At 75.5% G+C, this 57,671-nt stretch carries 41 protein-coding genes and 1 pseudogene; 25 read left to right on the top strand and 17 right to left on the bottom strand.

Annotated features, from left to right (window positions below; genetic code table 11):
- A pseudogene (locus tag ACYVQV_RS00005) lies at positions 1-457 on the top strand (hypothetical protein); the annotation flags it as partial.
- Here ACYVQV_RS00005 and ACYVQV_RS00010 read toward each other — a convergent pair.
- The 3 genes from ACYVQV_RS00010 to uxaC form a co-directional block, all read right to left on the bottom strand.
- Positions 385-1,950, bottom strand: coding sequence for a gluconokinase (locus ACYVQV_RS00010; RefSeq protein ID WP_461021203.1), 1,566 nt, complete (start codon positions 1,948-1,950; stop codon positions 385-387). The pseudogene ACYVQV_RS00005 and the gene ACYVQV_RS00010 sit on opposite strands and share 73 nt — an antisense overlap.
- A 71-nt stretch (positions 1,951-2,021) precedes the next feature.
- Positions 2,022-3,425, bottom strand: a complete 1,404-nt coding sequence (locus ACYVQV_RS00015; protein ID WP_461021204.1) for a mannitol dehydrogenase family protein — start codon at positions 3,423-3,425, stop codon at positions 2,022-2,024.
- Positions 3,422-4,840: a glucuronate isomerase gene (uxaC, locus tag ACYVQV_RS00020; RefSeq protein WP_461021205.1), complete on the bottom strand. Its 1,419-nt coding sequence runs from the start codon at positions 4,838-4,840 to the stop codon at positions 3,422-3,424. Before uxaC ends, ACYVQV_RS00015 begins: the two co-directional genes overlap by 4 nt.
- Before the next feature lie 99 nt (positions 4,841-4,939).
- Here uxaC and ACYVQV_RS00025 point away from each other — a divergent pair, with 99 nt between their 5' ends.
- A complete protein-coding gene (locus ACYVQV_RS00025; RefSeq protein WP_461021206.1) occupies positions 4,940-6,238 on the top strand; it encodes a lactate racemase domain-containing protein in 1,299 nt (432 codons plus the stop codon).
- Between the two features lie 13 nt (positions 6,239-6,251).
- Here ACYVQV_RS00025 and ACYVQV_RS00030 read toward each other — a convergent pair whose 3' ends face one another.
- The gene (locus tag ACYVQV_RS00030; protein WP_461021207.1) at positions 6,252-7,310 is read right to left on the bottom strand and encodes a LacI family DNA-binding transcriptional regulator; all 1,059 of its coding nucleotides are present in this window, start codon (positions 7,308-7,310) and stop codon (positions 6,252-6,254) included.
- Positions 7,311-7,390: 80 nt separating this feature from the next.
- Here ACYVQV_RS00030 and uidA point away from each other — a divergent pair, with 80 nt between their 5' ends.
- The 3 genes from uidA (at position 7,391) to gndA (ending at position 12,152) form a co-directional block, all read left to right on the top strand.
- Positions 7,391-9,208, top strand: a complete 1,818-nt coding sequence (gene uidA / locus ACYVQV_RS00035) for a beta-glucuronidase (protein WP_461021208.1) — start codon at positions 7,391-7,393, stop codon at positions 9,206-9,208.
- Positions 9,205-10,692 (top strand): glycoside-pentoside-hexuronide (GPH):cation symporter, encoded by a 1,488-nt coding sequence (locus tag ACYVQV_RS00040; RefSeq protein ID WP_461021209.1) that lies wholly within the window; start codon positions 9,205-9,207, stop codon positions 10,690-10,692. Before uidA ends, ACYVQV_RS00040 begins: the two co-directional genes overlap by 4 nt.
- A gap of 62 nt (positions 10,693-10,754) precedes the next feature.
- Positions 10,755-12,152: an NADP-dependent phosphogluconate dehydrogenase gene (gndA, locus tag ACYVQV_RS00045; RefSeq protein ID WP_461021490.1), complete on the top strand. Its 1,398-nt coding sequence runs from the start codon at positions 10,755-10,757 to the stop codon at positions 12,150-12,152.
- A gap of 87 nt (positions 12,153-12,239) precedes the next feature.
- Here gndA and ACYVQV_RS00050 read toward each other — a convergent pair whose 3' ends face one another.
- Together ACYVQV_RS00050 and ACYVQV_RS00055 are read right to left on the bottom strand one after the other, a co-directional pair.
- A complete protein-coding gene (locus ACYVQV_RS00050; RefSeq protein ID WP_461021210.1) occupies positions 12,240-13,184 on the bottom strand; it encodes a pseudouridine-5'-phosphate glycosidase in 945 nt (314 codons plus the stop codon).
- On the bottom strand, positions 13,181-14,371 hold the full coding sequence (locus tag ACYVQV_RS00055; protein ID WP_461021211.1) for a PfkB family carbohydrate kinase: 1,191 nt from the start codon (positions 14,369-14,371) through the stop codon (positions 13,181-13,183). The genes ACYVQV_RS00050 and ACYVQV_RS00055 overlap by 4 nt, the downstream gene beginning before the upstream one ends.
- A gap of 55 nt (positions 14,372-14,426) precedes the next feature.
- On the opposite strand from ACYVQV_RS00055, the gene rlmC reads away from it, so the two are divergent.
- The 11 genes from rlmC (at position 14,427) to ACYVQV_RS00110 (ending at position 23,407) form a co-directional block, all read left to right on the top strand.
- Positions 14,427-15,590: a 23S rRNA (uracil(747)-C(5))-methyltransferase RlmC gene (gene rlmC / locus ACYVQV_RS00060; protein ID WP_461021212.1), complete on the top strand. Its 1,164-nt coding sequence runs from the start codon at positions 14,427-14,429 to the stop codon at positions 15,588-15,590.
- A 70-nt stretch (positions 15,591-15,660) separates the two neighbouring features.
- Positions 15,661-16,125, top strand: a complete 465-nt coding sequence (locus tag ACYVQV_RS00065) for an SRPBCC family protein (RefSeq protein WP_461021213.1) — start codon at positions 15,661-15,663, stop codon at positions 16,123-16,125.
- 24 nt (positions 16,126-16,149) lie between these two features.
- Positions 16,150-16,566: a nucleotidyltransferase family protein gene (locus ACYVQV_RS00070; RefSeq protein WP_461021214.1), complete on the top strand. Its 417-nt coding sequence runs from the start codon at positions 16,150-16,152 to the stop codon at positions 16,564-16,566.
- On the top strand, positions 16,563-17,015 hold the full coding sequence (hepT, locus tag ACYVQV_RS00075) for a type VII toxin-antitoxin system HepT family RNase toxin (RefSeq protein ID WP_461021215.1): 453 nt from the start codon (positions 16,563-16,565) through the stop codon (positions 17,013-17,015). The genes ACYVQV_RS00070 and hepT overlap by 4 nt, the downstream gene beginning before the upstream one ends.
- A gap of 22 nt (positions 17,016-17,037) precedes the next feature.
- On the top strand, positions 17,038-17,520 hold the full coding sequence (locus ACYVQV_RS00080) for a nucleoside deaminase (RefSeq protein WP_461021216.1): 483 nt from the start codon (positions 17,038-17,040) through the stop codon (positions 17,518-17,520).
- Between the two features lie 102 nt (positions 17,521-17,622).
- Positions 17,623-18,048 (top strand): hypothetical protein, encoded by a 426-nt coding sequence (locus tag ACYVQV_RS00085; RefSeq protein WP_461021217.1) that lies wholly within the window; start codon positions 17,623-17,625, stop codon positions 18,046-18,048.
- A 178-nt stretch (positions 18,049-18,226) separates the two neighbouring features.
- Positions 18,227-19,213, top strand: a complete 987-nt coding sequence (locus ACYVQV_RS00090) for an HNH endonuclease family protein (RefSeq protein ID WP_461021218.1) — start codon at positions 18,227-18,229, stop codon at positions 19,211-19,213.
- A gap of 82 nt (positions 19,214-19,295) precedes the next feature.
- The gene (locus ACYVQV_RS00095) at positions 19,296-19,568 is read left to right on the top strand and encodes a hypothetical protein (protein ID WP_461021219.1); all 273 of its coding nucleotides are present in this window, start codon (positions 19,296-19,298) and stop codon (positions 19,566-19,568) included.
- Positions 19,565-20,851: an RNase A-like domain-containing protein gene (locus ACYVQV_RS00100; RefSeq protein WP_461021220.1), complete on the top strand. Its 1,287-nt coding sequence runs from the start codon at positions 19,565-19,567 to the stop codon at positions 20,849-20,851. The genes ACYVQV_RS00095 and ACYVQV_RS00100 overlap by 4 nt, the downstream gene beginning before the upstream one ends.
- Positions 20,851-21,786 carry an RNase A-like domain-containing protein gene (locus ACYVQV_RS00105; RefSeq protein ID WP_461021221.1) on the top strand — a complete coding sequence of 312 codons (936 nt, stop codon included), beginning with the start codon at positions 20,851-20,853 and terminating at the stop codon, positions 21,784-21,786. Before ACYVQV_RS00100 ends, ACYVQV_RS00105 begins: the two co-directional genes overlap by 1 nt.
- 247 nt (positions 21,787-22,033) lie before the next feature.
- The gene (locus ACYVQV_RS00110; protein WP_461021222.1) at positions 22,034-23,407 is read left to right on the top strand and encodes a S1C family serine protease; all 1,374 of its coding nucleotides are present in this window, start codon (positions 22,034-22,036) and stop codon (positions 23,405-23,407) included.
- A gap of 144 nt (positions 23,408-23,551) precedes the next feature.
- On the opposite strand, the gene ACYVQV_RS00115 is transcribed toward ACYVQV_RS00110, so the two are convergent.
- Positions 23,552-24,706 (bottom strand): pyridoxal phosphate-dependent aminotransferase, encoded by a 1,155-nt coding sequence (locus ACYVQV_RS00115; RefSeq protein WP_461021223.1) that lies wholly within the window; start codon positions 24,704-24,706, stop codon positions 23,552-23,554.
- Positions 24,707-24,873: 167 nt separating this feature from the next.
- On the opposite strand from ACYVQV_RS00115, the gene ACYVQV_RS00120 reads away from it, so the two are divergent.
- Entirely contained in the window at positions 24,874-26,388 is a 1,515-nt protein-coding gene (locus ACYVQV_RS00120) for an SDR family NAD(P)-dependent oxidoreductase (protein WP_461021491.1), read from the top strand.
- Here ACYVQV_RS00120 and ACYVQV_RS00125 read toward each other — a convergent pair.
- Both ACYVQV_RS00125 and ACYVQV_RS00130 read right to left on the bottom strand, forming a co-directional pair.
- Positions 26,367-27,071, bottom strand: a complete 705-nt coding sequence (locus ACYVQV_RS00125) for a hypothetical protein (protein ID WP_461021224.1) — start codon at positions 27,069-27,071, stop codon at positions 26,367-26,369. The genes ACYVQV_RS00120 and ACYVQV_RS00125 overlap by 22 nt on opposite strands.
- A gap of 188 nt (positions 27,072-27,259) precedes the next feature.
- Positions 27,260-28,132: a pyridoxamine 5'-phosphate oxidase family protein gene (locus tag ACYVQV_RS00130; RefSeq protein ID WP_461021225.1), complete on the bottom strand. Its 873-nt coding sequence runs from the start codon at positions 28,130-28,132 to the stop codon at positions 27,260-27,262.
- Positions 28,133-28,215: 83 nt separating this feature from the next.
- On the opposite strand from ACYVQV_RS00130, the gene ACYVQV_RS00135 reads away from it, so the two are divergent.
- A complete protein-coding gene (locus ACYVQV_RS00135; protein WP_461021226.1) occupies positions 28,216-29,961 on the top strand; it encodes a carbon starvation CstA family protein in 1,746 nt (581 codons plus the stop codon).
- Positions 29,962-30,354: 393 nt separating this feature from the next.
- On the opposite strand, the gene ACYVQV_RS00140 is transcribed toward ACYVQV_RS00135, so the two are convergent.
- The 3 genes from ACYVQV_RS00140 to ACYVQV_RS00150 form a co-directional block, all read right to left on the bottom strand.
- Entirely contained in the window at positions 30,355-31,188 is an 834-nt protein-coding gene (locus ACYVQV_RS00140) for an ABC transporter permease (RefSeq protein ID WP_461021227.1), read from the bottom strand.
- On the bottom strand, positions 31,185-32,264 hold the full coding sequence (locus ACYVQV_RS00145; protein WP_461021228.1) for an ATP-binding cassette domain-containing protein: 1,080 nt from the start codon (positions 32,262-32,264) through the stop codon (positions 31,185-31,187). Before ACYVQV_RS00145 ends, ACYVQV_RS00140 begins: the two co-directional genes overlap by 4 nt.
- Before the next feature lie 208 nt (positions 32,265-32,472).
- Complete coding sequence (locus tag ACYVQV_RS00150) at positions 32,473-34,269, bottom strand: alpha/beta fold hydrolase (protein WP_461021229.1); 1,797 nt, start codon at positions 34,267-34,269, stop codon at positions 32,473-32,475.
- A 210-nt stretch (positions 34,270-34,479) separates the two neighbouring features.
- Between ACYVQV_RS00150 and recC the strand changes: the two genes are divergently transcribed.
- From recC to recD, 3 genes are read left to right on the top strand one after another with little or no spacing between them, the layout of a single operon-like run.
- Positions 34,480-38,034, top strand: coding sequence for an exodeoxyribonuclease V subunit gamma (gene recC, locus ACYVQV_RS00155; protein ID WP_461021230.1), 3,555 nt, complete (start codon positions 34,480-34,482; stop codon positions 38,032-38,034).
- Complete coding sequence (locus tag ACYVQV_RS00160) at positions 38,031-41,501, top strand: UvrD-helicase domain-containing protein (protein WP_461021231.1); 3,471 nt, start codon at positions 38,031-38,033, stop codon at positions 41,499-41,501. The genes recC and ACYVQV_RS00160 overlap by 4 nt, the downstream gene beginning before the upstream one ends.
- The gene (recD, locus tag ACYVQV_RS00165) at positions 41,498-43,594 is read left to right on the top strand and encodes an exodeoxyribonuclease V subunit alpha (RefSeq protein WP_461021232.1); all 2,097 of its coding nucleotides are present in this window, start codon (positions 41,498-41,500) and stop codon (positions 43,592-43,594) included. Before ACYVQV_RS00160 ends, recD begins: the two co-directional genes overlap by 4 nt.
- A gap of 87 nt (positions 43,595-43,681) precedes the next feature.
- On the opposite strand, the gene ACYVQV_RS00170 is transcribed toward recD, so the two are convergent.
- From ACYVQV_RS00170 to ACYVQV_RS00185, 4 genes are all read right to left on the bottom strand, one after another.
- Positions 43,682-43,882 carry a hypothetical protein gene (locus ACYVQV_RS00170; RefSeq protein ID WP_461021233.1) on the bottom strand — a complete coding sequence of 67 codons (201 nt, stop codon included), beginning with the start codon at positions 43,880-43,882 and terminating at the stop codon, positions 43,682-43,684.
- A gap of 94 nt (positions 43,883-43,976) precedes the next feature.
- Positions 43,977-44,624, bottom strand: coding sequence for a nitroreductase family protein (locus tag ACYVQV_RS00175; RefSeq protein ID WP_461021234.1), 648 nt, complete (start codon positions 44,622-44,624; stop codon positions 43,977-43,979).
- A gap of 33 nt (positions 44,625-44,657) precedes the next feature.
- Complete coding sequence (locus ACYVQV_RS00180; protein ID WP_461021235.1) at positions 44,658-46,343, bottom strand: SpoIIE family protein phosphatase; 1,686 nt, start codon at positions 46,341-46,343, stop codon at positions 44,658-44,660.
- On the bottom strand, positions 46,336-47,184 hold the full coding sequence (locus tag ACYVQV_RS00185) for an alpha/beta fold hydrolase (protein WP_461021236.1): 849 nt from the start codon (positions 47,182-47,184) through the stop codon (positions 46,336-46,338). Before ACYVQV_RS00185 ends, ACYVQV_RS00180 begins: the two co-directional genes overlap by 8 nt.
- Positions 47,185-47,252: 68 nt before the next feature.
- Here ACYVQV_RS00185 and ACYVQV_RS00190 point away from each other — a divergent pair, with 68 nt between their 5' ends.
- From ACYVQV_RS00190 to ACYVQV_RS00200, 3 genes are all read left to right on the top strand, one after another.
- Positions 47,253-48,509 (top strand): MFS transporter, encoded by a 1,257-nt coding sequence (locus tag ACYVQV_RS00190; RefSeq protein WP_461021237.1) that lies wholly within the window; start codon positions 47,253-47,255, stop codon positions 48,507-48,509.
- A gap of 81 nt (positions 48,510-48,590) precedes the next feature.
- A complete protein-coding gene (locus ACYVQV_RS00195; RefSeq protein ID WP_461021238.1) occupies positions 48,591-49,997 on the top strand; it encodes an MFS transporter in 1,407 nt (468 codons plus the stop codon).
- A 123-nt stretch (positions 49,998-50,120) separates the two neighbouring features.
- Positions 50,121-55,700 (top strand): ATP-binding protein, encoded by a 5,580-nt coding sequence (locus ACYVQV_RS00200; protein ID WP_461021239.1) that lies wholly within the window; start codon positions 50,121-50,123, stop codon positions 55,698-55,700.
- A gap of 11 nt (positions 55,701-55,711) precedes the next feature.
- On the opposite strand, the gene ACYVQV_RS00205 is transcribed toward ACYVQV_RS00200, so the two are convergent.
- Positions 55,712-56,620 (bottom strand): alpha/beta fold hydrolase, encoded by a 909-nt coding sequence (locus tag ACYVQV_RS00205; RefSeq protein WP_461021240.1) that lies wholly within the window; start codon positions 56,618-56,620, stop codon positions 55,712-55,714.
- 145 nt (positions 56,621-56,765) lie between these two features.
- Between ACYVQV_RS00205 and ACYVQV_RS00210 the strand changes: the two genes are divergently transcribed.
- Positions 56,766-57,656 (top strand): enoyl-CoA hydratase-related protein, encoded by an 891-nt coding sequence (locus ACYVQV_RS00210; protein ID WP_461021241.1) that lies wholly within the window; start codon positions 56,766-56,768, stop codon positions 57,654-57,656.
- Positions 57,657-57,671 lie beyond the last annotated feature (15 nt).

A 57,671-nucleotide genomic window follows, 5' to 3' on the forward strand; every position in this document is an offset into this window, starting at 1 on the left:
CTTCTCGGGCCGGGACGCCGCCCTGGTCGACACCCGGGCGCTGCCGCAGACCGGGACGTACACGTTCGTCCTCGACCCGCAGGGGACGACGACGGGGCAGCTCTCGGTCGCGGTGTGGACCGTCCCGGACGACGCGCACGCCGGGTCCGTCGGCGTCGACGGTGTGCCGCTGACCGTCGCCGTCGACGCACCCGGCCAGGACGCCACCGCCACCGTGACGGCCACGGCCGGCCAGCGCGTCCAGATCGTCGTCAGCGGCAACACGTTCGGCACCAGCTACTCGACCGAGCCCCGGTGGTGGCTGCTGGCCCCCGACGGCTCCACGCTCGTCAGCGGCCGCGACAACGGCACGTCCACGGCCGTCACGCTTCCCGCGACCGGCGCCTACACGTTCCGGCTGGACCCGCAGGGGACGACGACCGGGGAGGTGCTCCTCACCGTCCGCGGCGCCGCCTGACCGCCGGCCACCGGGGCCAGGCCGGCCAGCAGCGCCGGCACCCGCTCGCGGACCCGCCGGTACACCAGCGCGTCACCCGGGTCGGGCAGCGTCACCCGCCCGTCCCCACCGTCGGGGCACAGGGCCTCGGCCCCGGCGGCCAGGGAGGTGACGTGCCCGAGGGCGAGCAGCCCGAGCGCGGCGGCCCCGAGGGCGGATCCCTCCGCGTCGCCGGTGTGCACGAGCGGTCGGTCGAACGTCGAGGCCAGTACCGACGACCACAGCGGGGAGCGCAGCGCACCGCCGGTGGCGCGGACCTCGCGCACCGGCTGCAACCGGTCGAGCGCGTCGACGACCGTGGACAGCTGCCCGGCGACACCCTCGACCGCGGCGCGGACGAGGTGCGCGCGGGTGTGCCCGCGCCGCAGCCCCAGGTAGGCGCCGGGCAGGTCCGGCTCCCACAGCGGCGCCCGTTCCGGCAGCAGGTACGGCAGCATCACCAGGCCCTCGCTGCCGGCGGGGACGGTCGCGGCCAGCTGCAGCACCCGCTCGTCGGGCTCGACACCGTCGTCCGAGGCGCCTACGAGGTCCGGTGCGAGCGCCTGCTGCGCCCACCGGACGACGATCCCGCCGTTGCTGACCGCCCCGCCGACGGTCCACGCGTCGTCCGTGACCGCGTAGCAGAACAGCGCCGGGTCCAGGTCCGCCGGCGGCGCCGGGACGACCATGCGCACGGCGCCGCTCGTCCCCAGCGACAGCCCGGCGGTCCCGGGGGCCAGGGCGCGGGTCCCGACGTTGCCGAGCGGCCCGTCACCGGCGCCGAGCACCACCGGCGTCCCGCGCCGCAGCCCCACCCGGGCCGCGACCGGGCCGTCCAGCCCGAGCGTCGCGGTCGTCGGCAGGACCGGGGGGAGCTGCTCGGCGTCCACCCCGGCCAGGTCGAGGGCGGCCGCGTGCCACGTGCGTGACCGCAGGTCCAGCAGCCCCGTCCCGGACGCCGACGACAGCTCGGTGACGAGTGTCCCGGTCAGCCGGTGCAGGACGACGTCCTTCAGGCCCGCCCACCACCGCACCCGCGCGCAGGTGGCCGGCTCCTGCTGGGCGAACCACAGCAGCTTCGCCAGCGGCGACATGGGGTGCAGGGGGGTGCCCGTGGACCGGTGCAGGGACGCGGCCTCGTCGGTGGTCCGCAACCACGCGGCCTCCTCCCGGGCCCGGCCGTCCGCCCACGTCACCAGCGGCGTGACGGGACGCAGGTCGGCGTCCAGGCCCACGAGGCCGTGCATCGCGGTGCTCACCGACACGGCCACCACGTCCGCTGACCCCGCCGCGGCCGCGCACCGGGCGAGGGCGTCCGTCGCGGCGGCGAGCACCGCCGCCGGGTCCTGCACCTGCCACCCCGGCTCCGGTTCCAGCAGCGGGTACTCGCGGACGGCGACGTGCCGCCACGGCGACCCTAGCCCGAACGCGACGCACTTGACCGCGGTCGTGCCGACGTCCAGGCCGATGACCACCCGCGCCGGTGGACGGCCCCCCGCGCCGTCCTCCCCGGACGCCCGGCCCTGACGCCCGCTCGCGTGCCCGGTCACGTCGCGGTGCCGTCGGCGAGGTCGCGCACGGTGTCCGCCACGGCGGTGACGAGCGCGTCGTCACCCGCCAGCTGCGGGTCGAGGGCGGCGAGCACCCGCCGGGCGGCGTCGCCGACGTCCCCGTCCGCGGCCTGCCGCAGCTCCTCGGCGCGCGGGTCGGTCACCGCGGACGCGTCGCCGCGCAGGTGCAGCACCCACGCGGCCAGCACCCGGACGGCGCCCGCGGGCAGGCGTCCGGACGCCCGCTCGGCGCGCAGCACGGGCAGGATCCGCACGGGGAGCTTCTGCGACCCGTCGGCGGCGACCTGGCCGAGCAGGTGCCGGATCCGGGGGTTGGCGAACCGGTCCAGCAGCGCCGCCCGGTAGGCGGCGAGCTCGGCGTCGGGGTGCGGCAGGTGCGGGCACGCCTCGTCCCACCACTGCTCGACCCACCTCCGGCAGACCGGGTCCTGCACGGCGTCGGCGACGGTGGTGTGCCCGCGGCCGGGGCCGGCGTAGGCGAGCAGGGAGTGCGCGCCGTTGAGCAGCCACAGCTTGCGCTGCTCGTAGGCGGTGACGTCGTCGGTGAACGTGGCGCCGGCGTCCTCCCAGCGGGGCCGGCCGGCGGGGAAGGACCCGGCGAGCACCCACTCGCTGAACGGCTCGGTGACGACGGGGACGGCGTCGTGGCGGCCGGTGCCCGCGGTGACCGTGTCCACGTCGTCGTCCGTGGTGCGGGGGGTGATCCGGTCGACGACCGTCGTGACGAACGAGACGTTCGCCTCGACCCACGCCGCGAGCGTCGGGTCGACCAGCGCGGCGAGGTCGCCCACGACCCGGGCGGCGACGGGGCCGTTGTGCATGAGGTTGTCGCACGGGACGACGGCCAGCGGGCCGGCGCCGGCGGCGCGGCGGGCGAGGAACCCGGCGACGAGACGCCCGGGCGCGGTGGTGACGGGGGAGCGGGGGTCGGCGCGCAGCGCGTCGACGTCCGCGGTGACGTCGGGGTCGGTCGCGTCCAGGCCCGCCGGCGACCCGTCGTCAGCGCCGCCTTGCCGGTAGCCGCCCTGCCGGTACCCGGCCTCGGTGACGGTCACCGTGACGACGGCGACGGCCGGGTCGGCGAGGTAGCCGAGCCACGCGTCGTGGTCGTCGGCGGCGTGCGCCCGCACCACCGACCCGACGACGTCGAACCGGTCGCCGTCGGCGGCACGGGTGAGCAGGGTGTACGCGCCGCCCTGGGCGTCCAGGGCGTCGGCGAGCGCGCGGCTGCGGCCGGCGAACGCGGCGACGCCCCACTGGTCGGCGTCCGGGGCGTTCGCGGTGTACCAGACCTGGTGGGCGCGGAAGAAGCTGCCGAGGCCGAGGTGCACGATGCGGACCGGCGGTGCGGCGCCCTCGCGGCGCAGGGGCGCGCTCACAGCTTGAACGCCTCGGTCGGGCGACCCGTGACCAGGTCGACGGCGGTCTCGAGCGCCTCGTCCTCGTCGAGCCGGTGCTCGGTGACGAGCTGGGCGAGGAAGCCGGCGTCCAGGCGCCGGGACATGTCGTGGCGGGCCGGGATGGAGCAGAAGGCGCGGGTGTCGTCGACGAACCCGGACGTGCGGGTGAGCCCGGCGGACTCGGTGACCGCGGACCGCCACCGGCGCACCGCCTCCGGGGCGTCGAGGAACCACCACGGGGCGCCGACGTACACGGACGGGTAGAAGCCGGCGAGCGGCCCGAGCTCGCGGGAGAACACCGTCTCGTCGAGGGTGAACAGCACCAGGTGCAGGTTCGGGTGGGTGCCGTACCGCTCTAGCAGGGGGCGCAGCGCGTCGGTGAACTCCACCCGCAGCGGGATGTCGTGCCCGGTGTCCGGGCCGAACTGCGACCCGGTGGGGGAGTGGTGGCCGCGCCGGACCGCCGGGTGCAGGGTCATCACCAGGCCGTCGTCGCACGACATCCGCGCCATCTCCAGCAGCATGTGCCGGCGCAGCGCCACCGCCTCGGCCGCCGTCGCGCGACCGGCGAGCGCGGACGCGTAGACGCGCTCGGCCTCGGCCGGGTCGAGCGGGTCGGTCCGGACGTCCTCGTGGCTGTGGTCGGCGGACGTCGCGCCGTGGGCGACGAAGTGCGCGCGGCGGCGCTCCATCGCCTCGACCCACCCCGCGTAGGTGCCGGTGTCGGCGCCGGCGACGTCCCCGAGGCGGGCGACCAGCGCGGGCCAGTCGGCGCCGGCCGGCTCGAGGTAGCGGTCCGGCCGGAACGTCGGGACGACGCGCCCGGACCAGGTCGGGTCGGCGGCCAGGGCGGCGTGCGCGGACAGGTCGTCGCACGGGTCGTCGGTGGTGGCGAGGACGGCGATGCCGAACCGCTCGAACAGGGCTCGCGGCCGGTACTCGGGCTTGCCGAGCCGGTCGGCGACCTGGTCGTACACGGCGTCGGCGGTGTCGGCGGACGGCCGCACGGTCACCCCGAAGATGTCGGCGAGCTCGGACTCCAGCCAGTACCGCACCGGCGTCCCGCGGAAGACGTGCCAGTGGCTGCACAGCCGCCGCCACACCTCCCGCGCCTCGGCCTCGGGTAGCGGGCCGCGACCCACCCCGAGGTCCTGCAGCGGCACGCCGCTGGCGTGCAGCAGGCGGGTGACGTAGTGGTCGGGGGTGACGAGCAGGCTCGCCGGGTCGGCGAACGGGACGTCGTCCAGCAGGGTGCGGGGGTCGACGTGCCCGTGGGGGGAGATGATCGGCAGCGCCCGCACGGCCTCGTACAGCCGGCGGGCGACGTCGCGCGCCGCCGGGTCGGCCGGCAGCAGGCGGTCGGGGTGCAAGGCGAGGGGCGGGGCGCTGGTCATGCAGCCATGCTCCGAGCCGCACCCCGTGGCCGACAACCGGTTGCCACGGGTTGCCGCCGCTCCTTGCCGCGGCCCCCGGGCGGGGGCAGGGTGAACCGCATGAGCGACACCGTGGTGCCAACGCCCGAGACCACCGCGCCAGCCCCTCCGGCGGCCGTCGTCGGCGGCCCGGGGGTCGTCCTCGACGACGACGAGGTGCGCCGGTTCGTCACCGAGCAGCTCGCCGCCGCCGACCTCGACGGCCGGAGCCTGTGCGTGCTCGTCCCCGACGCGACCCGCAGCTGCCCGCTGCCGTTGCTGCTGGACGCCGTCCACGCCGCCGTCCACGGCCGGGTCACCCGGCTGACGGTGCTGGTCGCGCTCGGCACGCACGCCGCGATGCACCCGCCGGAGCTCGCGCGTCACCTCGGCTACCCCGAGGGGGAGCTGGAGTCGCGCTACCCGGGCACCACCGTCCTGAACCACGAGTGGTGGGACCAGGCCGCGTTCGCCGACCTCGGGCACATCGGCGCCGACCGGGTCGCCGAGCTGTCCGGCGGTCTGCTGCGCGAGGGGGTCGACGTCCGGCTCAACCGGGCCGTCGTCGAGCACGACGTCGCCCTCGTCGTCGGGCCGGTGTTCCCGCACGAGGTCGTCGGGTTCTCCGGCGGCAACAAGTACTTCTTCCCCGGGGTGGCGGGCCAGGAGGTCATCGACCTGTCCCACTGGCTCGGTGCGCTCATCACCAGCGCCGACATCATCGGCACGAAGGGCACGACCCCGGTGCGCGCGCTCATCGACGAGGCCGCGTCGCTCATCCCGTCGCAGACCCTCGCGCTGTGCGTCGTCGTCGAGTCCGGGGCCAGCACCCTGCACGCCGCGGCGTTCGGCGACCCGCGCGCCGCGTGGGCGGCCGCCGCCGACGTCTCCGCCGAGACGCACGTGCGCTACCTCGACGCCCCCGTCCGCCGGGTCGTGTCGCTCATCCCCGAGAAGTACGACGACATCTGGACGGCGGCCAAGGGGTTCTACAAGCTCGAACCGGTCGTCGCCGACGGCGGGCAGGTGATCCTGTACGCCCCGCACGTGCGGCAGATCGCCGCCATGCACCCCGAGATCGACGAGATCGGCTACCACTGCCGCGACTTCTTCACCAAGCAGTGGGACCGGTACAAGCACCTGCACTGGGGCGTCCTGGCGCACTCCACCCACCTGCGCGGCGCGGGCACGTGGGACCCCGAGGAGGGGGAGCGGCTGCGGGTCACGGTCACGCTCGCGACGTCCGTGCCGGAGAGCACGGTGCGCGGCGCGAACCTGGACTACGTGCACCCGGACGACGTCGACCTCGCCGCGTACGAGGCCGACCCGGACACCCTCGTCGTCCCGCAGGCCGGTGAGGTGCTCTACCGGCTGCGCTGAGCCCGGCCGCTGGTCACCGCGGACGCCGACGCGCCCTGGGCCGGGCTGGACGCGGTGCGGGTCCGGTCGACTCGCGGATCACCAGCCGGGCGGGCAGCACCGTCGGTGCGCCCGTGCGCGGCGGGACGCCGTCCAGCTGCGCCGCCAGGTGCGTCAGGGCCTCCGAGCCCAGCGCCAGCAACGGCGCGGCGACGGTGGTCAGCGCCGGGGTGCAGAAGTCCGAGCCGAAGATGTTGTCGAAGCCGACGACGCTGACCTCGTCCGGGACGCCGACCCCCGCCTGGGCCAGGCCACGCAGCACGCCGATCGCGAGCAGGTCGTTGTACGCCAGGACGGCGGTGGGCCGCTGGCGCGCCAGCGCGTCGACGGCCGCCACCCCGCCGGACACCGTCGGCGTGGTCGGGCCGACCCGGACGGCGCGCAGGTCGAGCTCCAGCGTGGCCTCCTGCACGGCACGCCACCGGGCGCCGTCCGCCCACGACGCCTCCGGCCCCGCCAGGTACGTGACCGTGGTGTGGCCGAGCTCGCCGAGGTGCTCGACCGCCCGCCGCACCCCCCGGGCGTTGTCGGTGACGACGCTGGCGACCCCGGCGACGGGCCGGTTGCACACCACCACCGGCACCTGCTGGGCGGTGGCGCGGATCGCCGCGTCCGACATCCGCGACCCGGCCAGCAGCAGCCCGTCCACCAGCGGCAGCGCCCGGTCGATCCCCGAGCGCTCGGTGCGGGCGGACTCCTGCGCGTCGGTGAGCAGCACCGTCAGGTCCCGCTCCGCCGCGGCGGCCTCGACCCCGCGGACGACCGGGAAGTACACGGGGTTCGTCACGTCCGACACCACCACGCCGACCATCCGGGTGCGGCCCGTGGTCACCGCACGCGCCAACGGGTTCGTGCGATACCCGAGCCTCTGCGCCGCCTCGTGGATCCGCGCCGCCGTCCCCGGGTTCACGCGCCCGGGCCGGGAGAACGCCCGCGACACCGTGGACGCGGCGACCCCGCACTCGCGGGCCACGTCGTAGATGGTCACCGGGCGCGCCGACCGCCCACCGTCGCCACCCTGGCTCCCCGCCACCGGCACCACCTCGACCCGACCGTAGGCACCCCCGGCAACCGGTGGCAACCGCTTGCCGTGCGCGGGCGCCACGGCCGTCAATGGAGGAACGCCAGCGACCGACCCAGGAGGTCACCGTGCTCCGTCCGAAGGACACCGCAACCCGCGACCGCAAGAGCCTCGACGGCATCTGGTCGTTCCGGCTCGACGCCGACGGCGCCGGCCGCTGTGACGGCTGGGCCGCCGCCCCTCTCACCGGCACCCGCGACGTGCCCGTCCCCGCCAGCTACAACGACGTCCTCGTCGACGCCGGCGCCCGCGACCACATCGGCGACGCCTGGTACGAGACGACCGTCCGCGTCCCGCGCGGCTGGGCCGGGCAGCGCGTCGTGCTGCGGTTCGACGCCGCGACGCACCGCGCCGTCGTCTGGGTGGACGGCGAGCAGGTCGCCGAGCACGAGGGCGGCTACACCCCGTTCGAGGCCGACGTCACCCACCTCGCCGAGCCGGGCGCCGTCCTGCGCGTCACCGCCGTGGTCGACAACCGCCTGACGTGGCAGTCGATCCCGCCGGGCGTCGTCGAGGACACCCCGACCGGCCAGCAGCAGATCTACTGGCACGACTTCTTCAACTACGCGGGCCTGCACCGCTCCGTGTGGCTGTACGTCACCCCGCGCACCCACGTCAGCGACGTCACCGTCGTCACCGGCCGCGACGGGTCCACCGGCACCGTCGACTACCGCGTCGAGACCGCCGGGGACGCCGGCGCGTCCGTCCGCGTCGTCCTGCACGACGCCGAGGGCACCGAGGTCGCCCGCGCCGACGGCGCGACCGGCGTCCTGCGCGTCGAGGACGCCCACCTGTGGCAGCCCGGCGAGGGGTACCTGTACGAGCTGACCGCCGAGGTCGTCGACGGCGACGAGGTCGTCGACTCCTACCCGGTGCACGTCGGCATCCGCACCGTCGAGGTCGACGGCACCCGGTTCCTCATCAACGGCGAGCCGTTCTACTTCACCGGCTTCGGCAAGCACGAGGACCTGCCCGTCAAGGGCAAGGGGCACGACGACGCCTGGCTCGTGCACGACATCGAGCTGATGGACTGGATCGGCGCGAACTCGTTCCGCACCTCCCACTACCCGTACGCCGAGGAGGTCCTCGACTACGCCGACCGCCACGGCATCGTCGTCATCGACGAGACCGCAGCGGTCGGGCTGAACATGGGCCTCGGTGGCGGCATCTTCGGCGGCCAGGGGTACGTCACGTACTCCCCGGAGACCGCGAACGACGCGACCCGCGAGGTGCACGCCCAGGCGATCCGCGAGCTCGTCGCCCGCGACAAGAACCACCCGTCCGTCGTGCTGTGGTCTATCGCGAACGAGCCGGAGTCCGACACCGACGGCGCCCGCGAGTACTTCGAGCCGCTGTTCGACCTGACCCGCGAGCTCGACCCGACCCGGCCCGTCGGCTTCGTCAACGTCATGCTCGCCCCGCACGGCACGTGCCAGGTCAGCCAGTTCGCCGACGTCCTCATGCTCAACCGGTACTACGGCTGGTACGTCAACACCGGCGACCTCGCCGGCGCCGAGAAGGCCTGGCAGGACGAGCTCGAGGCGTGGGCCGGTGACGGCAAGCCGATCATCATCACCGAGTACGGCGCCGACACCCTGACCGGGCTGCACGCGATCGAGTCGCAGCCGTGGACCGAGGAGTACCAGGTCGACTACCTGGAGATGAACCACCGCGTGTTCGACCGCGTCGACGCCGTCGTCGGCGAGCACGTGTGGAACTTCGCCGACTTCGCCACGAAGTCCGGCGTCATGCGCGTGGACGGCAACAAGAAGGGCGCCTTCACCCGCGACCGCAAGCCCAAGTCCGCGGCGTTCGCGCTGCGCCGCCGCTGGAAGAAGGCCTCTCGATGAGCTTCGCCGTGACCTCACCGCCCACCCGCCCGCCCGCACCCCCGACCGCCCCCGGAGCCCCCGTGAACGCGACCGCCACCGCACCGGCAGCGCAGTCTCCGGTCACGCGGCCGCTGAGCCGCCGCAACTACCTGGCGTACGCGGCCGGGGACGCCGCGAACAACCTGTCGTTCTTCATGGCGTCGATGTTCCTGACGCTGTACTACACCAACGTCGTCGGCATCGAGGGCGCCGTCATCGGCACGATGTTCCTCGTCGTCCGGTTCGCCGACGCCGTCACCGACCTGTTCGTCGGCCGCGTCGTCGACGCCAAGCGACCCGGTCGGCTCGGCAAGTTCCGCCCGTTCATCCTCGTGTTCTCCCTGCCGCTGCTGCTGTCCAGCATGGCGATCTACTCGGCGAAGTCGTTCTTCCCCGACATCTCCGGGACCGCGGCCGTCGTCTACATGTACGTCACGTACCTGCTGATGGGCTCGGTCTTCTACACGCTGGTCAACATCCCGTTCGGCTCGATGGCCCCGGCGATGACCCAGCAGCCCGTCGAGCGCGGCAAGCTCGCCACCTACCGGATGTACGGCGCGGCGCTGGCCATCCTCGCGGTCGCGTTCGTCGTCGCCCCCCAGATCCGCGGCAACGCCGGGGACCCCGAGGCGCTGCAGCGCTCGCTGTTCGTCACCACCGGCGCGTTCGTCGTCGTCGGCATGGCCCTGTACCTGTTCACCGTCTCCGGCACCAAGGAGCAGGTCGCCCGCCCGGTCGCGAAGGTCTCCCTGCGCGACAGCATGCGCACCCTGCGCAGCAACACCCCGCTGCTGTGGCTGTCCGCCGGATCCGTGCTCTTCCTCACCGGCTTCACCGGCCTGAGCACGCTGGGGACGTACGTGGCGATCTACGTCCAGCAGGACGCGCAGTTCATCGCCTGGAACACCCTCGCGCAGACCGTCTCCCTGTTCGCGGTGGGCCCCGTCATCCCGACGGTGGTGCGCACCATCGGCAAGCGCGCCGGCTACCTGCTGTTCGGGGGCGTCACCCTCGTCGGAGCGGCCCTGCTGGCGTTCGCGCCGTTGTCGAGCACCCCGGCGCTCGGGCTGGTCGCGTTCTTCCTCAGCGGGCTGGGCATCTACGGCGTCAACACCCTGATGTGGGCGCTCGAGGCCGACACCGTCGAGTACGGCCAGTGGCGCACCGGGCACCGCACGGAGGGCACCACCTACGCGGTGTTCTCGTTCACCCGCAAGATGGGTCAGGCGCTCGGTGGGTTCGTCGGGGGGCTGGCCCTGACCTGGGCCGGTTTCAGCGCCGACCGCGCCTCCAGCGGCCAGGACCAGGCCGCCGGGGTCGCCGAGAGCATCCAGCTGTGGGCCGGTGGCATCCTCGGGGTGTTCGGCATCCTGTCGCTGGCCGTGATGGCCTTCTACCCGCTGACGGAGAGCCGGTTCCGGCAGATCACCGCCGACATCGCGGCGAAGGGAGCGGACCGGTGAGTGCGCAGACGATCGAGCCGCAGGAGGCGCGCGCGGACGTCGGCGTCGTCGGCCTCGCGGTGATGGGAGCCAACCTCGCCCGCAACCTCGCCCGGCACGGCCACCGCGTCGCCGTCCACAATCGCACCACCGCCCGGCTGGACGAGCTGGTGCGCGTGCACGGCGCCGAGGGGACCTTCGTCGCCGCCCCGGACCTGGCGGCGCTCGTGGCCAGCCTCGACCGGCCGCGGCGGATCATCATCATGGTCAAGGCCGGTGCGGCCACCGACGCGACCATCGACGCGCTCGTCCCGCTCCTCGAGCCCGGCGACGTGGTCGTGGACGGCGGCAACGCCCACTTCGAGGACACCCGCCGGCGCGAGGCGGCCCTGCGCGAGGTCGGCCTGCACTTCGTCGGTGCCGGGATCTCCGGCGGCGAGGAGGGCGCCCTGCTCGGGCCGAGCATCATGCCCGGCGGATCGCCGGAGTCCTACGCCGCGCTCGGCCCGTTGCTGGAGAGCATCGCCGCGACCGTCGACGGCGACCCGTGCTGCGCGTACATCGGCCCCGACGGCGCCGGGCACTTCGTGAAGATGGTGCACAACGGCATCGAGTACGCCGACATGCAGCTCATCGCCGAGGCGTACGACCTGCTGCGCGCCGCCGGGCTCGAGCCGGCCCGGATCGCCGAGGTGTTCCGCGAGTGGAACACCGGCGACCTGGACTCCTTCCTCGTCGAGATCACCGCCGAGGTCCTCGACCAGGTCGACGCCGCCACGGGCCGCCCGCTCGTCGACGTCGTCCTGGACGCCGCGGAGCAGAAGGGCACCGGCCGCTGGACGGTGCAGACCGCCCTGGAGGTGGGGTCGCCCGTCGACACCATCGCCGCGGCCGTGTTCGCGCGCTCCGCGTCCGGGCACCAGCGGCTGCGGGCCGTCTCCGGCGGGCTGCCCGGTCCCGAGCCGGTGCTGGACGTCGGCGCCCCGGACGACGTCGTCGCGCTCCTGGCCGACGTCCGGGACGCGCTGTGGGCGTCCAAGGTCGTCGCGTACGCGCAGGGCCTGGACATGATCGCGTCCGCCAGCGAGGCGTACGGCTGGGACGTCGACCTCGAGGCCGTCGCCCGGATCTGGCGCGCCGGGTGCATCATCCGCGCCCGGCTGCTGGAGCGGATCCGGCAGGTCTACTCCGCCGACGCGCCGACCACCCTGCTGACCGACCCCGAGGTCGCGGCCGACCTGGGTCGCGCCCAGGACGGGTGGCGGCGGGTCGTCGCCCTGGCCACGACGCACGGGGTCCCCGTCCCGGGCTTCTCCTCGGCCCTGGCCGCCTACGACACCGTGCGGCGCGAGCGGCTGCCCGCGGCGCTGGTGCAGGGGCTGCGCGACCTGTTCGGCGCGCACACCTACCGCCGCGTCGACCGGGACGGCGTGTTCCACACCCTGTGGTCCGGTGACCGCACCGAGGTGCAGGTCGGCTGACCGACGCCACACGCGCGAGGGCGCCGAGCGGGACCACCGCTCGGCGCCCTCGCGCGTCCGGGGAGCCGGTGCCGGCTCGCCGGTTCGTCAGCCGCTGCGTCGAGCCGCGTACGCCACCGCCACGTCGGCGCCCAGCAGCGCGTTGTCGCGCACCAGGGCGATGTTCGCGGCCAGGCTCGCCCCGCCGGTGATCTCCACGATCCGGCCGAGCAGGAAGGGCGTCGCGTCCTTGCCGTGCACGCCCTCGGCGTCCAGGTCGGCCAGCGCCCGGTCGATGATGGCGGCGATCTCGTCCGCCGGGATCTCGTCGTCCGTGGGGATGGGGTTGACGACCGACAGGCCGCTGCCGATCCCCAGGTCCCACGTCGCCTGCATGACGGCGGCGACCTCGTCGGCGGTGTCCACGCGCAGCGGCGCGGCGTGCCCGCTGCGGCGGGAGAAGAACGCGGGGAACTCGTCGGTGCGGTACGCGAGGACGGGGACGCGCAGCGTCTCCAGCACCTCCAGCGTCAGCCCGATGTCGAGGATGCTCTTCACGCCAGCGGACACCACGGCCACGGGGGTGGTCGACAGCTCGGTGAGGTCGGCGCTGACGTCGAACGTGCGCTGCGCGCCGCGGTGCACGCCGCCGAGGCCACCGGTGACGAACACCGGAACGCCGGCGAGCGCCGCCAGCCGCATGGTCGCGGCCACGGTCGTCGCCCCGTGGATGCCGCGCGCCATCGTGTACGGCAGCTCGCGGACGCTGACCTTCATCACGTCCGGGCTCGAGCCGAGCAGCTCGAGGTCGTCGTCGGCGAGGCCGACCCGGGGGACGCCGTCGAGGACGGCGACGGTCGCCGGGACGGCGCCGCGGGAGCGGACGACCTGCTCGACGGCGCGGGCGGTCTCGACGTTCTGCGGGTAGGGCATCCCGTGGCTGATGATCGTGCTCTCCAGCGCGACGACGGGTGCGCCGGTGCGCAGCGCGTCGGCCACCTCGTCGGTCAGGCGCAGCGCGGGGTGCGGGGTGGTGGGCGTGGGCGGGTTCATGGTGCTCCGACGGGTCGGGGTTGGGACTTCGGGCTCGTGCCGTCGCCGGTGGCGACGACGTGCGCAGCGGGCTGGTGCCGGGCGAGCTCGGCGCGCAGCAGCCGCGGGGTCAGGTCCGGCCGCACGGTCTGCGGGCTGGCGATGGTCAGCGCGGCGGCGGCGTGCCCGAGCCGCGCGGCGTCCACGGGGCTCTCGCCCTCCAGCAGTGCGTGGCAGAACGCGCTCAGCATCGCGTCCCCGGCGCCGGTGACGTCCTCGACCGCGGTCGGCAGCGCCGGCAGGTCCGTGCGCGTCGTCGTCCCGCCGGTCGCCTCGCTCAGCAGGGACCCGCGGTCGCCGAGGCGCACCCACACCAGCGCGACGCCGCGCGCGTGCAGGGCGTCCGCGGCGGCCAGGAGCTGCCGTCGGGTGCGCGTCGGCTGGCCGGTCAGGGCCTCGAGCTCGTCCCGGTTCGGGGTCACCGCGTGCAGGGGGCGCTCGGGGGTGACGTGCGGTGCCAGCGCGGCCGCCTTCGGGGCGCTCACCGGCTCCAGCACGACGCGGACGCCGGCGGCGTGGGCCAGGTCCAGCGCGCGGTCGAGGACGGCGGGGGAGACGTTGCCGTCGACCACGAGCAGGGACGCGCGGGCCAGGTCCGCCTGCGCCGCGGTCAGGTGCTCGGGCCGCAGGTCGGCGGTCGCGGCCATGTCCGACACCGCGGCGTGCAGCTCGCCGCGGTCGTCGAGGACGGCGACGTAGCTGCCGGTGGGCCGGTCGGTGCGGTGGACGTGCTCCACCCTGACGCCGGCCGCGATCGTCTGCGCCAGCACGGTCTCGCCCGCCGCGTCCCGGCCGACCGAGCTGACCAGGAGGGTCGTCGTGCCGAGCCGGGCGAGGTTCTCGGCGACGTTGCGTCCGACCCCGCCCGGGGCCATGGAGGCTCGACCGGGGTTGCTCGTGCCCTGCCGCAGCGGTGCCGTCGTCCGCGCCTTGACGTCGAGGTTCGACCCGCCGACGACGACGACCGTGGCTCCCTCGGCGAGCACGTACCCACGGCCGAGGACGGCTCCCTTGCGCGTCAGGTTCGACAGGTGCACGTTGACCGCCGCCCTCGTCGTGCCGAGCCGCTCGGCGATCGCCTCGGACCCGATCAGCGGGTCCTGGCGCAGCAGGGCGAGGACCTGCTGCTCGCGTTCGGTGAGGTGCACCTCACCAGGATAAGGCACGCTTCAGTGGAGTTAAGACACCTAGGCTGGCTCCACCATGCAGTGCGACTACTTCGACGCCGGCCGCTGCCGGTCCTGCACCCTGATGGGCGTCCCGTACGCGACGCAGGTGGCGGACAAGCAGCGCCACTGCGCCGACGTCCTGTCGGCCGTCGCGCCGGACGTGACGTGGCTCGAGCCGTTCACCGGCCCGGAGTCGGGCTTCCGCAACAAGGCCAAGTGCGTCGTCGGCGGGAGCCGCGACGAGCCGACCCTCGGCATCCTCGACACCGGCGGCCGGGGAGTGGACCTGCGCGGCTGCGGCGTCGTCGAACCCGGGCTGTCCGCCGTCTGGCAGGCGCTGCCGCCCCTCCTCGGCCGGATCGGGTTGGTGCCGTACGACGTGCCCCGGCGCTCGGGCGAGCTGAAGTACGTGCACCTGACCCACTCACCGGACGGCGACGTGATGGCCCGCTTCGTGCTGCGCTCGGAGGGACAGCTCGGGCGGCTGCGGCGCCACCTGCCCCAGCTGCTCGCCGAGCTGCCGCAGCTGCGTGTGGTCACGGCGAACCTGCACCCCGAGCACAAAGCCACCCTCGAGGGGGAGGTCGAGATCCCCCTCACCGACCAGCAGACCCTGCCCATGCGCGTCGACGACGTCACCCTGCACCTGCGACCGCGCAGCTTCTTCCAGACCAACACGGTCGTCGCCGCCGGTCTGTACCGGCAGGTGCGGCAGTGGGTCGGGGACGTCGGCCCGGCGTCCCTGTGGGACCTGTACAGCGGGGTCGGCGGGTTCGCGCTGCACGCGCTCGCCGGCAGCGCCCGCTCGGGCCGCGGTGTGGCGGTGACCGGCGTCGAGGTGTCGCCGGAGGCCGTCGCGAGCGCGGAGCAGTCCGCCGCCGAGCTGGTGGGGGGCCCAGGCGACGGTCGGCTCGACGCGCGGTTCGTCGCCGCGGACGCAACCCGGTGGGCGCTGGATCAGGACGACGTCCCCGACCTCGTCGTCGTCAACCCGCCCCGCCGGGGGATCGGCCCTGAGCTGGCCGACTGGCTGGAGCGGTCGGCCGTCGGGCACGTCGTGTACTCCAGCTGCAACCCCGCGACGCTGGCCACCGACCTGGCGCGGATGCCGTCGCTGCGGCCCGAGGCGGCCCGGCTGTTCGACATGTTTCCGCAGACCGGCCACCAGGAGGTGGCGGTGCTCCTGCGGCGACGGTGAGCCGGCGGCGGGTTCGTCGTCCACCCGCGTCGTCCCGCCCGGTGTCCTCCCCGAGGGGTAGAACGGACCCATGAGCGCAGTCACCGTCGTCCGCACCACGACCGCCCCCGTCGAGCGGGTCTGGGACCTCGCCACCGACATCGAGGGATCACCGCGCGTCCTCAGCGGCGTGGACGCCGTCGAGCTGGTGGGGGAGCGGTCGGCCTTCGGCGTCGGCACCCGGTGGCGCGAGACGCGCACGATGCTAGGCAGGCCCGCGACCGAGGAGATGTGGGTGACCGCCGTGACGCCGCACGAGTCCTACACCGTGGAGAGCGAGGCCCACGGGGCCCACTACGTCTCGACGTTCACCGTCACCCCCGTGGTCGAGGGCGGCACCGAGGTCGCCCTGACGTTCGACGGCCGCCCGACCACCACCGTCGCCAAGGTCCTCGGGGCGGTCACCGGCCCGCTGGCGCGCCGGTCGGTCGCCAAGGCCCTGCAGGGTGACCTGGAGGACCTCTGCCGCGCCGCCGAGCGTGGGCAGGGTGCCTGACCACTGCCTCGGTAGGCTCCTGGCATGGCCGTCGCCGAGCACCTCACCGTCCTGCGGGAGGCGGCAGCGTCCGGTGCACTGGCCCGTCTCTGCCACGACCACGACGTCACGTTGCTGGTCGTCTTCGGGAGCGCCGTCGACCCCGAGGCCGTCGACCCGCGTGACCTCGACGTCGCCGTGCGGTTCACGCCGTACCGGCCCGAGCACGTGCTGACGTTCCTGGACCGGCTCGCGGAGCTGGCGGGTACCGGGGCGGTCGACCTCATGGTCCTCAACACGGCGGGCCCCGTGGCTCGCGAGCAGGCGCTCGTCTTCGGTGAGCCGTTGTACGAGCGCGGTGACGGGGACGCCGCGCGCGAGCAGATCGCCGCGACGATGGAGCGGCTCGACACCGACCACCTGCGCCGTGCGCAGCTCGAGCTGCTCCGGAGCGGAGGGTGACACCGCGTGACCTGCGCGCCGGGGTCGTGCAGGAGCGGCTCGCCACGATCCGGTTGCTGCTGCGCGACCTCGAGAGCCTCGGCGAGGTCACCGCGGACCAGCTCGAGGCCGACCGCTTCCGCCGGCACGTGGTCGAGCACGTGCTCAGCCAGCTGGTGCAGCTCGCGGTCTCCGTCAACAGCCACGTCGCGGCGACCGTCCTCGGGGAGGCGGTCACCGACTACCGCTCGTCGTTCGACGCGGCCGCATCGGCTGGGTTGGTCGACGCCGACCTGGCGGCCGAGCTGAAGCCGTCCGTGGGCCTGCGCAACGTGGTCGTCCACGAGTACCTGGACGTCGACGTGCGGATCCTCGCGGCGGCGGTCCCCCTGGCTCGCTCCTCGTACGGCCGGTACCTGACGAGCGTCGCCGACTGGCTCGCACAACGGCAGGGCGGACTCGCCAGGTGACGGGCGGCGTAACGTCCCCACCATGAGCACCGAGCAGGACCACCTCCGCCGCTGCGTCGAGCTCGCCGCCGAGGCGGTCGCCGCCGGCGACGCCCCGTTCGGCTCGGTCCTCGTCGCCGCTGACGGGACGGTGCTGGCGGAGGACCGGAACCGGACGGTCACCGGCCGGGACCCGCTCGCCCACCCGGAGATCGAGCTGGTCCGCTGGGCCGTGAGCCACCTCGACGAGGTCGAGCGCGCGGCGGCCACGGTGTACACGTCGGGGGAGCACTGCGCGATGTGCTCGACCGCGCACGGGTGGGCCGGCCTCGGGCGGATCGTCTTCGCGACGTCCGGCGAGCAGCTGCGGGCCTGGGCCGCGGAGGCCGGCGTCCCCGCCGGGCCCGTCGCCCCGCTGTCGCTGCACGACGTGCTGCCCGAGCACCCCGTCGAGGGCCCCTTCCCCGAACACGCAGAAGCCGTGCGGGAGCTGCACCTGGCGCACTGGGGGCGCTCGAGTACCTGAGTCGATCCCGATTTGCGTGTCTCAGGCGGGCGGTCCGCCGCTCCTGCTTCCCGGCCGCTCCGCCGGGGCGGTGGCACCACGCAACGACGGAGACACCCAGCCATGCCCGACATCTCGACCATCCGCGTCACCCTGCAGACGATGCGCGCGAACGGCGCCGGCACCGACGGGGACGTGTACCTCGGCATCGGCGGCCGCGAGTTCTACCTCGACACCTCGGCCGACGACTTCGAGTCCGGCTCGTCGCGCACCTACGTCCTCGGCGCCGGTGGCAACACGCTGCACCCGCAGCTGAACGACCCCCGCTCCCCGCGGCTGCGCACCGAGGACCTGCAGCGCTTCCCCGTGTACGTCCGCTTCCACCCCAAGGGGCGCGACGACAACTGGTTCCTGCAGCGGGCCACCGTCAACCTCAACGACGACATCGTGCCCGCCTACGACAGCGCGGAGACCATGTCGATCCGCGGCGGCGTGTGGCTCGGCGCCCGCGCTGGCCAGGCCTACCACCTGGCCGCCCACGCGCACTGAGGGTCGGCCCGTCCGGGGCGGTGACGACCGCCCCGGACAGCCACCTCGGTCCGCGGTCACCCGCCACGAGGGCGGTGACTGACCCGAGGGGCGCTCGTGCGATCGTCGTCCCCGGCTCCGACCGACCGGCGGGTGCCGCACGCGGCCCGTCCAGGCCGCAGGGACCGACGCGCGGGGGATGACCGTGGGCAGGCGGAGAGCACGCAGCCGACTCCTCGCCGTCCTCGTCCTCGGCGTCTGCGCCGGCTGCGACGCACCCGGCACGCCGGCTCCCGGGCCTGCGACGGCGACCGCTCCGGCCACGTCGTCGGCCCCCGACTCCGCGACGGGCGAGGCGTCGCGGCCGGGGGAGGACGACGACCAGGCGGTCCCGCTGAGCGCCGTGGCGGTCCTGGCGACGCTCGAGGTCAAGGGCCGGGCACCGCGGACCGGCTACGACCGCGACCTCTTCGGGCCCGCGTGGGCCGACACCGACCGCAACGGCTGCGACACCCGCAACGACGTCCTGCGGCGCGACCTGGTGGACGTCACCACCCGCCCCGGCACCCGCGACTGCGTCGTCGCCAGCGGCACCCTGACCGACCCGTACTCCGGCCGCCGCATCGCGTTCGTCCGCGGCGAGGGCACCAGCGAGGCCGTGCAGGTCGACCACGTGGTCGCCCTGTCCGACGCCTGGCAGAAGGGCGCCCAGCAGTGGACGCCGCAGCAGCGCCTCGCCTTCGCGAACGACCCGCTCAACCTCCTCGCGGACGACGGACCGTTGAACCAGCAGAAGGGCGACGGGGACGCCGCGACGTGGCTGCCGCCGAACCGGGGCTACCGCTGCTCGTACGTCGCCCGTCAGATCGCGGTGAAGTCGCGGTACGGCGCCTGGGTCACGGCCGCCGAGCGGGACGCGATGAGCCGGGTGCTCGCCGACTGCCCGCACCAGCAGCTGCCCGACGGCGGCACGCCGCCCGCCGCTGCGGCACCCGCGCCGCCCGTCGACGCGGGACCGTCGACCGGCGCGTCGTGCGACCCCGCGTACCCCGACGTGTGCGTCCCGGCGTTCGCCGACGTCGGTGACCTGGACTGCGGCGACCTGCCCCAACGGCGCTTCGCCGTGGTGCCGCCCGACCCGCACCGCCTCGACGCCGACGGGAACGGCGTCGGCTGCGAGGGCTGACCTCTGCCCGCGATCGCCGCCTGACCGGCAGCCCTGTGGACGGCGCCACGCCGCCCGGCCACGGTCCCCGTAGGTTCTCCGCGTGCGTTACGCGGTCGACCCCACCGAGCTGCTCGCCGTCGCGGACGAGGTGACGACCGTCCGGTCCCTCGCCGGGCAGGCTGCCGAGCGGCTGACGGCGTGCTCCGGTGCCGGGTGGTGCCTCGACGAGGAGCTGCGCAGCGCCGTCGAGGTGGCCCTCGAGGACCTCGCGTACGCCGCCCGGCAGGCGCAGGTCGGTGCCGACGCCACCGTGGCCGCCCTGCGGCTGGCCGCGAGGCGCTACCAGCGCGTCGACCTCCTGGAGCCGCAGTGAGCACCACCACGGGGGCGGTCGACCTGCCGTTGCTGGTGGCGGGGGTGGACGGCGGGGCGGGTCATGGGGTGGGGGTGCGGTTGCGGTCGGCGGCGGGGTCGGCGGCCGAGGGGCGGGTGCGGTTGGACGCCGCGGTGGCGGGGTCATGGTCGGGTCGGGCGTCGGACGGGTACCTGGCGGGTCGGGGTGAGCTGTCGGGTCGGTTGGGGGAGCTGGAGGACCTGTGCTCTCGGTTCGCGGGCGCGGTGGAGGAGTACCTGCCGGTCGTTGAGGCGTGCTCGCGGCGGGCGCGGGCGGCGTCGCAGCGGGCGGAGGTCGCCGAGTCGAAGGTTGCCGCCGCTGGGTTCGGTGACGACGTGTCGGGGCAGCAGCGGGAGCTGGACGACGCCCGCGGTGAGCTGGGCCGGGCAGTGGCCGAGTACCGGGACGCCGTGTACCGCCTGTCGGCGGTGGCGCGGTCGGTGTCCGAGGCGGTGCGGTTCACGCCGCGGTCGGCGGCGGGGCACGTGCGGGTGGCGGGGGAGACGTGGTGGCGCCTGGGGGTGGTGGAGACGGCCGAGGCGGGGTGGGCGCTGACCGGTGGGGTGGTGCAGGACCCGGCGGGGTGGTGGTCGCTGGTGTCGTCGGTGCCCGGGGCGGCGTGGGAGTCGGTAGCCGACCCGGTCGCGACCGTGGACGAGGCGGTCGGGGGCCCGTCGTTCCGGCAGGAGCAGTGGGGTGAGGGTGCCGGGACGCTGGCGGCCACGGTCGGGCTGGGCAGGGTCGTCAAGGACCTTGCCGTTCCGGACGCGCGGGAGCGGTTCGCACGGAACATGGCGGACCGGTCGGCGCCGTTGCCGCGGGTGCAGTCGGTGGACGAGATGCTGGCCGGGGTGGACCTGTCCCGCCACGAGCACCACGACCTGGGGCACGTGATCCGCCGGCACGTGGAGGTCGACGACGACTACCTCAACGACCGCCTCGACCACGGCACCCTGCTCGACGACGGCACCCGCGGACACAGGCCCCCTCGCGCATCGGCCTTCACCCACCTCGAGTCCGCTCAGCGCGTGGTGACGGATGTGCTGCGGGCCAACGAGGACAAGCTGCGGGACTTCGTCACCAGTGGTGAGCCCAAGCTCGTCTTGAACGTGCGGTACGACGTCGGGGAGGCGGGACGGGTCATCCGCGCCAGCGACCCTGACCGCATCCCCGTGGCACCAGATCGGGTCATCGTGATCCTGCGTCGAGATGCCTCGGGACAACCGTTCATCGTGACCGCCTACCCCGAAAGGACTCCCTAGTGGAGCACTTCGCCCAAACGTATCCGAAGCTGTACCAGCTACTCGCCGACTTCGTGACCATCTACATCGAGCCCGCGCTCGATCCGCAGCTCCTCGTGGACGACGCGATCTCCCACAAGCTGGCGATCGGCAAGGACCTCGCGGCCGAGCTCGCCGACCTCGACCGGCTGCTGGAGGACGTTGCTGACGACGAGGCCAGGGCCAGAGCCGTCTGCCAGCACGTCTTCGAGGAGTGGACGCCACCGGACGGCCCCAGCATGGTCGGCTGGCTGCGCACCCAGCGGCAGCTCATCGTCGACGCCCGCGACGGACGGGTCACGCTGCCTGCCCCTACCGACGTCCGGGAGCGAGAGGGTCTGCGTCTGCCGAGGGCATCGCGGTTCACCGACGAGGCCACCGCGAACGCAGCGGTGACCGAGGTGCTGCGCGCGAACGAGGACGCGTTTCGCACCTGGGCCGCTGATCCCGGTGGGTGCTCCCGTCAGCACTACTACGCCGACCTGGGCAGGGAGGTCGGGCGGATTCAGTACGCCAAGGACACCCCGACCCAGCCCGCGACCGCGGTCACGGTGGTGATGGCCCGCCACCCCGAGACGGGCGCGCCGTTCGTACGGAACGCCTACCCCGAGACCACCCTCGACCAGACGGTGCGGGAGCGGTTCCCCGACCTGTGCCACTGGTTCGGCGCGTGGTTCGACCAGGACCTGCAGGACCCCTGGCGGACGATCGCCGACGTCAACCGCACGACCACCGACCCGGCCCGCTCCCGGGTCCGCGACCAGCTCACCGACCTGCTCACCACCGACGACGACGCCGAGCTGACCGCCGCGGTCAAGGCCCTCGGGTCCTACGCCCTGCCCACCCGCATGCGCTGGTGGGTCCAGCGCACCCTGTGGCGCCTGGACGCGTACGACTGGCTCGACGCCGACGACTGACGCCGCGGGCTCGCCTCCCGCGCCCGGCTCTCGCTTCCCAGGAACCTCCCAGGGAGCACCCAGCCCCGGCGGAGAACGGCTCGCTTCACTGGGTTCCACGCCGACGAGAGGAACCCAGGACGTGAGCACCAACACCCAGCCGCAGCCGAACCACACGTGGCCGGCGACGTCAGCGACCACCCCCACCGCAGCCCCGACGGCCGGTGCTGCACCTGCGCCCGGCCCGGACTCTACGCAGACTCGGAGGGTGACGCACGACGACCACGCTCAGCGGCCCCCCCAGGCGTACGGCCGCCCCGCCGCCGGGAACCAGCCGTCGTGGCCCGCCCACGCCCCCGCGGGACCGTGGGCACCGCCCCCGCACGGCCAGGCTCCCGGTTCGCAGGCCGGCGCGCCGCCCGCTCCTGCCCCGCAGAGCGGCGGTCCGTCGTCCCCGCCCCCGCCGCCCTCGACCACCCCGTCGGGCCGCCGTCGCGGTCCGGGCTGGGCGGGCACGTTCGCCGCGGCGGGCCTGGCCGCCGTCCTGGCTGCCGGCGGCACCGCCGGGACGATCCTCGCCCTCGACGACGACCCCGCCACCGGGAGCGGCCCCGTCGCGACGAGCGAGGACGGCGCAGCCGCCGGCGACGCCGACCTCGCGCCCGCCCCGCAGCTCGCTGACGGGGCGACGTGGCAGGAGGTCGCCGACGTCGTCTCCCGCAGCGTCGTCAGCATCGGCGTCCGTGGCGCCACCGGCGCCGGTGAGGGCTCCGGTGTCGTCATCGACAGCGAGGGGCACGTCGTGACCAACCACCACGTCGTCGCTCCCGCCGCCGGTGGCGGTCAGGTGCAGGTGACCCTCAGCGACGGACGCGTCTTCGCCGCGGAGGTCGTGGGGACCGACCCGTCCACCGACCTCGCCGTCCTCGTGCTGGACGAGGCGCCCGACGACCTGCGCCCGCTGGAGTGGGGCGACTCCGAGTCCCTCGCCGTCGGGCAGCCGGTGATGGCGGTCGGGAACCCGCTCGGGCTGTCCGACACGGTCACGACCGGCATCGTCTCCGCGCTGGACCGGCCGGTGACCACGCAGGCCCAGGGGTCCAGCCCGTTCCAGCAGGGCGGCGCCGTCGTCACCAACGCGATCCAGAGCGACGCCGCCGTCAACCCCGGCAACTCCGGCGGGGCGCTCGTCGACAGCGCCGGACGGCTCGTCGGCATCAACTCCTCCATCGCGACGCTGGGCGCAACCCCCACCTCCTCGTCCGGCAGCATCGGGCTGAGCTTCGCCATCCCGTCGGCCCAGGCGCGGTGGGTGACCCAGGAGCTGATCGACACCGGCAGCGTCGACCACGCCTTCCTCGGCGTGAGCCTGGACAACGGCGTCGTCGAGCTCGCCGACGGTGCCCGCCGTGAGGCGGCCGGGATCGCCGAGGTCGTCGACGGCACCCCGGCCCAGGCGGCGGGCATCACCGCCGGCGAGGCGATCGTCGCCGTCGACGGTGAGGCCGTCGGCAGCGCCGAGGCGCTCGTCGCCCAGGTTCGCCAGCGCCAGCCGGGAACCGAGGTGACCCTCACGCTCGTCGGAACGGGTGGCGAGCAGCGGGACGTCACCGTCGAGTTCGGGGAGCGACCGGCCGGCTGACCGTCGCTCACCACACGGGACCACGGGCCCGGCCGGAACTGCCTCCCCGGCCGGGCCCGTACACGTCCCCTCCGGTGCGGGCGCAGCACCGGCGCCGACGTCGTCGCAGGAGCCGACCAGGTCCCGTGCCCGTGCGGCTGCGGCTCAGAGCGACCGCTGCCAGGCGACGACTCGGTCGACCGCCCGCGACACGACGTCCCGGTCGGCCGCGAACGACAGGCGGACGAAGCGGTGACCGTTCACCGGGTCGAAGTCCCCGCCAGGCGTCAGGGCCACCCCCGCCTCGTCCAGCAGCCGCTCGCACCACGTCACCGAGTCCAGTCCGGACGCGGACACGTCCCCGTACAGGTAGAACGCCCCGTCCGCGGGCGCCACGTCCGACCACCCGAGCTCGGGCAGCCGCTCCAGCAGCATCGCCCGCGTCGCCGCGTACCCGTGGACGCGGTCGGCCGCCTCCGCCAGGGCGTCCGCGCCGAACGCCGCCACGGCCGCGTGCTGCGGCATCGCCGGAGGGCACAGCGCGATGTTGCCCGCCAGGGCGTCCACCGCCGGCACCAGGTCCTCCGGCAGCACCAGCCACCCCAGCCGCCAGCCCGTCATCGCCCAGTACTTCGAGAACGAGCTGACCACGACGGCGCCCTCGAAGCGCGCAGCCGTCGACGTCGGCGGCGCGGAGGCGTACGTCAGGCCGTGGTAGATCTCGTCGCTGACCAGCCGGACACCGCGGTCGGCGCACCACGCGGCGATCGCCTCGAGCTCGTGCGCCTCGACCATCGTCCCGGTCGGGTTCGCCGGGGACGCCAGGACCAGGCCGTCGAGCGGCCCCGCCTCCTCGAGCAGGGCCGCGGTCGGCTGGAAGCGCGTCGCCGGCCCGCACGCCAGCTCGACGACCTCGCAGCCCAGCGCCCGCAGCACGTTCGCGTACGCCGGGTACCCCGGGCGGGCGAGCGCCACCCGGTCGCCCGCGTCGAACGCCGCCAGGAACGTGAGCACGAAACCACCCGACGAACCGGTCGTCACCGCCACCCGGCGCGGGTCGACCTCCACGCCGTACCGGTCGCGGTAGTGACCGGCCAGTGCCCGGCGCAGCGCCGGCACCCCGGTCGCCTCCGTGTAGCCGAGGTCGCCGTCCGACAGCAGGTCGCGGGCGCGGGCACGCACCGCCGCCGGCGCGCCGCCGGACGGCTCGCCCACGCACAGGTTGAGCACGTCCTGCCCGGCGGCGCGGCGCGCGTTCGCCGCCGCGATGATGCCCATGACGGTGAACGGGGGGACGCCGGCCCGGCGGGAGACCTTCATGGCCCCATCCTCCGCGACGTCCTCGGCGACCGGGCGACGGACCCGGCGCCGGTACCCTGGTGGGCGGGCCCACCGGGCCCGGGCCGGTGCCGGGAGCGCGACGACCGCGCGTCCACCCGCCCACTGCCGCCGGCCACCTCGTGGCCGTGACCGACCGAGGACCTCCCATCACCACGCTCGACACCACCCCGCCCCACGCCGGCTCGCCCGGGGACCCCGGCATCGACCCGGCCGACCTCGCCGCGTGCCTGCGCGTTCTCGGCCAGGTCCCGGACCTGCACCCCGACCACCCGGACGCGCAGACGGTCCGTCGCGCCACGGCCGGCCTCTACAAGGAGTACAAGGTCAGGCGCCGGGCGGCGAAGCGCACCGCCCTGGCCGGCGCGGACCGCTCCGTCATCGAGTCCACCGCCACCGGCGCCCCCGGCCGGGTCGACGACGAGACCCAGGGCATCCCGCTGGTGTCCACCGCTCGAGGCGCCGTCGCCGGCGTCCTGCAGCGCTCCCAGGCCTGCTACGTGTGCAAGACCCACTACACGGTCGTCGACTCCTTCTACCACCAGCTGTGCCCGGACTGCGCCCGCACGCACCACGCCAAGCGGGACCAGCGCACCGACCTGACCGGGCGCCGTGCCCTGCTGACCGGCGGGCGGGCGAAGATCGGGATGTACATCGCCCTGCGGCTGCTGCGCGACGGCGCGCACACGACGATCACCACGCGCTTCCCGCGCGACGCCGTCCGCCGGTTCGCCGCGATGGAGGACAGCGCCGACTGGATGCACCGGCTCAAGGTCGTCGGGATCGACCTGCGCGACCCCGCCCAGGTCGTCGCCCTGGCCGACGACGTCGCCGCCGCCGGGCCCCTCGACGTCCTGATCAACAACGCCGCGCAGACGGTGCGCCGCTCGGCCGGCGCGTACAGCGCCCTCGCGGCCGCCGAGGACGCGCCGCTGCCCGCCGGGGAGCTCCCGGAGGTGGTGACGTTCGGCCGGACCAGCGACGCCCACCCGCACGCGCTGGCCCGCACCCTGGAGAGCGGCCTGCTCGAGGAGACCTCCCTGCCCGGGGCGGACGCCGTCACCGACCTGGCGCTGCGGGCCCGGTCGGCGCCCGTCCCGGCGTACGGCCAGGCGCCCGGCGCGACCGTCAGCACCCTCGAGCGGGGCATCGACGCGGGTGGCCTCATCCCCGACGTCGACACGATCAACAGCTGGACGCGCGTCGTCCACGAGGTCGACCCGGTGGAGATGCTCGAGGTCCAGCTGTGCAACTCCGTGGCGCCGTTCCTGCTCGTCAGCCGGCTGCGGCCGTCGATGGCGGCGTCACCTCACCGGCGCACGTACGTCGTCAACGTGTCGGCGATGGAGGGCCAGTTCAGCCGCCGGTACAAGGGACCCGGTCACCCGCACACCAACATGGCGAAGGCGGCGCTGAACATGCTGACCCGCACCAGCGCGGAGGAGATGCTGTCCGACGGCATCCTGATGACCGCGGTCGACACCGGCTGGATCACCGACGAGCGGCCGCACTGGACGAAGGTGCGGTTGGCCGCGGAGGGCTTCCACGCGCCGCTGGACCTCGTCGACGGTGCCGCGCGCGTGTACGACCCGATCGTGCGCGGCGAGCAGGGCGAGGACCTGTACGGCTGCTTCCTGAAGGACTACGAGCCTTCGCCCTGGTGACGGCCCTCGGGGGTCTCTGACCGCGCGGGGGCCGGGCTGCGCCGTCGAGCGGCCGCGTACGCCGGCTCCCGCAGCCGGCTCACCCAGGCGTAGGTGCCCAGGCCGGGGAGCGGGTGCACGACGGGATCGAAACGCAGGTCCACGTCCGGGCCGTCGCCCGCGTCGGCGTCCGGGGTGTCGTCCACGGCCAGCGAGGCGAACGTCCGCCACGGCCCGGTGAGGGTCGCCACGGCCAGGTCGTACCCCGCGTCGTCCCCGTGCGGGAACGCCGCGAGGACCACCGGGCCGGACGGCGTCCGGTACGGCATCAACGTCGTCATCGGCCGACGGTCCGACGTCGTGGGCACCAGCAGGTGCCGGGTCACGGGCCGGGTGCCCGTGGTGGCGAGCAGCAGGTCCCCGTGCCGGGTCCCGCCTGCCCGGACGCGCACCGTCAGGCCGTGGACGTCGGGCAGGTGGCCGGGCAGGCCCGCCGACTTCGAGCGGCGCACGAGGACGGCGTCCGTGCCCGGTTCGTCCAGCCACGGCACCCCGACCGGCGGGTGCAGGCCACGGCGCTCGAGGACGCCGGCGGCCACGTGACCGCGGGGGTGCAGCGGCTTCGTCGCCGGTCGCACGCGGGCCGCCGCGCCGAAGACGCCGCCGAGGACGGAGCCGGCCGCGCGGCTCAGGAGGTCGATCACCGCTCGACCGTCGCACCGGCACCGCGACCCGGCAACCGGCGCGCCCGCCCGTCCACCTCCCGACCGCAGTCTGGTGGAAAGGTGCGGTTCAGGCCGCCCCGATAGCCGCAGGTTGGTGGAAAGGTGCGGTCAGGACGCGCCGTGTGGGCGCAGGTTGGTGGAAAGGTGCGGTGGGGTGCCGGACCGGGTCAGGAGGGGCGGCCGGCCTCGGCGGCGGCGATGCCGCGGCGGCAGGCGCGCTCGAGCTGCTGCTGGCGACGCCAGCGCTGCAGCAGCCCCGGTGGTCCCGGGAGCTGCAGCCGGCCGGGGGGCCCGTCGTCCGGTACAACCACACCGTCGTGCAGCGTGCCCGACGTCAGCCGCTGGACCCACCGCTCCAGATCCGGCACCGAGCAGGTGTGGGTGAGCAGGCCGACGGGCCCGGCTCCCGTCGGTGGCGTGTCGTCCGCGACGCGGCGCACCGGCAGCGCGTCCGCGTCAGGGGCGAGGAGCCGGACGACGTCCACCTCGGGCGCGCGCTCGGTGCCGGTGACGAGCACCGCGTCGACGGCGGGGTCGTGACGCGCGGGCAGGGGACGCACGCCGTCCACGGCCACGACGAGGACGGCCCGCGGGAGGAACCACCAGTTCTCCCGCCGCAGCAGGGCCGAGTCGGCGAGCACCCGGGACGGCGGGTGCTTGCGCAGCTCCTGGTCGAGCAGCTGGTCGGTGAACACGCTCCCGTCAACGTCCTCGACGAGGCGCGCCGACCCGTGCAGCGCCGCGGGCGACCACCCGGACGACGTCATCCGCGGGTCGGTCAGCGACAGCACGACCCGGCCCGCCGCGGCCGCGGCCCGCACCCCGTCGGCCCACGCGTACGGCAGCGCGACGGCGACGTCGTCACCGAGTCGCAACGGCGTGACGGCGAGCGCGCGGGGCCCGTCCGGCCCGACCCAGGCCAGCTCGGCGAGGCACGAGGCGTCGACCAGCCGCGGCACGGTCCCAGCCTGCTCGACGCCACCGACGCCGAGGTCGTCGCCGGGGTCGTCGCCGGGGTCGCCGGCCGGGTGCTGCGACACGACAGGAGGTTACCTACTAGGCGAACGGCGTCACCGGGGACAGACTGGGCGCCGGTCAGCGTGGACCACCACCGGAGGTGCTCGTGCCCGCCATCGCCGTCGCCGTCGCCGTCCTGGCCCTCTTCGCCGTCGGCTACCTCAGCTACTCCCGCTACCTCGCCACCAAGGTGTACGGGCTGGACCCGGCCTTCGTCACCCCGGCGCACTCGATGCGTGACGGCGTCGACTACGTGCCGACGAACAAGCACGTCGTCTTCGGCCACCACTTCACGTCGGTCGCCGGTGCGGCCCCGATCGTCGGGCCGGCCATCGCCGTCTTCTGGGGCTGGGGCCCGGCGCTCGCCTGGATCGTGCTCGGCACGATCTTCGCCGCCGGCGTGCACGACTTCGGGTCGATCGCGGTGTCCGTGCGGCACAGGGCCCGCAGCATCGGCAGCATCGCCCACGACGTGATCAGCACCCGGGCCCGGGCGCTGTTCCTCGTCATCATCTTCTTCCTGCTGACGCTCGTGAACGCCGTGTTCGCGGTCGTCATCGGCAACCTGTTCGTCGCCAACCCGGGCGCCGTGATCCCGATCTTCGTGGAGATCCCGATGGCGATGTTCATCGGGCAGTACATCTACCGGCGGGGCTCGTCGGCGCTCGTGCCGTCGATCGTCGGCGTCGTCCTGCTGTACGCGCTGATCTGGGTGGGCCAGCAGTACCCGGTCGACATCACGCCCCTGGCCACGGAGCTGGGCTTCGACCAGCCCCGCAACCTGTGGGTGATCATCATGTTCGTCTACACGTGGATCGCGAGCCGGCTGCCGGTGTGGCTGCTGCTCCAGCCGCGGGACTACATCAACTCCCACCAGCTGTTCATCGCGCTCGGCGTGATCCTGCTCGGCCTGGTCGTCGGGTTGAACGAGATCGTCGCGCCCGTCGTCAACGAGGTCCCCGAGGGCTCCCCGAGCATGGTGCCGTTCCTGTTCATCACCATCGCCTGCGGCGCGATCTCCGGGTTCCACAGCCTGGTGTCGTCGGGCACCACGTCCAAGCAGATCGACAAGGAGCCCGACGCCCGGTACGTCGGCTACATGGGTGCCCTCGGGGAGGGCAGCCTGGCGCTGTGCTCGGTGCTGGCGGTGACCGCAGGCGTGGCGGCGACGCGGGCGGACTGGGACGCCCTGTACGCCGACTTCGCCACGGCGTCCGGCGGGGCGACGGGCAACTTCGTCGGCGGTGTCGCCGAGTTCGCCAACAACCTGGGCGTGCCGCTGGACCTCGCGGCGATCTTCGCTGCGGTCGTCGTCATCTCCTTCGCCGCCACCACGATGGACACCGGGGTGCGGCTGCAGCGGTACGTCGTCCAGGAGATCGGCGCGATCGCCCGCGTCCGGCCGCTGGAGCGCAACCTGACGCTGGCGACGACGGTGGCCGTGGTGATCCCACTCGTCCTGGCGCTGCTGCCCGGTGGCGGGGAGGCCGGGTACACGTTCGGGGTGCTGTGGCAGCTGTTCGGCACCACCAACCAGCTGACCGCCGGCCTCGCGCTGACCGTCATCGCCATCTGGGTGCTGCGGCGGGGCCGCAACCCGCTGCCGGTGCTCGTGCCGCTCGTGTTCGTGCTCTTCGTGACCACCTGGGCCCTCGTCGTGAACCTCGACAACTTCGTCGGCGAGTCCCAGTGGGTCCTCGCGGTCCTCGACGTGATCATCTTCGTGTGCGCCGTGTGGCTCATCGTGGAGGCGCTGATGGCGGTGCGCGGGGCCATGGCTCACCGCGGCGAGGACGTCGACAGCCCGGTGCCGGCCGAGCGGGGTGACGGCGCGGGGGACCGGCGGCCGTGAGGCAGGTCGTTCTCGTCCGAGGGTGGCGCTCACCCGGCGCCGGGGGAGGCTGCTGCGCCGCAAGCGGCGACCCCGCGGACCTGCTCGGGACGACGGGACGGACGTCCGGCGACCACGGGGGGCACCGCGGTGGACCCGAGGACTGGGCCGACGTCTACCTCGCGCTGACCGCGCACGGCGGCGTGGACGTCACCGTCGTCGACAGCAGCAACTGGGTGTGGCTGCTGCCTGCCGTGACGCGAGCCGCCCGCCGCAGCGGACTGCGTCTGCTGCCGGCGGTGCGTGAGGCCGTGCGGGCGACGACGCCGTCCTCGGTGGTGCTCGACGGCCGGGTCGTCGTCCGCGGACGGCGACCCGGCCCCGAGGAGGTGGTGGCGCTGGTGGCGCGCGGCGTCACGTCTTGCGCTGGTACCGCCACATCGTCAGCGGGCCGAACACCGCCACCAGGACAGCGGACATCAGCAGCACCGTCGTGACGTCACCGGCGACCTCGCCGCCGTGGACGAGGCCGCGCATCGCCGACACGAGGAACGTGATCGGGTTGACCTCGACGAACGCCTGCAGCCAGCCCGGCAGCGTCTCGATCGGCACGAAGACGTTGCTGACGAACGTGAGCGGGAACATCACCATGTTGCTGATCGCGAACACGGCGTTGTCCGTGCGCACGACGATCCCGACGAGCGTCCAGATCCACGACAGGCTGAACGCGAACACCAGCAGCAGCGCCAGCGCGGCGACCACGCCGGTCACCCCGGCGTCGGGACGGAACCCGAGCACCAGCCCCAGCCCGAGGATGATGAGGGACGCCAGCGTGTAGCGCACCGTGTCGGCGAGCAGCGGGCCGACGACGGTCGCGGGTCGCCAGATCGGCAGTGACTTGAACCGGTCGTGCACCCCGCGCTGGATGTCCCGGTTGAGGGTCAGGCCGGTGTACATCGTGATCCACGTGACCGTCATGACCAGGATGCCGGGCAGCACCTCCTGCAGGTAGGCGCCGGTCGACCCGGCGACCGCCCCGCCGAACAGGTACGTGAACATCAGCAGGAACATGATCGGGAACGCGGTCACGTCGAACAGCTGCTCGGGCACGTGCTTGATCTTCAGCATCGCGCGCCACCAGAACGTCAGGGACGTCGACAGCGGTCCCGGCCGCTGCGGCCGCACCCCGGTCAGGACGCTGCGCACGGCGTCCGGCGTGACGGTGTCGGTCGGTGAGACGGTGGTCATGACGCGCTCCTCCTGCTCGTGCCGACACCGTCGACGGGCACCGCGCCGTCCACGGGTCCTGCGCCGTCCACGGGTCCTGCGACGCCGACGGGCTCGTCGGCGCCGTCCGGTGGGGCCTCGTCCCTCGGCTCGGCGGGACGCCCGGTCAGGGCGAGGAACACCTCGTCCAGGCTCGGCTGCCCCAGGGAGAACGTGGCCACCGGGGTGCCCGCGCGTGCCAGCTCGGTCATCGCGTGACCCACGACCTCGGGGTCCTGGACGCGGGCGGTCAGCGCCGCCGGGTCGGCCTCAGCGCGGACGTCGGTGCCGAGCACGCGGGTGAGGACCTGCTGGGCGCGCGGCCGGTCCGTCGGCTCGAGCAGCCGCACGTGCAGCGCGCCGGACCCCACCGAGGCCTTGAGCTGGCTGCTGGTGCCCTCGGCGATGACCTTGCCGTGGTCGACCACGGCGATCCGGTCCGCCAGCTGGTCGGCCTCGTCGAGGTACTGCGTGGTCAGCAGCACCGTGGTGCCCGCCGCCACCATGGTCCGCACGATCTCCCACACCTGGTTGCGGCTGCGTGGGTCCAGACCGGTGGTGGGCTCGTCGAGGAAGATGAGGTCCGGCGTGACCACGATGCTCGCGGCGATGTCGATCCGCCGGCGCATCCCGCCGGAGTACTTCTTGACCTGCCGGCCCGCCGCGTCGGCGAGGCCGAACGCCTCGAGCAGCTCGGTGGCCCGCGTCCGCGCCTCGGGCCGGGAGAAACCCCACAGCCTGGACAGCAGCACGAGGTTCTCGAACCCGGTCAGGTCCTCGTCCACCGACGCGAACTGCCCCGTCATGCTGACCCGGCTACGGACCTCCGCAGCCTGGGACACCACGTCGTAGCCGAACACCCGGGCCGTGCCCGCCGTGGGTGGCAGCAGCGTGGCCAGCACCCGCAGCGCCGTCGTCTTGCCCGCCCCGTTCGGGCCGAGCACCCCGTACACGGCGCCCGCGGGCACCAGCAGGTCCATCCCGTCCACGGCACGGGTGTCGCCGAAGTGCCTGACCAGGCCCTCCGCGACGACCGCGGCCTGCGCGTCGTCCACCATCCCCTGCTCCCATCGCCGTCGTCACCCCGCCGGCCCGTGCGGCCTGTCTACCCACGGGGTCCGACAGTTCGACCGGACCGTGCCGCGGAAGTCATCGCCGTCCTCCACGATCGCCCCCGGCCCCTGGGAACGTCTCGTGGTTTTCCGGCGCGACCCCCGCGGCGCGGTCCGGCCCCCGGCGACCGGGGCGCGACGACCGCTCGAGGGGTCAGTCCGGCAGCGCCTGCCGCAGCACCCGCTGCTCGGTCTCGGCGGCCGCCGGGAGGGGGGCGAACGGCACCAGGTCGGTCGGGCAGGTGACGCCGTCGGTGGCCCGCAGCTCCAGCAGGTACCGCTCGATGACGCGGTCCGTGCAGCTGCTCTGCCCGAGCGCGGGGTGGCCCCAGCCCTGCATCGTCACCACGCGGGCGTCGGGGAACCGGGCCGCGAACGGCTCGGCCATCCAGTACGGGGTGGCGGGGTCGAAGCGGGTCCCGATGACCAGGACGGGCACGTCGAGGGCCTGGTCCCACGGGCCGGCCCACGCGTCCTCGTCGTCGACGCGCAGGAACTCGCACTGGATGCCGGCCCACGCCCGCAACCGCCCGAAGTGCGGCGCGCGGGCCGCCTCGTCGTCCACCATCGCGGGGAAGTCACGCGGTGCCAGCGGCTGCTCGACGTCCGCGCACAGGCTGGCGAGGCTGCCGCCGAGCGACGGGTACTCCTCGCCCCGGCGCGGTCGCGTCTGCAGCCCCTGCTGGTCGGCCGGCTCCCGCGCCGCCGCCAGCAGGGAGGCGACCTGCGGCGAGGACGCCGGGACGGCGCCGGCGGCCGGGCCCGGGGCCGTGGCCAGCATCGCGAACGTGGCGGCCAGGTCCGGCCACAGGACCGGCGAGTACATCGACTGGAACATGACCACGACCATCAGGGGGTAGTCCACGACGACCGGTGGGGCACCGGGGACCTCGACGACGACGGGTTCGCGACGGAGCCGGTCGAGGACCGCCTCGCTGACCTGCGACGGGTCCCCCAGCGCCGCCAGCGGGCAGGCGGCCGGACCGGCCTGCCCGCACGTCCGCAGGAACTCCCCGAACGTCTCGGACGCCGCCGGCCCCTGGCCGATCCGGGCCCCGACCGACCGCGGGTCGCCGTCCGCGCCGGTGTACGCGACCGGGTCGAGCGGGCCGTCCAGCACCAGCGCCCGGACCCGGTCCGGGAACAGCCGCGCGTAGGTGGCGCCCAGGAAGGTGCCGTAGGAGTACCCGGCGTACGTCAGCCGGTCGTCGCCGACCGCCTGCCGCAGCAGGTCCAGGTCGCGGGCGACGTTCGCTGTCGAGGCGTGGGAGAAGCGGTCCGGGGACGTCAGCGTGCAGGACGTGCCGAGCCGGGCGTTCTGGCCGATGAACCGGTGCTCCTGCGCCTCCCCGACGGGGAAGGCGGGCAGACCCGCGGTCTCGACGGCCTCCTGCTCCGCGGTCCGGTAGCAGGTGGCCGGGTCCGACGCCCCCACCCCGCGCGGGTCGAACCCGACGACGTCGAAACGGGCGAGCACCTCCGGGGTGTACACGAACGGGGCCGCCGTCTGGACGAAGTCGACGCCCGACCCGCCCGGGCCGCCTGGGTTGGTGAACAGCGACCCGACCCGGCGCTGCGGGTCCGACGCCGGCAGCCGGGTCAGCGCGATCGACGTCGTCGGCCCGGTCGGGTCGTCGTGGTCCAGCGGTACCTGCACGGTCGCGCAGTCGAACGCCTCGAGGCCGGGACCGCAGTCCCGCCATGCCACGGCCGGGACCGTGGCGCCGGTGGACGTGGCGCCGGTGGACGTCGTGCTGTCTGCCGTCGCGCGACCGGCTGCCGCGTCACCTGCGGCCGCCGCCGGCCCGCCGAGCAGGCCGGTGGCCGTCGCCGCCGACGCCAGGACGGCGCAGCCGACCAGCAGCCGTCCCCTCGCGCGCGCCCCTGCGGCGACGCGTCCGGTCGCGCGTGCTGACGGTCGTGCGGGTGGTGTCCGCGGTGTGCGTTCCATGAGTGCCATCGGTGCGTCCCCGTTCGCTCGAGCCCACCCTGGAGCGGGCAGCGGCCCGGTCGGTACGTCCCGTCCGACCGGTTCGTCCGGGACGGGACGCTACGGCCCGGGTCCGTCCCCACGGATCCGTCTGGAGGATGACCTGTGGAGACGTCACCCGGCCCTGTCCGCGCGGTGACCTAGGGTTCACCGCGTCGGAGCGACCCGGACGTGGAGCGGGGGGAGGTGGGCGCGCTGCTGCACGTGCACCGCTCGGAGCGCGCGGACGCGCTCGTGCCGCCGCTGGCCGCCGTCCTGGCGACGCCACCCGAGGACCCGTTCGCGGCGGACGTGCTGGCCGTGCCGACGCGCGGTGTGGAGCGCTGGCTGACCCAGCGCCTGTCGCACCACCTCGGCGCGACCGGCGCGGCCACCGGCGCGCTCGGCCCCGAGGGCACCGGGGCGGGGATCTGCGCCAACGTCGCGTTCCCCTCCCCGGGCCGTCTCGTCGCGGACGTGCTGGCCGCGGCGACCGGCGTCGCGCCCGCCGACGACCCGTGGCGGGGGGACCGGCTCACCTGGGCGGTCCTGCGGGTGCTCGACGACGCCGCCGGCGAGGCCTGGGCCGCCGTCCTGGACCGCCACGTCGGGGCCCACGACCCGCCCGGGTCGCACCGCCGCGGCCGCCGCTTCGCCCTCGCCCGGCACGTGGCCGACCTGCTGGCCTCCTACACGGTGCAGCGTCCCGACCTCGTCGGCGCCTGGCTGCGCGGGGACGACGTGGACGGCGCCGGGGGGCGCGTGCCCGACGACCTGGCGTGGCAGCCGGAGCTGACCCGGCGGGTGCGTGCCGTGCTGGAGGCCCCGGGACCGGCCGAGAGGCTGGGGCCGGCACTCGCGGCCCTGGACGACGACCCCGGCCTCGCCGGGCTGCCGCATCGCGTGGGCGTGTGGGGCGCCACCCGCCTCACGACCGTCCAGCTCGACGTCCTCGGGGCGCTCGCGCGGCACCGTGACGTGCACCTGTGGTTGCTGCAGCCGTCGCCCGCGCTGTGGGAGGGAGCGTCGGCTGCGAGCACCGGCCCGGTGCCCGGCGCGCCGGGGCACCCGGTGACGGGGCGGCTCCCCGCGGCGCCCCGCCGCAGCGACCGGCCCGTGCCCGCCCGCCACCCGCTGTTGGCGTCCTGCGGGCAGGACGCCGCCGAGCTGGCCGTCCGCGTGCACGCGCTCACCGCGACGTCCGGACCGGGGCCCGCCGACGTCTCCCGGCACCACCCCGCCCCCGAGCCCCCGGCCACCCTGCTCGGTCACCTGCAGCGCCGGCTGCGCGCCGACGACGACAACCCGGTGCCCGGCGCGGTCGTGTCGCCCGGGGACCGCAGCGTCCAGGTGCACGCCTGCCACGGCCGCGCCCGGCAGGTCGAGGTGCTGCGCGAGACGGTGCTGCGGCTGCTCGCCGACGACCCCACGCTCGAGCCGCGCGACGTCCTCGTGATGTGCCCGGACGTCGAGGAGGTCGCGCCCCTCGTCACCGCCACGTTCGGGCTGGCCGCCGAACCGCTGCCGCACCCCGGGGGCACGACCCCGGGCGCCGCCGCAGCGGGGGAGCGGGCCGCCGGCCCCCACCCCGGCCACGGGTTGCGCGTGCGGCTGGCGGACCGCTCGCCAGCCGCCGTCAACCCGGTCCTGGCGCTGCTGGGCCAGCTCCTCGCCCTGGCCGACGGCCGGGTGACCGCCTCCGAGGTGCTCGACCTGGCCGCCCGCGGACCGGTGCGCCGCCGCTTCGACCTGACCGACGACGACCTCGAGCGCCTCGGGAGCTGGACGACCGCGTCGGGGACCCGGTGGGGTGAGGACCGGTCCCGGCGCGAGCGCTTCGGCGTCGACGGCGTCGGCCAGGGCACCTGGGAGACCGGCGTCGACCGGGTGCTGCTCGGTGTCGCGATGGCCGACGAGGAGCAGCGGTGGCTGCACACCGCCGTCCCCCTGGACGACGTGGACAGCACCGACGTGGACCTCGCGGGGCGTCTCGCCGAGCTGCTGGACCGCCTGACCCTGCTGCTGCGCGAGCTGGACGGCGAGCGGGACCTGACCGCGTGGTTGGAGAGCCTGGAGCGGGCCGTGGACCTGCTGGTCGACACCGCACCCGCCGACGCCTGGCAGGCGGTGCAGGCCCGACGGGTCCTCGCCGACGCGCGTCAGCAGGCGCCACCCGGCCACGACGCCGCCACCCCGACGGCGGGCAGCGGACGGCTGCTGCGCCTTGCGGACGTGCGGGCCCTGCTCGCCGCGCGACTGGAGGGCCGCCCCACCCGCAGCAGCTTCCGCACCGGTCACCTGACCGTCTGCTCGATGGCGCCGATGCGGTCCGTGCCGCACCGGGTGGTGTGCCTCCTGGGCCTGGACGACGGTGCCTTCCCCCGTCGCACCTCCCGGGACGGGGACGACCTGCTGCTGCGCGAACCGCTCGTCGGCGAGCGCGACCGCCGGTCCGAGGACCGCCAGCTCTTCCTCGACGCCGTCCTCGCCGCCCAGGACCACCTCGTGGTCCTGTACTCCGGCGCCGACGAGCGCACCGGGGCCTGGCGGCCGCCCGCCGTCCCGGTGGGCGAGCTGCTGGACGCCCTGGACCGCACCGCCACCGGCCCCGGCGGCGCCCCCGCGCGCGAGCACGTGGTCGTGCGCCACCCGCTGCAGCCGTTCGACCCCAGGGCGTTCGAACCCGGTGCCCTCGGCGTCCCCGGCCCGGCGAGCTTCGACCCCGCCGCCTTCCGCGGGGCGCAGGCCGCCACCGGCCCGCGGACACCGCCCGGCCCCTTCCTCGACGCGCCGCTCGACCCGGTCCGCGAGGACGACGTCGAGCTCGACGACCTGGTGCGGTTCCTGGAGCACCCCGTCAGGGCCTTCCTGCGCCAGCGGCTGGGCGTCGTGGTCGCCCACGACGAGGACGACGTGCAGGACCGCCTCCCGCTGGAGGTCCAGGGGCTCGAGCGGTGGACCGTCGGGGAGCGGCTGCTCACCGCGGCCCTCGCGGGCGCCGACCAGCCCTCGGCCGTCGGGGCGGAACGTCGCCGCGGCGCGCTGCCGCCGGGGGTCCTCGGCCGCACCGCGCTGGACGAGGTGCTGGCGTCGGTCGCGCCGATCGCCGTCGCCGTCAGCGGGTACCCCGCTCCCACGGCGGTCGACGTCACCGTGCCGCTGCCCGACGGCCGCGCCGTCAGCGGGACGGTGCAGGTCCACGGGGACGTCGTCCTGCGCGCCACGTTCTCCTCCCTCGCGCCCAAGCACCGGGTGCGGGCCTGGGTGCAGCTGCTCCTCCTGGCCGCGGGCGCGCCGGGCCGCTGGTCGGCGGTGACGATCGGGCGCGGGGTGGGGCGGCGTGCGACCCCGCGCCGGTCGGTGCTGTCGGCCCCGCCGGCCGACGACGCGGCCCTGTGGCTGGAGCAGCTCGTGGACCTGCGCGACCGCGGCCTGCGCCAGCCGCTGCCGATGGCGGTGCGCACCTCCGCCGCCTACGCGACCTCGCGCTTCGCCGGGGACGCCGTGGAGCAGGCGGTGGCGTCCGCGGCCGAGCAGTGGCGGCTCACCCGGTTCGGGACGGGCGACAGCGCCGACCGCGAGCACGAGCTGGTCTGGGGGCGCGGTGCTCCGCTCGCCGTCCTGCTCGACCCGCCGGCCTCCGGCGGCGAGCAGGAGTGGTGGCTGGACGAGCCGACCCGGTTCGGCGCCCTCGCCCGCCGCCTCTGGGAGCCGCTGCTGCGCCACGAGCGGACGGCGGCGCTGTGACCCCGTCGACCGACGCGGCCTCGTCCGACTCCTCCGCCCGGGTGCCGGTGTTCGACGTCTGCGGCCCTCTGCCGCAGGGCACCACGGTGCTGGAGGCCAGCGCCGGCACGGGCAAGACGTTCACGATCGCCGCCCTCGCCGCCCGGTACGTCGCCGAGGGCGTCGCCGAGCTGCCCGGCCTGCTCCTGGTGACGTTCGGGCGCGCGGCGACCGCGGAGCTGCGCGACCGGGTCCGTGAGCGCCTCGTCGCCGTCCACCGCGGCCTCGCCGACCCCGGGGCGCGGACGAGCAGCGACCCGCTCGTCGCGCACCTGGCCGACGTCGACGACGTCGAGCTGACCCGGCGGCGCGGTCGGCTCACCCGCGCCCTCGCGCAGTTCGACGCCGCGACGATCGCCACGACGCACGGGTTCTGCCAGCAGGCGCTGGCGGGTCTCGGGGTCCAGGCCGACGCCGACCTGGACGCCACCCTGCTGCCGGACACCGCTGACCTCGTCGACGAGGTGGTCGACGACCTCTACCTGCGCCGGTACGCCGGTGCCGACCCCGCCGCCGGGTACGTGCTCCCGGTGGCGGACGCCCGCACGGTGGCCCGTCGCGCGGTGGGTGACCCGCAGGCGCTGCTGGCACCCGCCGACGCCGACCCGGACACCCCTGCCGGGCACCGGGTCGCCTTCGCCCGGGCCACCCGGCGGGAGGTCGAGCGGCGCAAGCGGCACCGGCGGCTGGTCGACTACGAGGACCTGCTCACCCGGCTGCGCGACGCGCTGACCGACCCGCTCACCGGCGCGGCAGCGGTCCGGCGGCTGCGGGAGCGGTACCGGGTGGTGCTCGTCGACGAGTTCCAGGACACCGACCCCGTGCAGTGGGAGGTGCTGCGGACGGCCTTCCACGGAGCGAGGACCCTCGTCCTCATCGGTGACCCCAAGCAGGCCATCTACGCCTTCCGCGGCGGGGACGTCACGACCTACCTGCACGCGGCCGGGCAGGCCGACCACACGGCCACGCTCGGCCGCAGCTGGCGCAGCGACGAGCCGGTGGTGCGCGGCCTGGGTGCGCTGTTCGGCGGTGCCGCCCTCGGGCACGAGAAGATCGTGGTGCGGCCCGTGCAGGCCCAGCACACCGGCCGTCGCCTGCACGGCGCGGCCCCGGTCCGCCTCCGGGTCGTCCCCCGGGCCCTCGTCGGCGCCGCCGGCACCCGGCTGGCCCGGGTGGACCGTGCCCGCGCCCTCGTCGTCGCCGACGTGGTGGCCGACGTCGTCGACCAGCTCGACGGGACCGTCACGCTCGACACCGGCTCGGGACCACGCCCGCTCGAACCCGGTGACGTCGCGGTCCTGACCCGCCGCAACGAGGACGCCACGGCGGTCCGCGACGCCCTCGCGGCGGCCGGGGTCCCGGCCGTGCAGTCCGCGCTCGTCAGCGTCTTCGGCACCGAGGCGGCACGGTCATGGCTCGTCCTGTTGCACGCCCTGGAGCAACCCGGACGACGCGACCGGGTGGCCGCGGCCGCGCTCACCCCCTTCGTGGGCTGGGACGCCCGCCGCCTGGCCACCGCCTCCGACGACGAGCGCGACGAGCTGTCCCTGACGGTCCGGGACTGGTCGCACGTGCTCGCCGGTCGCGGCGTCGCGGCCCTCGTCGAGACCGTCACCCGGGCCGGCCTGACCGAGCGGCTGCTCGCCACCAGCGACGGCGAGCGGCGCCTGACGGACCTGCGGCACGTCGGCCAGGCCCTGCACCGGGCGGCCACCGACGGCGCCCTGGGCCCGGCCGCGCTCGTCGACTGGCTGCGGCACCGCGTCGACGAGGCCGGGCAGGACTACGCCGAGGAGCGCAGTCGCCGGCTCGAGTCCGACGCCGCCGCCGTGCAGGTGGTCACCGTGCACGCCAGCAAGGGGCTGGAGTTCCCCGTCGTGTACGTGCCGTTCGGCTGGGACCAGTGGGAGAACACCAGACCCGAGGTGCTGCAGCTGCACGACGACGAAGGCACCCGCGTCCTTGACGTGGGCGGCCCCCGAGGACCGGGGTTCCCCGACCGGCGTCGGCGCCACCTCGCCGAGGAGCGCGGCGAGGACCTGCGGCTGCTGTACGTGGCCCTGACCCGCGCCAGCTCCCAGGTGGTGGCCTGGTGGGCGCCGGGCAGCAACGCCCCGTGCGGTCCGCTGACGCGGCTGCTCGCCGGCGGCCACGTGCCGGGGACGCCGCCACCGGACCGCGTCGACCCCCCGGCCGACGACGTCCTGCGCCGGCACCTGGACGCGGTGGCCGCCCCGACGGGCGGTGCCCTGGTGGTCGAGGAGGTCACGTCACCGGCCGCCTCCCCGCGCTGGGGCAGGCCGTCCCCGCCGGCCCCCGCGCTCGCGGTGGCGACGCTGGACCGTGCCGTCGACCACACCTGGCGGCGCACGTCGTACAGCGGGCTGACCCGCGCGGTGCACGAGGCCCTGTACGGCGACGCCGTCGGCAGCGAGCCGGAAGGGCCCGTGGACGACGAGCCGCCGGCGACCGCCGACGGCACCGTCCCTCCCGGTGGCACCGTCCCCACCGGTGGCACCGTCCCCACCGGTGGTCGGACGGCCGGTGCCGGCGCCGCCGACGACCGGCTGTGCGCCGTCGTCTCACCGATGTCGCACCTCCCGGGCGGGACGGCGTTCGGGACGCTCGTGCACGAGGTGCTCGAGCAGGTCGACACCACCGCCACCGACCTGGCCGCCGAGCTCCTCGACCGGTGTACCGGCGCCAGCACCCGCCGCGGTGGGGGAGTGGACGCCTCGGCCCTGGCGCAGTCCCTGCTGCCCGTGCTGCGCACACCGCTGGGGCCGCTCGCCGGGGGCCGCGCGCTGGTCGACGTGCCGCCGTCGGACCGGTTGCCGGAGCTGGAGTTCGAGCTGCCGCTGGCCGGTGGGGACGGCGTGCCGGGGACGACGCGTCGCAGGCCCCCGACGCTGGCGCACGTCGCCGACGTGCTGCGCGCCCACCTGGACGCGACCGACGTCCTCGGCGGCTACGCCGACGCCCTGGACGCACCGCTGCTGCGCGACCAGCCGCTGCACGGCTACCTGACCGGCAGCATCGACGCGGTGCTGCGGGTGCCCGCCGACGGGACGCACCGCTACCTGGTCGTCGACTACAAGACGAACCGGGTCGCCGCCACCGACGAGGTCGCCACCGCGTGGCACTACCGGCCACAGGCCCTGCTCACGGAGATGGTGCACGCGCACTACCCGCTGCAGCTGCTGCTGTACCTCGTCGGCCTGCACCGCTACCTGCGCTGGCGCCAGCCCGGGTACGACCCCGGCACCCACCTCGGCGGCGGGCTGTACCTGTTCGTCCGGGGGATGAGCGGCCCCGACGTCCCCGTGGTCGACGGGTCACCCTGCGGGGTGTTCGGGTGGTGCCCGCCCGCCGCGCTCGTCGAGGACCTGTCCACGCTGCTGGACGCCGGACCGGGGGGACGGTCGTGACCGCGGGCGAGGGGCTGGCCGGTGACGCGCGCACCGCGGTGCGCGCGCGGGGGCTGCTCGCGGAGCTCAACCGCGCAGGTGCGCTGACCGCGGCCGACGTGCACGTGGCCACCCGCCTGGGCCGGCTCGGCGGCGAGGACGACGAGGTGGTGCTCCTCGCGGCGGCCCTCGCGGTCCGGGCGCTGCGGCACGGGTCGGTGTGCGTGTGGCCGGCCGAGGAGACGCCGACGGGTGTCGGGGAGGACGCGGGCGCCGGGGACCAGGCACCGGGTGGGCCGGGTGCACCGGTCGCACCGGGTCCAGCGGAGGAGCCGGGGGCCACGGTGACCGGGGACGGCACCGTCGCCCTGCCCTGGCCGGAGGCGGACCGCTGGGACGCCGCGCTGCGGTCCAGCCCGCTGGTCGCCACGGGGGTGCGCGGCCCGGCCGACCGCCCCCTGCGCTGGGTCGGCGGCCGTCTCTACCTGGACCGCTACTGGCGGCAGGAGCAGGTCGTGCGCGCCGAGCTCGACCGCCGCCTCACCGACGCGCCCGAACCGGTCGACCGGGCGGCGCTCGCGGCCCTGGTCGACCGCGTCCTCGACGCCGAGCCCGCCGACGGGGACGCGGCGACGGCGCTGCAGCGGCTGGCTCCCGCGGTGGCCGCGTCCTCGCTGCTGACGGTGCTCACCGGGGGTCCCGGGACCGGTAAGACGACGACCGTCGCGCGGCTGGTGGCCGTCCTCGCCGGCGTCGCGCCACGACCACCCCGCGTGGCCCTGGCCGCCCCGACCGGCCGGGCTGCGGCGCGGTTGCAGGAGGCCGTCCGCGCAGAGCTCGCCCTGCTGCCCGTGGACGTCGTCGAGCGCGTCGGCGACCTGCGCGCCTCGACCGTCCACCGCCTGCTCGGCTGGCGGCCCGGCAGCACCACCCGCTTCCGGCACGACCGCCGCAACCGGCTCCCGCACGACGTGGTGGTCGTCGACGAGACGTCGATGGTGTCGCTGACGCTGATGTCGCGCCTGCTCGAGGCCCTGCGACCCCAGGCCCGGCTCGTCCTCGTGGGCGACCCCGACCAGCTGGCGTCCGTCGAGGCCGGGGCGGTCCTCGGCGACCTCGTCGCCCGACCGGCCACCGGACCGGTCCTCACGGAGCGGGTCCGGGTCGCCGCGCCAGGTCTGGTGGCCGCCGCCGGGACGGAGACGCGCGCGGCCGGTGGCGACCTGCCCGCCGAGCTCGAGCGGGGGGTCGTGCGGCTGCGCAGGGTCCACCGCTTCGAGCACGGCGGCGGTGTGCACTCCCTCGCCGAGGCGGTGCGCGACGGTGACGTCGACCGGACCCTGGCCGTCCTCGACGCCGGTCGCCCGGACCGGGACCCACGGACCCACGCGGGCGCGGCCCCCGACGTGCGTGCGGACGCGCCGGCCGACGGGGGCGCCTCCGGCTGGGTGGCGTCCGTCCGCTTCGACGAGGTCGGTGACGACGCCGAGGTCGGCGAGACCGTCCTCGCCGCGGTGCGACGCGACGTCGTCGCCGCGGGGCGGGCGCTCGTCGCGGCGGCGCGGGCCGGCGACGCCGCCGGCGCGCTGGGCGCGATGGAGGAGCACCGGCTGCTGCTCGCCCACCGGCGGGGGCCCGCCGGCGTGGCCCGGTGGTCGGACCTGGCCCAGTCCTGGCTCGCGCACGAGGGACTCGGCCCCGACGGCCGGGACTGGTACCCGGGGCGACCGCTGCTCGTCACCACCAACGACCGGGACACCGGCCTGTACAACGGGGACACCGGCGTCGTCGTCGCCCGCGGGTCCGGTGTCGTCGCCGTGTTCGGGACCCCGTCCGCGCCGCTGGTCGTGCCGCCGCACCGCCTCGCCGCCGTGCAGACGGTGCACGCGATGACCGTCCACCGCGGGCAGGGCAGCCAGTTCCGCCGGGTGACGGTCGTCCTGCCGCCCCCGCAGTCGCCGCTGCTGACCCGCGAGCTGCTCTACACCGCCGTCACCCGCGCCCGCGAGGGGGTTCGCGTCATCGGCTCGCGCGAGGCGGTCCGCACCGCGGTGCAGCGCCCCGTGCGACGGGCCAGCGGGCTGCGCGCGACCGGCCCGGACGAGCACGGGTGACCGGACGCCGACGTCGGCCGAGCGGCCCGCCGGCCCGTCCTCGCGGCGGCCGGCGTCCCTCCGGCGGCCGGCCCCGTGCCGGTGCGGCTAGCTGTCGTCGCCCTCGCTGTCGTCGACGGTGACCGACGGCGGGTCCGGCTCCCCGGTCACCTCGACGTCCGGCGCCTCGACGTCGACGTCGGCTCGACCACCGAAGTAGAAGAACGCCCCGGCGGCCACCACGGCCAGCACCAGCAGCGTGATGAGCACCCCCGCCAGGGTGCCTCCTGCGTCGTCACGACGGGCCACGTCGCCTCCCTCAGCCGTCCCCGAGCCGGTCGGCGCCGGTCGGCGCCTCGCGGACCTTCCTACCGCTGCCGGGGCGCGCCCGCCCGTCGGGACGTCACCACCGGTCCCAGTGCAGGACCTTCTCCAGCGGCTCGCGCTTCGCGGGCCGGAAGTCCGTCCCCCTCGTGTAGGCGATCGGGAACAGCCCGGCCTGGGTGACGCGGTCGTGCGGGATGCCCAGCACCTCGGCGGCCCGCCGCTCGCCGTCACCCATGAGGTGGATCGTCGTCCACGCCGACCCCAGGCCGCGCTCGCGCAGGGCCAGCACGAAGCTCCACACCGCGGGCAGCAGCGAACCCCACCCGCCGGCCCCCTCGGCGACCGACACGTTCTCCAGCCGGCCCCACGTGCAGGGAACCAGCAGCATCGGGGCGCGCTCGAGGTTCTCGGCCAGGTAGGCCGCGGACGCGCCGACGGCGACCTGCCGCTCGCCCCGGGTGTCGCCGTCGGCGTACGTCGCCTGCGGGGCGTCGCGGTAGGCGGCGAACTTGTCCCGGTAGATCCGCGCGAGCGCCGTCTTCGTCGCCGGGTCCTCGACCACCACCCAGTGCCACGCCTGGCGGTTCGACCCGCTCGGCGCCTGCAGGGCGATCCGCAGGCACTCCTCGACGACCTGCCGTTCAACGGGCCGGTCCCAGTCCAGGCGCTTGCGCACCGACCGGGTGGTGGTGAGCACCTCGTCGACCGTCAGGTTCAGTCCCATGGCCGTGGAGTCTGCCGACACCGGCGTGGCCGGTCACCCCCCGTGCAGCGTGAGCCCCAGCACGCACACGTCGTCCGGGACGCCCGGGTCCAGCAGCATCGCGTCGGCCACCGCCGCGACCATGGCCGGGGTGGCCAGGTCGCCGTGCGCCGCGGTCACCTCCGCCAGCTGGGCGATGCGCTCGTCCAGTCCGACGTCCCGGCGCTCGACCAGGCCGTCGGTGTACAGCAGCAGGCGGCTGCCGGCCGGGACGTGCACGGCGGCCTCGGGGCGGCCGCCGGGCAGCCGGACGCCCAGGGGCGCGGACCGCCCGCCCCACAGCAGGCCCGCGGTGCCGTCCGGTCCCAGGAGCACCGGCGGGGGGTGCCCGGCGCACCCGTAGAGCAGCTCGCCGCCGGCCAGGTCGAGCACCCCGTAGACCACGGTGGCGCTCGTCGCGGCGGGGACCCCGTCCACGAAGTGGTCCAGGCCCTCCAGCACCTGCGCCGGGTCGGGCGTGACCGAGCCGAGGGCGCGGACGGCGCTGCGCAGCTGGCCCATGACCGCCGCGGCACCCACCCCGCGGCCGACGACGTCACCGACGACGACGGCCAGCCTGCCCGTGCCCACCCAGAACGCGTCGTACCAGTCCCCGCCGACCGCCGGCCCGTCACGCGCCGGCCGGTACGTGGTGGCCAGCTCCACGCTCGGGTGCCCCGGCAGGGACGGCGGCAGCAGGCTGCGCTGCAGCGTCTCGACGGCGTCGCGCTGCTCGGCGAACAACCGTGTCCGGGGGACGGCCAGCGCCGCCTGCCCGACGAGCGCGTCGAGCAGCTCGAGGTGCTCCTCGTCCAGGCGCTCGCGGCCGCGGAAGAAGCAGCCCAGCAGGCCGTCCACGCGGCCGCGGTGCACGAACGGCGCGAGGACGACGAGGCCGGGGCCGTCGGCCAGGGACCGGGTCGCGAGGGGGAAGCGCGCGGCGGACTCGCTCACCGGCAGCACGAGCACGGCGCCCGACACGAGGTCGAGGTCCCGTGCCGCCTCGGCGGACATCGGCAGCCGCAGCGGCGCCGGCTCGGCGGGGCCCTCCACGGCGTCGGGGACCAGTGCACGCGCCGCCTCCACGTGGGTCCACAGCACGGCCCGGTCGGCGCCGACGGCTCGGCGCGCGGCGTCGACGAGGACCTCGTCGACCTCGTGCGGGTCCCCGGCCGCGGCGAGGTCCGAGGCGACCGTCTGCAGCAGCCGCAGCCGGTGGGACGCGCGCTCGGCGTGCCGGCGGGAGGCCACCAGCTCCTGCTCGAACGCCCTGCGGTCGGCGGCGCTGAAGACGCTGGTCAGGACGACGTGCCCGTCGTCGCCGCGCCCCGCGTCGCGGTCGTGCGCGCTGGTGGGGGAGTCGGCCCGCCCGACGGGCACGACCCGGGAGCTGAGCAGCACCGGCAGCCGGCCGCCGCCGGCGGTCCGCAGCGTCAGCGCGATCTCCCGGACGGTGCCCTGCAGGCGCAGCAGCGGGGCGTAGTGGGTCTCGTGGTAGATGCGGCCGCCGGGGGTGAGCAGGTCGACCAGGCGCATCCGCCCGACCAGCTCGTCGCGCGTCCAGCCAGTCCACTCCAGGAAGGTGGTGTTGACGTCGACGACCAGGCCGTCGGTCCCGGTGCGCAGGTGCCCGCAGGGGGCCAGGTCCCAGTCGTGCGGCCCGTCCGCGGGGAGGCGCTCCGCGGCGACGTCCTCAGGCACGTGCGTCCGGCACGGCGCGCGCCGCTGCGCGCTGGTCGAGGTGCTCGTCGAGGTAGGCCCGGATGGCGTCCACGGTCTCCTGCGGGGCGCTCAGGTTGGGGCAGTGCCCGGTGGCGCGCAGGTAGGTCAGGACGCTGCCGGCAACCTGCGCGTGCACGTACTCGCCCACCTGGCGGGGGGCGATCACGTCGTCGGAGCACTGCAGCACCAGCGTCGGCACCGTGACCCGGGCCAGGTCCGCCCGGTTGTCGGACCGGAACGTGACCTGGGCGAACTGCCGGGCGATGGCCGGGTCGGTGCGGCAGAAGCTGTTCGTCAGCTCGGCGCCGAGCTCGGGCCGGTCGGGGACGCCCATGATCACCGGGGCCATCGCCCGTGACCACCCGAGGTAGTTGCTGTCCAGGGACTCCAGGAGCTCCTCGACGTCGTCGGCGCCGAACCCGCCGACGTAGTCGCCGTCGTCCACGTACCGCGGTGAGGGGCCCACGAGCACCAGCGCCGCGAAGCGCTCCGGCTCACGGTTGGCCGCCAGGACGCCGATCATGGCGCTGACCGAGTGCCCGACCAGGACGACGTCGCGCAGGTCGAGCGCCGCGCACAGGGCCAGCACGTCCTCGGCGTACCCGTCCAGCGTGGCGTACCGCCGCGGGTCGTACGCGGACAGGTCCGAGCGGCCCGCGCCGACGTGGTCGAACAGCACGGTGCGGTAGCGGTCGGCGAACGCGGGAGCGACGTGCCGCCACATGCTCTGGTCGCAGCCGAAGCCGTGGGCGAACAGCATCGGCTGGGCGTCCCGGGGGCCGTGGACGCGGACGTGGTGGCGCTCGAGGAGGTCGGGCATCGCCGCCACTGTACGGGCGGACGGGCCTGCCGGGTGGCGGTTCGCGGGGCGGTGGCAGTCTGGGCCGCGTGCGTCGGCTCATCGGTGACCTGCCCGGTGAGGTCGCCGCGCTCAGCGCCGTCGCGTTCGCCGTGGCCGTGGGTTTCGGCATCGTCGCCCCCGTCATCCCGCTGTTCGCCACCGAGTTCGGGGTGGGCGCGACCGCGGCCGGTGCCGTGGTGTCGGCGTTCGCCTTCATGCGCCTGGTCTCGGCCCTCGCCGGGGGCAGGTTCGTCGACCTGGTGGGGGAGCGGACCACCCTCGTCACCGGTCTGCTGGTGGTCGCGGTCTCCAGCGGGCTGGCCGGCCTGGCGCAGACCTACACCCAGCTGCTCGTGCTGCGGGGTGTCGGCGGGATCGGCTCGGCGCTGTTCACCGTCTCGGCCATCAGCCTGCTGCTGCGGGTGGTCCGCCCCGACCAGCGCGGCCGGGCCACGAGCGTGTGGCAGGCCGGCTTCCTCGTCGGCGGGCTCGCCGGTCCGGTGTTCGGGGGCGTGCTGGCGGAGATCTCCCTGCGCGCCCCGTTCTTCGTCTACGCGGGCACCCTCGGCGCGGCGACCGTGGTCGCCCTGGTCGCGCTGGCCGGCACCCGGTTGCGGGACGACCCCACCGCGGACGGCGGACCGCCGGTGCGCACCACGCTGCGGCAGGCGCTGCGGCTGCGTGCGTACTGGGCCGCGGTCGTGACGAACCTGGGCACGGGCTGGGCGCTGTTCGGCGTCCGCTCGTCCGTCGTCCCGCTGTACGTGGCCGACGCGCTGGGCCGCACGCCGCTGTGGGTGGGCGTGGGGTTCCTCGTCGGCAGCGCCGGGCAGGCCGCCGCGCTGTGGCCCGCCGCGCGCGTGGTCGACCAGGTGGGGCGCAAGCCGGCGATGGTCTCCGGCGGCCTCGTCGCGGTCGGGTCGGTCGCGCTGCTCGCCACGTGGCAGACGCTGCCCGTCTTCCTCGTCGCGATGGCCGGGTACGGCGTCGGGGCGGCCTTCCTCGGCTCTGCGCCCGCCGCCGTCGTCGGCGACGTCGTGACCGGGCGCGGCGGCACGGTCGTCGCGGCGTTCCAGATGGCCTCCGACCTCGGCGCGGTGGCCGGGCCGCTGGTCGCCGGGTGGCTCGTGGACGGGTTCTCCTTCGGTGCGGCGTTCTGGGTGACGGCGCTGGTCCTGTCCGCCGGGACCGTCCTGGCCACCCGGATGCCGGAGACGCGACCGGACCCCGTCCCGCAGGCACCCGGCCCGGCGCGCCGTCCGGAACCCGGCCCCTCACCAGGCCCCGCCCCCGACCGGGCCTGACCGACGTCCGGCCCGGCCGACCGTCCACCCGCACCGCCGGGTCCGGTCGACCCGACGCGGGTCGCCCACCAGACTGGCCGCATGTCGCGCCGCAGCACCGACCACGCCGTCGACCCGGCGGCCACCACCCGGGCGCAGCGCCTGGACCGGCTGCCGTTCACCCGCGAGCACACGCGGCTGCTGCTGGGGTCGGGGACCGGCTGGGCGCTGGACGCCATGGACGTCGGCCTCATCTCCTTCGTGATGGCGGCCCTGGCGACCCAGTGGTCGCTCACCGACACCGAGCTGTCCGTCGTGGCGTCCGTGGGCTTCCTGGGGATGGCGGTCGGCGCGAGCATCGGCGGGCTGCTGGCGGACCGGATCGGACGCCGGCAGGTGTTCGCGCTGACCCTGCTGGTGTACGGGCTGGCCACCGGCGCCTCGGCGCTCGTCTGGTCGCTCGGGGCGCTCATCGCGCTGCGGTTCGTCGTCGGCCTCGGCCTGGGCGCGGAGCTGCCGGTCGCCTCGACGCTCGTCAGCGAGCTGGCGCCCGCGCGCATCCGCGGCCGGGTCGTCGTCGTCCTCGAGGCCTTCTGGGCGGTCGGCTGGCTCCTCGCCGCCCTCATCGGGTACCTCGTGGTGCCCGCCGGCGACGACGGCTGGCGGTGGGCCTTCGCCATCGGCGTCGTCCCGGCCCTGTACGCGGTCGTGGTGCGCGCCGGGCTGCCCGAGTCGGTGCGCTTCCTGGAGCGCCGGGGCCGCACGGACGAGGCCGAGGAGGTGGTCCGGCGCTTCGAGCGCTCCGCCGGGCTCCCCGGCCCCACCGCGGGAGGCGCCCGGCCCGCGGCCGGTGCACCGCCGCACCCCATCGAGCCCGACCCGCAGGCGCAGGCGCAGGCGGCACCGCGACCGCGCGACCTGTGGTCGCCGTCCCTGCGCCGGCGCACCGGCGCCTTGTGGGTCGTCTGGTTCGGGGTGAACTTCTCCTACTACGGCGCGTTCATCTGGCTGCCGACGCTGCTCGTCGCCTCCGGCTTCTCGCTCGTGCGCTCCTTCGGCTACACGCTGCTCATCACGACGGCGCAGCTGCCCGGGTACGCCGTCGCGGCCCTCCTGGTGGAGCGCTGGGGGCGCCGGCCGACGCTCGCGACGTTCCTCGCCGGCTCCGCGGTGTCAGCCGGGCTGTTCGGCCTCGCCGACGGGCCCGTGCAGGTCGTCGCCGCCGGCATGCTGCTGTCCTTCTTCAACCTCGGCGCGTGGGGCGCGCTGTACGCGGTGACGCCCGAGGTCTACCCGACCCGGCTGCGGGGCACCGGGGCCGGCTCCGCCGCGGGGTTCGGCCGGATCGCCTCGATCCTCGCTCCGCTGTCCGTCCCCCCGCTCGTCGCGCTCGGGGGCAACGGCGTCGTGTTCGGCACGTTCGCGGCCGCCTTCCTGCTCACCGCCGTCGCGGCGCTCGCCCTGCCGGAGATGAGGGGCGCCGCGCTCGACGAGGTGCCGACGCCCTGAGCGCGCCTGGCGTCCCCGTCGTCCCCCGGAGCAGCGGGCCGCAGCAGCGGGCCGTGACGTACTCGCTGGTAGCGAGGCACGCTCAATAGGGTGACCGCGTCGTCGCCCCACCGGAGGTCACCCGTGCTCACCCGCATCGCGATCGTCAACCGCGGCGAGTCGGCCATGCGCCTGGTCAACGCGGTGCGCGAGCTCAACGCCGAGCGCGGTGCCGGCGACGGGCGGCTGGTCACGATCGCCCTGCACACCGAGGCGGAGTCCGGGGCGCGGTTCGTGCGCGAGGCCGACGAGGCCTACGACCTCGGCCCGGCGTCCGCCCGGCCGTACCTCGACCTCGCCGTGCTGGAGCGGGCGCTGCGCGAGACCGCCGCGGACGCCGCCTGGGTCGGGTGGGGCTTCGTCGCCGAGGACCCCGCGTTCGCCGAGCTGTGCGAGCGCCTCGGGGTGACCTTCGTCGGCCCGGACGCCGAGGCGATGCGGCTGCTCGGCGACAAGATCGGCGCGAAGCTGCTCGCCGAGGAGGTCGGCGTCCCCGTCGCCCCGTGGAGCCGCGGCGCCGTCGACACCCTGGACGACGCGCTCGCCGTCGCCGCGCAGATCGGCTACCCCCTCGTCCTGAAGGCCACCGCCGGCGGTGGCGGGCGGGGCATCCGGCTCGTCGGCTCGGACGCCGAGCTGACGGCGGCGTACCAGCTGACCCGGGACGAGGCGGAGCGCGCCTTCGGCAGCGGGGTCGTCTTCCTCGAGCGGCTCGTCACGGGCGCCCGCCACGTCGAGGTGCAGGTCATCGCCGACGGCCAGGGCACCGCGTGGGCCCTCGGTGTGCGCGACTGCAGCATCCAGCGGCGCAACCAGAAGGTCGTCGAGGAGTCCGCGTCACCGGTCCTGGCGCCCGACGACGTCCGGCTGCTCAAGGACTCCGCCGAGCGGCTGGCCCTGCGCGTCGGCTACCGGGGCGCCGCGACCGTCGAGTTCCTCTACCACCCCGGCGAGCGCGCGCTGGCGTTCCTGGAGGTCAACACCCGCCTGCAGGTGGAGCACCCGATCACCGAGGCCACCACGGGGTTCGACCTGGTCAAGGCCCAGCTGCACGTCGCCGCCGGTGGGCGGCTCGAGGGGCAGCCGCCCGCGGAGGTCGGGCACGCCGTGGAGGCCCGCCTCAACGCCGAGGACCCCGACCGCGACTTCGCCCCGGCCCCCGGCCGGGTCGCGCTGCTGCGCCTGCCGGCCGGCCCCGGCGTCCGGGTCGACACGGGCCTGGGGGAGGGCGACGTCATCCCCGCGGACTTCGACTCCATGGTCGCCAAGGTGATCGCCTGGGGCCGGGACCGCGCCGAGGCGCTCGCCCGGCTGCGACGGGCCCTGCGCGACACCCACGTCGTCATCGAGGGCGGCGCCACGAACAAGTCGTTCGTCCTGGACATGCTCGACCAGCCCGAGGTCCTCGACGGCACCGCCGACACCGGCTGGATCGACCGCGTGCGGACCGAGGGCCGCCTCGTCGCGCACGCGCACGCCGGCACGGCGCTGGTCGTCGCCGCCGTCGAGGCCTACGAGGAGGAGGAGCGGGTCGCCCGGCAGCACTTCCTCGCCACCGCCCACGGCGGCCGGCCGCAGGCGCGGCACGAGGCCGGGCAGCCGGTCGACCTCCGCCTGCGCGGCCGGACCCACCGGGTCGCGGTCGCCCAGGTGGCGCCGGACCGCTACCGGGTGACCGTGGGCGCCGGGACGGCGCACAGCCGCACCCTGGACGCCCGCCTGCACCGCCTGGACGCCTACTCCGCCCGCCTGGAGCTGGGCGGCAGGTCGCACCGGGTGACCACCGCGACCCACGGGGCGGTGCACGCGATCGAGGTCGACGGCGTCGCCCACCGGGTCACCCGCGACGAGGGAGGGGTGCTGCGCTCGCCGGCGCCGGCGCTCGTCGTCGCCACCCCGGTGGAGGTCGGCTCGCAGGTCGAGGCCGGCGCCGCGGTCCTGGTGCTGGAGAGCATGAAGATGGAGACCGCGCTGGTCGCCCCGGCGCGCAGCCGGGTGCGCGAGCTCCTGGTCGCCGTCGGTCACCAGGTCGAGACCGGGGCCCCGCTGGTGCGTCTCGAGCCACTGGAGGGCGGCGAGGACGACGCCGCGGCCGCCGCGGGCGGGACCGACGACCTCGACGGCCTCGACGGGACGGTCGCCCCGGTCCAGGGGCCGGCCGAGGTCGCCGTGGCCGCGCTCGGTGACCTGCGCGGTCTGCTGCTCGGCTACGACCTGCCCGCGGGTGACGAGCGCTCGGCGGTGACGGCCTTCACCACGGCGCGCGCCCGCCTGGCCGACGGAGCGCAGGCGGCCGGAGGCCCGTTCCCGGTCCTGGCCGCCGAGACCGCGCTGCTCGAGGCCTTCGCCGACGTCGCCGAGCTCAGCCGCAACCGGCCGGCCGCCGGAGACGCCCAGGGCGCCGACGAGCGCGTGCACTCCCCGCGCGAGCACTTCCACACCTACCTGCAGAGCCTGGACGCCGACCGCGGGCACCTGCCGGAGGACTTCCGTGGCCGCCTGCTGCGCGCCCTGGGCCACTACGGCGTCACCGACCTCGAGCGCTCGGACGCCCTGGAGGAGGCCGTCTTCCGGCTCTTCCTGGCCCAGCAGCGCAACCAGAGCCACCAGGGCGTCGTGACCGCCGTGCTGCGGCAGTGGTCCACGGCGCCGCGACCGGACGGCGAGCAGGCCGACGCGGTGCACGACCTGCTCGACCGGCTCGTGCTGGCGACCCAGCTGCGCTACCCCGTCCTGGGTGACCTGGCCCGCAGCGTGCGGTTCCGCTGGTTCGACCAGCCTCTGGTCGACCGGGCACGGGCCGACGTGCTGGCCGGGGTCGGCGACGAGCTGGAGTACCTCGCGGCCCACCCGGACGCACCGGACCACGGCGAGCGGATCGACGCCCTGGTCGCCATCCCGGAGCGGATCGTGCGGTTCCTCGCCGAGCGGCTCGAGCGCGGGGTGCCGTCGCGCGAGCCGATGCTCGAGGTGCTGGCCCGCCGCCACTACCGCGAGCACGACCTGCACGACCTGACCGTGCTCGACACCGGCGGGCGCGCGACCGCGGTCGCCGACTACGTCCTGGACGGCCGGGCCACGCACCTGGTGACGACCGTCGGGCGCGTCGACGAGCTCGACCCGGACGGGCCGCTGACCCGGGCCCTGACCGACCGGGTCGCCGCCGCCACGGCCGGGCACGAGGTGGTCGTCGACCTGTACCTGCACTGGCCGGACGCCCCGACGGACGCGGACGCGCTGGCCAGCCGGCTGGCGGCGGTCCTCGACCGCTCCGGCGCGGTCCGCGGGGCGCGCCGGGTCGTCGTCGGCGTGGTGCCGGGCGGGGGGCGGCCCGTCATGTACGCGACGTTCCGTCCGGACCGTGACGGGTCCGAGGTCGCCGACCCCAGCGCCGGTCTGGTGGAGGACACCCTGGTGCGCGGGGTGCACCCGATGGTCGGCCGGCGCCTGGACCTGTGGCGGCTGCGCAACTTCGAGATCACCCGCCTCGACGCGCCCGAGGACGTCCTGCTCTACCACTGCGCGGCGCCCGGCAACCCCGCCGACCAGCGGCTCGTCGCCCTCGCGCAGATCCGCGAGCTGGCCGTCGTCCGGGACGCCGACGGCCACGTCAGCGGCCTGCCGCACGTGCAGCGCGCCGTCGCCAGCTGCCTGGAGTCCATCCGGCAGGCGAAGGCCACCCTCGCCACGGGGGCCGCCCGGTTGGACATGAACCACGTGTGGCTGCACATCTGGCCCGTGGTCGAGGCCCCGCTGGAGGAGCTGACCGCTCTCAAGCGGACCATCTCCCCGCTGACCGCCGGGGTCGGCATCGAGGAGCTCGTCGCGCAGGGCCGGGTCGCCGCGGCGGACGGCGTGCACCCGGTCGCGGTGCGGTTCACCCACCAGCCGGGCCACGGCGTCGTCGCCGACGTCGGTGGGCCGCTGACCGAGCGGCTGCAGCCGCTCGACGAGTACGCGCAGAAGGTGCTGCGCTCCCGTCGCCGCGGCACCGTCTACCCCTACGAGCTGTGCAACCGGATCGCCGGGCCCGGTGGGACGTTCACCGAGCACGACCTCGACGACACGGGCCGCCTGGTCCCCGTGGACCGCGCCCCGGGCGGCAACCGCGCGGGCGTCGTCTGCGGCGTGGCGAGCACCCCGACCGCGCGCCACCCGCAGGGCATGACCCGCGTCGTGCTGCTGGGCGACCCGACCCGGGCGCTGGGTGCCGTCGCCGAGGCCGAGTGCGCCCGGGTCTGCGCGGCCCTCGACCTCGCCGAGGAGCTCGGCGTCCCCGTCGAGTGGTTCACCCTCTCCGCCGGCGCCCGGATCTCGATGGACTCGGGCACCGAGAACATGGACTGGGTGGCCCGGGCGCTGCGCCGCATCGTCGACTTCACCCAGGCCGGTGGCGAGGTCAACGTCGTCGTCGCGGGGATCAACGTCGGTGCCCAGCCGTACTGGAACGCCGAGGCCACGATGCTCATGCACACGAGGGGCATCCTGGTGATGACGCCCGACAGCGCGATGGTGCTGACCGGCAAGCAGTCGCTGGACTTCTCCGGCGGCGTGTCCGCGGAGGACAACTTCGGCATCGGCGGGTACGACCGGGTGATGGGCCCCAACGGGCAGGCCCAGTACTGGGCCCCGGACCTCGGTGCGGCGTGCGACGTGCTCTTCGCCCACTACGAGCACTCCTACGTCGCCCCCGGTGAGCGCGGCCCCCGCCGCGCACCGACCACCGACCCCGTCGAGCGGGACGTGCGCGCCTACCCGCACCAGGTCGACGGCAGCGACTTCCGCACCGTCGGCGACGTCTTCTCGCCCACGGCCAACCCCGACCGCAAGAAGCCGTTCGACATCCGCACCCTCATGCGCGCCGTCAGCGACGCCGACCACCCCGCGCTGGAGCGGTGGGCGGGGATGGCGGACGCCGACACCGCCGTCGTGCACGACGCGCACCTCGGCGGGTGGCCGGTGTGCCTGCTGGGCATCGAGTCCCGGCCGGTCCCGCGTCGCGGGTTCCCGCCCAGCGACGGACCGGACACCTGGACCGCCGGCACGCTGTTCCCCCGGTCGTCGAAGAAGGCGGCGCGGGCGATCAACGCCGCCAGCGGCTCGCGGCCGCTCGTCGTCCTGGCCAACCTGTCGGGGTTCGACGGCTCGCCGGACTCGATGCGCAACCTGCAGCTGGAGTACGGCGCCGAGATCGGCCGGGCGATCGTCAACTTCGACGGCCCGATCGTGTTCTGCGTCGTCTCCCGCTACCACGGCGGCGCGTTCGTGGTGTTCTCCAAGGCGCTGAACGACGCGATGACCGTGCTGGCCGTCGAGGGCTCGTACGCCTCGGTCATCGGGGGCGCCCCCGCCGCGGCCGTGGTGTTCGCCGGTGAGGTCGACGCCCGCACCGGGGCCGACCAGCGCGTGCGCGACCTGGAGCAGCGGGTCGCCGCGGCCGAGGGTCCGGAGCGTGCTGCGCTGGCCACCGAGCTGGGCGACGTGCGGGCGACCGTCAGGACCGAGAAGCTCGGCCAGGTCGCGGCGGAGTTCGACGCGGTGCACAGCATCCACCGCGCCGTGCAGGTCGGTTCGGTGGACGCGGTGATCAGCGCCCACGAGCTGCGCCCCCGGCTGGTGCAGGCCGTGGAGGAGGGCCTGGCCCGCTGGCGCTCCGGCGGCTGACCGGACGCCGGTCAGCCGGCCCGGCGCGGTCGGCGTGCGCGCCGTCCGGTGGGCGTGGTCGCCACGAAGTCCCGCAGGACCCGCGCGAACCGGTCCGGCTCGTCCAGGTGCGGGAAGTGCCCGGACCGCTCGAACACCTCCAGCCGGCTGCCGGGGACCTGCTCGTGGGCGGCGCGGGCGTGCGCCACCGGGATCATCCGGTCCCGGCCTCCCCACACCAGCAGCAGCGGCACCCGCAGCGCCCCCAGTCGGCCGACGGCGCTGACCCGCTGGCCGCCCGGGTCGATGACCGACCGCGCGGTGGCGAGGAAGGCCCGCCGGCTGTCGGCGTCCCCGAGCTGGACGAAGCCGCGCCAGGCCTCCCGCGCGTCCTGGCTGCCCTTGAGCCCCGCGCGCGCCAGGGCGGTGTTGACCAGGCCGCCGCTGCGCCGCACCCACGACGAGGCGACCAGCGGAAGCACCAGCTCGGAGCCGGGCAGCGTGGGCACCCGCAGCAGCGGGCTGAGCTCGCGCCCGAGGCCCCCGCTGGACACCAGCACGAGGCGCTCCACCCGCTCGGGGAACAGGTAGGTGGTCTGCAGGCAGACGCCACCGCCGAGGGAGTGGCCGACGAGCGTGACCCGGTCGACGCCGAGGTGGTCCAGCAGGTCCCGCAGGGCCGCGGCGTGCGCGCCCAGCGACAGGTCGCCGACCGACTTGTCCGACGCCCCGTGGCCGAAGAGGTCGGGCGCGAGGACGCGGTAGTCGCCGGACAGGTTCGCCACCAGGTGCGACCAGCCGCGGTACGAGCCGAGGAGCCCGTGCACGAACAGGATTACCGGCCCGGCGCCCGCGTCGACGAAGCCGAGGCGCTGGCCGTGCAGCGTCACGCTGGTCGCAGCGGGCGGGCCCGTCCGCTCGCGCCCGGTGGACGTCACCACGTCGACCTCCTCTCGACGGTCCACCACGAGGTTACGTCCGCGGTGACGTCCGGCCAGGGCCGCAGGTCCCTCGGCGCCGTCCTGTGAGAGGGACCACGGCGCGCACCGGGCCGCCCCGGTCACGGCGTGCGGCACCATCGCGGCCATGACGTCGAACGACACCACCACGACCCCCGCCCCCGGCGCGGTCGGCAGCGGCACGGCCACCGAGCAGCTCGCCGGCGGCGCCCTGCTGCTGCGCCGACACGAGGGTCGGCACGAGGGTTGGGTCGAGGTGGTGCTCAACCGCCCCGAGCGGCTCAACGCCTTCACCGACGCCGTCTACGACGGGCTGCTGCAGGTGTGCGACCGGGTCCGCGACGACGAGTCCGTGCGGGTGGTCGGTTTCAGGGGTGCGGGTGGCCGCGCGTTCGCGGCCGGCAACGACATCGGCGAGCTGTCCGCGATCCGCACCGGGCGCGACGGCGTGGCCCACGAGCTGAGGGTGCGGGGCGTCCTCGAGGCGGTCGGCGCGCTCCCGCAGGTCACGGTCGCCGTCGTCGAGGGCGCCTGCGTCGGCGGCGGCCTGGCGCTGGCGACCTACTGCGACCTGCGGCTCGCGGCCCGCGGTGCCCGCTTCGGGTACCCGATCGCCCGGACCCTGGGCAACGCGCTGTCCTCGCCGGTGCTGGCCCGCTGCGCCGCGGTCTTCGGTGAGTCCCTCACGCGGCAGATGCTGCTGGCCGCGCGGCTCGTGGACGCCGACCGGGCGCACGCCGTCGGGGCCCTCGTGGACGTCGCCGACCCGGAGGGGCTGGACGACGCGGTGCGGGCCCTGGTCGCGGACGTGCTGCGCTGCTCGACGACGACGCAACGCGTCACCAAGGAGCAGCTGCACGCCCTGTCCGCCGGGTGCGAGGGCCCCGTCCCGGGGGACGAGGCGCTGCTGTCGCGCGCGTACGGCGGGCAGGACTTCGCCGAGGGGCTGCGGGCGTTCGCCGCGCGCGAGCGCCCTCGGTTCGGTGGGCCCGACGCGCCGCTGGTTACCGACGGGTAACATCGCGGGTGTGAC

Source organism: Thalassiella azotivora, from assembly GCF_054781695.1.

Coding starts and splice junctions, on each gene's coding strand:
- uxaC (WP_461021205.1), bottom strand. CDS start 4,840: ATGACCAGCGCCCCGCCCCTCGCCTTGCACCCCGACCGCCTGCTGCCG.
- ACYVQV_RS00025 (WP_461021206.1), top strand. CDS start 4,940: ATGAGCGACACCGTGGTGCCAACGCCCGAGACCACCGCGCCAGCCCCT.
- uidA (WP_461021208.1), top strand. CDS start 7,391: ATGGAGGAACGCCAGCGACCGACCCAGGAGGTCACCGTGCTCCGTCCG.
- ACYVQV_RS00040 (WP_461021209.1), top strand. CDS start 9,205: ATGAGCTTCGCCGTGACCTCACCGCCCACCCGCCCGCCCGCACCCCCG.
- gndA (WP_461021490.1), top strand. CDS start 10,755: ATGGGAGCCAACCTCGCCCGCAACCTCGCCCGGCACGGCCACCGCGTC.
- ACYVQV_RS00050 (WP_461021210.1), bottom strand. CDS start 13,184: ATGAACCCGCCCACGCCCACCACCCCGCACCCCGCGCTGCGCCTGACC.
- rlmC (WP_461021212.1), top strand. CDS start 14,427: ATGCAGTGCGACTACTTCGACGCCGGCCGCTGCCGGTCCTGCACCCTG.
- ACYVQV_RS00065 (WP_461021213.1), top strand. CDS start 15,661: ATGAGCGCAGTCACCGTCGTCCGCACCACGACCGCCCCCGTCGAGCGG.
- ACYVQV_RS00070 (WP_461021214.1), top strand. CDS start 16,150: ATGGCCGTCGCCGAGCACCTCACCGTCCTGCGGGAGGCGGCAGCGTCC.
- ACYVQV_RS00080 (WP_461021216.1), top strand. CDS start 17,038: ATGAGCACCGAGCAGGACCACCTCCGCCGCTGCGTCGAGCTCGCCGCC.
- ACYVQV_RS00085 (WP_461021217.1), top strand. CDS start 17,623: ATGCCCGACATCTCGACCATCCGCGTCACCCTGCAGACGATGCGCGCG.
- ACYVQV_RS00090 (WP_461021218.1), top strand. CDS start 18,227: ATGACCGTGGGCAGGCGGAGAGCACGCAGCCGACTCCTCGCCGTCCTC.
- ACYVQV_RS00115 (WP_461021223.1), bottom strand. CDS start 24,706: ATGAAGGTCTCCCGCCGGGCCGGCGTCCCCCCGTTCACCGTCATGGGC.
- ACYVQV_RS00140 (WP_461021227.1), bottom strand. CDS start 31,188: ATGACCACCGTCTCACCGACCGACACCGTCACGCCGGACGCCGTGCGC.
- ACYVQV_RS00145 (WP_461021228.1), bottom strand. CDS start 32,264: ATGGTGGACGACGCGCAGGCCGCGGTCGTCGCGGAGGGCCTGGTCAGG.
- ACYVQV_RS00150 (WP_461021229.1), bottom strand. CDS start 34,269: ATGGAACGCACACCGCGGACACCACCCGCACGACCGTCAGCACGCGCG.
- ACYVQV_RS00175 (WP_461021234.1), bottom strand. CDS start 44,624: ATGGGACTGAACCTGACGGTCGACGAGGTGCTCACCACCACCCGGTCG.
- ACYVQV_RS00185 (WP_461021236.1), bottom strand. CDS start 47,184: ATGCCCGACCTCCTCGAGCGCCACCACGTCCGCGTCCACGGCCCCCGG.
- ACYVQV_RS00195 (WP_461021238.1), top strand. CDS start 48,591: ATGTCGCGCCGCAGCACCGACCACGCCGTCGACCCGGCGGCCACCACC.
- ACYVQV_RS00210 (WP_461021241.1), top strand. CDS start 56,766: ATGACGTCGAACGACACCACCACGACCCCCGCCCCCGGCGCGGTCGGC.